Annotated in this window: 51 protein-coding genes and 1 tRNA gene (2 of these 52 cut by a window edge); 20 read left to right on the plus strand and 32 right to left on the minus strand. The window is 47.1% G+C overall.

Annotated features, from left to right (window positions below):
- The 3 genes from spoT to gmk all read right to left on the minus strand — a co-directional run.
- Positions 1-1,530, minus strand: the 5' portion of a protein-coding gene (gene spoT, locus GCHA_RS01510; protein ID WP_007984294.1) for a bifunctional GTP diphosphokinase/guanosine-3',5'-bis pyrophosphate 3'-pyrophosphohydrolase. The gene continues 600 nt to the left of window position 1, outside the view; the window shows 1,530 of its 2,130 coding nt (coding positions 1-1,530); its start codon is at positions 1,528-1,530; its stop codon lies off the left edge, out of view.
- A 147-nt stretch (positions 1,531-1,677) separates the two neighbouring features.
- On the minus strand, positions 1,678-1,950 hold the full coding sequence (rpoZ, locus tag GCHA_RS01515; protein WP_007984296.1) for a DNA-directed RNA polymerase subunit omega: 273 nt from the start codon (positions 1,948-1,950) through the stop codon (positions 1,678-1,680).
- Positions 1,951-2,055: 105 nt separating this feature from the next.
- Positions 2,056-2,703, minus strand: coding sequence for a guanylate kinase (gene gmk / locus GCHA_RS01520; RefSeq protein ID WP_007984297.1), 648 nt, complete (start codon positions 2,701-2,703; stop codon positions 2,056-2,058).
- A 119-nt stretch (positions 2,704-2,822) separates the two neighbouring features.
- Here gmk and cyaY point away from each other — a divergent pair, with 119 nt between their 5' ends.
- From cyaY to GCHA_RS01565, 9 genes are all read left to right on the plus strand, one after another.
- Positions 2,823-3,149: an iron donor protein CyaY gene (cyaY, locus tag GCHA_RS01525; protein ID WP_007984300.1), complete on the plus strand. Its 327-nt coding sequence runs from the start codon at positions 2,823-2,825 to the stop codon at positions 3,147-3,149.
- 60 nt (positions 3,150-3,209) lie between these two features.
- The gene (locus tag GCHA_RS01530) at positions 3,210-3,881 is read left to right on the plus strand and encodes an alpha/beta hydrolase (RefSeq protein ID WP_007984303.1); all 672 of its coding nucleotides are present in this window, start codon (positions 3,210-3,212) and stop codon (positions 3,879-3,881) included.
- A 131-nt stretch (positions 3,882-4,012) separates the two neighbouring features.
- On the plus strand, positions 4,013-4,486 hold the full coding sequence (locus GCHA_RS01535; protein ID WP_007984305.1) for a YHS domain-containing (seleno)protein: 474 nt from the start codon (positions 4,013-4,015) through the stop codon (positions 4,484-4,486).
- 14 nt (positions 4,487-4,500) lie between these two features.
- Positions 4,501-4,989 (plus strand): GNAT family N-acetyltransferase, encoded by a 489-nt coding sequence (locus GCHA_RS01540; RefSeq protein ID WP_007984307.1) that lies wholly within the window; start codon positions 4,501-4,503, stop codon positions 4,987-4,989.
- Positions 4,990-5,193: 204 nt separating this feature from the next.
- Complete coding sequence (gene hemC, locus GCHA_RS01545; protein WP_007984309.1) at positions 5,194-6,123, plus strand: hydroxymethylbilane synthase; 930 nt, start codon at positions 5,194-5,196, stop codon at positions 6,121-6,123.
- A gap of 3 nt (positions 6,124-6,126) precedes the next feature.
- On the plus strand, positions 6,127-6,849 hold the full coding sequence (locus GCHA_RS01550) for a uroporphyrinogen-III synthase (RefSeq protein ID WP_007984311.1): 723 nt from the start codon (positions 6,127-6,129) through the stop codon (positions 6,847-6,849).
- On the plus strand, positions 6,850-8,244 hold the full coding sequence (locus tag GCHA_RS01555) for a uroporphyrinogen-III C-methyltransferase (protein WP_007984313.1): 1,395 nt from the start codon (positions 6,850-6,852) through the stop codon (positions 8,242-8,244).
- The gene (locus GCHA_RS01560) at positions 8,241-9,422 is read left to right on the plus strand and encodes a heme biosynthesis HemY N-terminal domain-containing protein (protein ID WP_007984315.1); all 1,182 of its coding nucleotides are present in this window, start codon (positions 8,241-8,243) and stop codon (positions 9,420-9,422) included. Before GCHA_RS01555 ends, GCHA_RS01560 begins: the two co-directional genes overlap by 4 nt.
- A gap of 1 nt (position 9,423) precedes the next feature.
- On the plus strand, positions 9,424-10,443 hold the full coding sequence (locus GCHA_RS01565; protein ID WP_007984317.1) for an MBL fold metallo-hydrolase: 1,020 nt from the start codon (positions 9,424-9,426) through the stop codon (positions 10,441-10,443).
- 135 nt (positions 10,444-10,578) lie between these two features.
- On the opposite strand, the gene GCHA_RS01570 is transcribed toward GCHA_RS01565, so the two are convergent.
- The 4 genes from GCHA_RS01570 to GCHA_RS01585 form a co-directional block, all read right to left on the minus strand.
- Positions 10,579-11,736 carry an ROK family transcriptional regulator gene (locus tag GCHA_RS01570; protein WP_007984319.1) on the minus strand — a complete coding sequence of 386 codons (1,158 nt, stop codon included), beginning with the start codon at positions 11,734-11,736 and terminating at the stop codon, positions 10,579-10,581.
- A 172-nt stretch (positions 11,737-11,908) separates the two neighbouring features.
- On the minus strand, positions 11,909-13,147 hold the full coding sequence (locus GCHA_RS01575) for a glycerate kinase type-2 family protein (RefSeq protein ID WP_007984320.1): 1,239 nt from the start codon (positions 13,145-13,147) through the stop codon (positions 11,909-11,911).
- A 9-nt stretch (positions 13,148-13,156) separates the two neighbouring features.
- Entirely contained in the window at positions 13,157-14,737 is a 1,581-nt protein-coding gene (locus GCHA_RS01580) for a sodium:solute symporter family protein (RefSeq protein ID WP_007984322.1), read from the minus strand.
- Positions 14,738-14,889: 152 nt separating this feature from the next.
- Complete coding sequence (locus tag GCHA_RS01585) at positions 14,890-17,337, minus strand: TonB-dependent receptor (protein ID WP_007984324.1); 2,448 nt, start codon at positions 17,335-17,337, stop codon at positions 14,890-14,892.
- Positions 17,338-17,527: 190 nt separating this feature from the next.
- On the opposite strand from GCHA_RS01585, the gene GCHA_RS01590 reads away from it, so the two are divergent.
- Entirely contained in the window at positions 17,528-18,823 is a 1,296-nt protein-coding gene (locus GCHA_RS01590) for an MGH1-like glycoside hydrolase domain-containing protein (RefSeq protein ID WP_007984327.1), read from the plus strand.
- 19 nt (positions 18,824-18,842) lie between these two features.
- The gene (locus tag GCHA_RS01595) at positions 18,843-20,057 is read left to right on the plus strand and encodes an AGE family epimerase/isomerase (RefSeq protein WP_007984330.1); all 1,215 of its coding nucleotides are present in this window, start codon (positions 18,843-18,845) and stop codon (positions 20,055-20,057) included.
- 176 nt (positions 20,058-20,233) lie between these two features.
- Here GCHA_RS01595 and GCHA_RS01600 read toward each other — a convergent pair whose 3' ends face one another.
- Positions 20,234-21,610 carry an alkaline phosphatase PhoX gene (locus tag GCHA_RS01600; RefSeq protein ID WP_007984331.1) on the minus strand — a complete coding sequence of 459 codons (1,377 nt, stop codon included), beginning with the start codon at positions 21,608-21,610 and terminating at the stop codon, positions 20,234-20,236.
- A 253-nt stretch (positions 21,611-21,863) separates the two neighbouring features.
- On the opposite strand from GCHA_RS01600, the gene GCHA_RS01605 reads away from it, so the two are divergent.
- Positions 21,864-21,940: transfer RNA gene (locus GCHA_RS01605), tRNA-Arg, on the plus strand.
- A gap of 655 nt (positions 21,941-22,595) precedes the next feature.
- Here GCHA_RS01605 and GCHA_RS22280 read toward each other — a convergent pair.
- The gene (locus GCHA_RS22280; protein ID WP_052017970.1) at positions 22,596-22,976 is read right to left on the minus strand and encodes a hypothetical protein; all 381 of its coding nucleotides are present in this window, start codon (positions 22,974-22,976) and stop codon (positions 22,596-22,598) included.
- Positions 22,977-23,369: 393 nt separating this feature from the next.
- Here GCHA_RS22280 and GCHA_RS01615 point away from each other — a divergent pair, with 393 nt between their 5' ends.
- The 3 genes from GCHA_RS01615 (at position 23,370) to GCHA_RS01625 (ending at position 27,061) form a co-directional block, all read left to right on the plus strand.
- Complete coding sequence (locus tag GCHA_RS01615) at positions 23,370-25,508, plus strand: TonB-dependent siderophore receptor (RefSeq protein ID WP_007984333.1); 2,139 nt, start codon at positions 23,370-23,372, stop codon at positions 25,506-25,508.
- A gap of 120 nt (positions 25,509-25,628) precedes the next feature.
- A complete protein-coding gene (locus GCHA_RS01620; RefSeq protein ID WP_039991931.1) occupies positions 25,629-26,126 on the plus strand; it encodes an Lrp/AsnC family transcriptional regulator in 498 nt (165 codons plus the stop codon).
- A 2-nt stretch (positions 26,127-26,128) separates the two neighbouring features.
- Positions 26,129-27,061, plus strand: a complete 933-nt coding sequence (locus tag GCHA_RS01625; protein WP_007984336.1) for a 2-hydroxyacid dehydrogenase — start codon at positions 26,129-26,131, stop codon at positions 27,059-27,061.
- Positions 27,062-27,125: 64 nt separating this feature from the next.
- Here GCHA_RS01625 and GCHA_RS01630 read toward each other — a convergent pair whose 3' ends face one another.
- The 7 genes from GCHA_RS01630 to GCHA_RS01655 form a co-directional block, all read right to left on the minus strand.
- Complete coding sequence (locus GCHA_RS01630) at positions 27,126-27,533, minus strand: cupin domain-containing protein (RefSeq protein ID WP_007984338.1); 408 nt, start codon at positions 27,531-27,533, stop codon at positions 27,126-27,128.
- A gap of 102 nt (positions 27,534-27,635) precedes the next feature.
- The gene (locus tag GCHA_RS01635) at positions 27,636-30,764 is read right to left on the minus strand and encodes an efflux RND transporter permease subunit (RefSeq protein WP_007984341.1); all 3,129 of its coding nucleotides are present in this window, start codon (positions 30,762-30,764) and stop codon (positions 27,636-27,638) included.
- A 12-nt stretch (positions 30,765-30,776) separates the two neighbouring features.
- The gene (locus tag GCHA_RS01640) at positions 30,777-32,048 is read right to left on the minus strand and encodes an efflux RND transporter periplasmic adaptor subunit (RefSeq protein WP_007984342.1); all 1,272 of its coding nucleotides are present in this window, start codon (positions 32,046-32,048) and stop codon (positions 30,777-30,779) included.
- Between the two features lies 1 nt (position 32,049).
- The gene (locus tag GCHA_RS01645; protein ID WP_039991932.1) at positions 32,050-33,273 is read right to left on the minus strand and encodes a TolC family protein; all 1,224 of its coding nucleotides are present in this window, start codon (positions 33,271-33,273) and stop codon (positions 32,050-32,052) included.
- 64 nt (positions 33,274-33,337) lie between these two features.
- Positions 33,338-33,628 (minus strand): hypothetical protein, encoded by a 291-nt coding sequence (locus GCHA_RS22835; protein ID WP_153810694.1) that lies wholly within the window; start codon positions 33,626-33,628, stop codon positions 33,338-33,340.
- A 79-nt stretch (positions 33,629-33,707) separates the two neighbouring features.
- A complete protein-coding gene (locus GCHA_RS01650; protein ID WP_039991934.1) occupies positions 33,708-34,559 on the minus strand; it encodes a GNAT family N-acetyltransferase in 852 nt (283 codons plus the stop codon).
- Positions 34,560-34,604: 45 nt separating this feature from the next.
- Entirely contained in the window at positions 34,605-35,834 is a 1,230-nt protein-coding gene (locus tag GCHA_RS01655) for a M20 aminoacylase family protein (protein ID WP_007984348.1), read from the minus strand.
- Between the two features lie 276 nt (positions 35,835-36,110).
- On the opposite strand from GCHA_RS01655, the gene GCHA_RS01660 reads away from it, so the two are divergent.
- Positions 36,111-37,577, plus strand: coding sequence for an aldehyde dehydrogenase family protein (locus GCHA_RS01660; RefSeq protein ID WP_007984350.1), 1,467 nt, complete (start codon positions 36,111-36,113; stop codon positions 37,575-37,577).
- 27 nt (positions 37,578-37,604) lie between these two features.
- Positions 37,605-38,927 carry an NAD(P)/FAD-dependent oxidoreductase gene (locus tag GCHA_RS01665; protein ID WP_007984351.1) on the plus strand — a complete coding sequence of 441 codons (1,323 nt, stop codon included), beginning with the start codon at positions 37,605-37,607 and terminating at the stop codon, positions 38,925-38,927.
- 119 nt (positions 38,928-39,046) lie between these two features.
- On the opposite strand, the gene GCHA_RS01670 is transcribed toward GCHA_RS01665, so the two are convergent.
- The 6 genes from GCHA_RS01670 to GCHA_RS01695 are packed head-to-tail and all read right to left on the minus strand — an operon-like array spanning position 39,047 to position 46,246.
- Positions 39,047-40,834 (minus strand): ABC transporter ATP-binding protein, encoded by a 1,788-nt coding sequence (locus tag GCHA_RS01670; protein ID WP_007984352.1) that lies wholly within the window; start codon positions 40,832-40,834, stop codon positions 39,047-39,049.
- A 1-nt stretch (position 40,835) separates the two neighbouring features.
- Complete coding sequence (locus tag GCHA_RS01675) at positions 40,836-41,663, minus strand: ABC transporter permease (RefSeq protein WP_007984354.1); 828 nt, start codon at positions 41,661-41,663, stop codon at positions 40,836-40,838.
- Between the two features lie 2 nt (positions 41,664-41,665).
- A complete protein-coding gene (locus GCHA_RS01680) occupies positions 41,666-42,661 on the minus strand; it encodes an ABC transporter permease (RefSeq protein ID WP_318248905.1) in 996 nt (331 codons plus the stop codon).
- Positions 42,642-44,249: an ABC transporter substrate-binding protein gene (locus GCHA_RS01685; RefSeq protein WP_083881811.1), complete on the minus strand. Its 1,608-nt coding sequence runs from the start codon at positions 44,247-44,249 to the stop codon at positions 42,642-42,644. The genes GCHA_RS01680 and GCHA_RS01685 overlap by 20 nt, the downstream gene beginning before the upstream one ends.
- Before the next feature lie 40 nt (positions 44,250-44,289).
- On the minus strand, positions 44,290-45,567 hold the full coding sequence (locus GCHA_RS01690; RefSeq protein ID WP_007984358.1) for an NAD(P)/FAD-dependent oxidoreductase: 1,278 nt from the start codon (positions 45,565-45,567) through the stop codon (positions 44,290-44,292).
- 7 nt (positions 45,568-45,574) lie between these two features.
- Complete coding sequence (locus tag GCHA_RS01695) at positions 45,575-46,246, minus strand: haloacid dehalogenase type II (RefSeq protein ID WP_007984361.1); 672 nt, start codon at positions 46,244-46,246, stop codon at positions 45,575-45,577.
- 528 nt (positions 46,247-46,774) lie between these two features.
- On the opposite strand from GCHA_RS01695, the gene GCHA_RS01700 reads away from it, so the two are divergent.
- Genes GCHA_RS01700 through GCHA_RS01710 form a run of 3 tightly spaced genes read left to right on the plus strand, consistent with a single transcriptional unit; the run spans position 46,775 to position 50,717 of the window.
- Entirely contained in the window at positions 46,775-48,154 is a 1,380-nt protein-coding gene (locus tag GCHA_RS01700) for an aminotransferase class III-fold pyridoxal phosphate-dependent enzyme (protein ID WP_007984362.1), read from the plus strand.
- A complete protein-coding gene (locus tag GCHA_RS01705) occupies positions 48,151-49,230 on the plus strand; it encodes a tartrate dehydrogenase (protein WP_007984364.1) in 1,080 nt (359 codons plus the stop codon). The genes GCHA_RS01700 and GCHA_RS01705 overlap by 4 nt, the downstream gene beginning before the upstream one ends.
- Positions 49,227-50,717: an NAD-dependent succinate-semialdehyde dehydrogenase gene (locus GCHA_RS01710; protein WP_007984366.1), complete on the plus strand. Its 1,491-nt coding sequence runs from the start codon at positions 49,227-49,229 to the stop codon at positions 50,715-50,717. Before GCHA_RS01705 ends, GCHA_RS01710 begins: the two co-directional genes overlap by 4 nt.
- Positions 50,718-50,773: 56 nt before the next feature.
- Here GCHA_RS01710 and GCHA_RS01715 read toward each other — a convergent pair whose 3' ends face one another.
- From GCHA_RS01715 to GCHA_RS01760, 10 genes are all read right to left on the minus strand, one after another.
- Entirely contained in the window at positions 50,774-51,667 is an 894-nt protein-coding gene (locus tag GCHA_RS01715) for a CopD family protein (protein WP_007984368.1), read from the minus strand.
- 22 nt (positions 51,668-51,689) lie between these two features.
- On the minus strand, positions 51,690-52,073 hold the full coding sequence (locus GCHA_RS01720) for a copper resistance CopC family protein (protein ID WP_039991937.1): 384 nt from the start codon (positions 52,071-52,073) through the stop codon (positions 51,690-51,692).
- A 12-nt stretch (positions 52,074-52,085) separates the two neighbouring features.
- Entirely contained in the window at positions 52,086-53,249 is a 1,164-nt protein-coding gene (locus GCHA_RS01725; RefSeq protein ID WP_007984374.1) for an acetyltransferase domain-containing protein, read from the minus strand.
- Between the two features lie 72 nt (positions 53,250-53,321).
- A complete protein-coding gene (locus GCHA_RS01730; RefSeq protein WP_007984376.1) occupies positions 53,322-54,047 on the minus strand; it encodes a DUF4198 domain-containing protein in 726 nt (241 codons plus the stop codon).
- A gap of 15 nt (positions 54,048-54,062) precedes the next feature.
- Complete coding sequence (locus GCHA_RS01735; protein WP_007984378.1) at positions 54,063-54,623, minus strand: hypothetical protein; 561 nt, start codon at positions 54,621-54,623, stop codon at positions 54,063-54,065.
- The gene (locus GCHA_RS01740; RefSeq protein ID WP_007984380.1) at positions 54,620-55,309 is read right to left on the minus strand and encodes a HupE/UreJ family protein; all 690 of its coding nucleotides are present in this window, start codon (positions 55,307-55,309) and stop codon (positions 54,620-54,622) included. The genes GCHA_RS01735 and GCHA_RS01740 overlap by 4 nt, the downstream gene beginning before the upstream one ends.
- 10 nt (positions 55,310-55,319) lie before the next feature.
- Complete coding sequence (locus GCHA_RS22285; RefSeq protein WP_007984381.1) at positions 55,320-55,697, minus strand: hypothetical protein; 378 nt, start codon at positions 55,695-55,697, stop codon at positions 55,320-55,322.
- A gap of 210 nt (positions 55,698-55,907) precedes the next feature.
- On the minus strand, positions 55,908-56,864 hold the full coding sequence (locus tag GCHA_RS01750; RefSeq protein ID WP_007984382.1) for a M56 family metallopeptidase: 957 nt from the start codon (positions 56,862-56,864) through the stop codon (positions 55,908-55,910).
- A 1-nt stretch (position 56,865) separates the two neighbouring features.
- Complete coding sequence (locus GCHA_RS01755) at positions 56,866-57,255, minus strand: BlaI/MecI/CopY family transcriptional regulator (RefSeq protein WP_007984383.1); 390 nt, start codon at positions 57,253-57,255, stop codon at positions 56,866-56,868.
- Positions 57,256-57,407: 152 nt separating this feature from the next.
- Positions 57,408-57,671, minus strand: partial view of an efflux RND transporter permease subunit gene (locus GCHA_RS01760; protein ID WP_007984384.1) — the end only. 2,859 nt of this gene lie beyond the right edge of the window; 264 of the gene's 3,123 nt are visible here — the last part of the coding sequence; the start codon falls outside the window, past its right edge; its stop codon occupies positions 57,408-57,410.

Below are 57,671 nucleotides of genomic sequence, written 5' to 3' on the forward strand. Positions count from 1 at the left end.
CCGTTCGATGTCCTTTTGAGGAATTTCATCAAGCTTGGTTTTGCCCAGCGCATGGCGCAACAATCGATTACCCATGATAAAGGCTTCTTCTGAACGCTGATGCTTCAGATAATGACGAATGTGCGAGCGCGCACGCGCACTGACTACAAAGTTTAGCCAACTAGCGTTAGGCTTTGCTCTAGGTGAGGTAATAATTTCAACGGTTTGGCCGTTTTCCAGCGGTTTACTCAATGAATAGGTGCGTCTTTCAACTTTCACCCCAACACAAGTGTTACCCACGCCTGTGTGTACCGCGTACGCAAAATCAACGGCGGTAGCCCCAAGGGGTAATTCAATAATGCGCCCGTCGGGTGTAAACACATAGATTTCATCTGGGAACAGATCGGTTTTTACGTTTTCAATAAATTCAAACGACGAGCTGGCGCTTTGCTGCAACTCAATTAATGATTGCATCCATTTACGGGCGCGTACTTGCGCTGTGGTATCACTCGATTCAGAGTCATCTTTGTACATCCAATGGGCAGCTACGCCTATGTCAGCCATCTTGTCCATTTCGGCAGTACGTATTTGAATTTCAACTGGAATACCATGAGGGCCAATTAAAGAGGTATGCAATGACTGGTAGCCATTAGTACGCGGAATCGCCACGTAGTCTTTAAAACGGCCTTCAATCGGTTTGTACAAACCATGCATCGCACCAAGCGCTCGGTAGCAATTATCAGCACTGTCTACCACCACGCGAAATGCGTAGATATCCATGACTTCATTGAACATCAACTCTTTGTTTTTCATCTTGCGATAAATAGAGTAAAGATGCTTTTCGCGGCCAATGGTTTGGGCGTTGATCCCAAACGCAGCTAAGCGGGTTTCCACTTCTTTGCGGGTATTTTCAATGACTTCTTTACGATTGCCGCGCGCCTGTTTAACCGCGGCTTTTAATGCCCTGTGACGCATAGGATACATGGCCTGAAAACCTAAATCTTCTAGCTCATTTTTAATATCATGTATGCCTAAGCGATGGGCAATAGGTGAATAAATCTCTAGCGTTTCTCGGGCTATACGGCGGCGTTTATCCGGTCGTAATGAGCCAAGGGTGCGCATGTTGTGGGTGCGGTCAGCCAGTTTGATCAAGATAACGCGAATATCTTGCACCATGGCCATCAACATTTTACGAAAGTTTTCGACCTGCGCTTCTTGCTTGCTGCTGAAATGAATTTTGTCGAGCTTACTGACCCCTTCCACCAGCTCGCCAACCGTTTCGCCGAATTCAACGCTAAGGGTCTCTTTGCTGTGGTGGGTATCTTCAATCACGTCATGCAGTAAGGCTGCCATCAGTGTTTCATGATCGAGTCGCATGTCCGCTAAAATACCGGCTACGGCTACGGGGTGAGTAATGTATGGGTCGCCACTTGAACGCATCTGCCCATCATGGGCATCTCGGGCTACCACAAACGCACGCTGAGTCTCTGCTACCTTGTCCGCTGGCAGGTAGGCCTCAAGCTTTTGTTTTAAACCCTCAAAAAGATACAAGTGTTGTTAGTCTCAAACAGTGGAAAGTTTAAGGATACGGTGAATTGAGCACTAAGCCAACGGCTAAAACATCAGTTTGATGCTATGCCGCTGGGTTCAGGCTTTTTTTCGCGAACTCAAATTCTCGAGCGAACGTTTGTTCTAGAACTACTGGTCTTGCAGGATATTTGCTACAGACTCAAACTGAGCTTGGTCTTGAGCATGTTGGTCACGCAAGTTTTCAGCGTCAAGAGTAGACGCTGTTACGTGTCCTTCCTCGATTTCACGTAGCGCTACAACTGTAGGCTTATCAGTACCTACCGATACATGAGCAACTTTGCCTTCTATCGCAAGTTGTCTTGCGCGGCGTGCTGCGACTAAAACCAAATCAAACCGATTGCCAATTTTATCTACGGCATCTTCAACTGTTACGCGAGCCATTTTGATCTCCGTCGGGTAGCTATGTTTTAAAAAAAGGTCGCATAGTGTACTTGCAAACCTGAAATTAGAAAAGATCTTTCACGATCTTAGTGACTAATAATTACGCTAATCATTGGCCAATAAGTTTTCAAACAGGCTTTGATGACGCATTACCTGCTTTTCTTTGCGCAAACGACGGCTTGATACAATCGCATCTAGCTCTGCTAGCGCCGCGTCAAAATCATCATTCACCACGATATAATCGAATTCATGATAGTGCGATATTTCAGATACCGCTTTGTTCATTCGCTCTTGGATCACCTCAGGGGTGTCTTGTCCGCGCTCGGTTAAACGACGCAAAAGCTCGTCACGTGAGGGCGGCGCAACAAAAATCGTTGCAGTATCTGGGATTTGCGCTTTTACCTGACGAGCCCCCTGCCAGTCGATATCTAAAAATACGTCAATCCCTTTGCGCAATGTTTGTTCAATCACTACTTTAGAAGTGCCGTAATAATTACCGAAGACTTCAGCCCATTCAAAAAATTCATCTTGGGAAATGAGCTCTTGAAATACCTCTCGACTAACAAAATGATAATGTACACCGTCTATTTCACCTGGGCGCGGTGCTCTAGTGGTATGAGAAACCGAGACCTGCATTTCATTGTTGTGTATTTCTGTTGCGTCATGGTTTTGCAGTAACGCTTTGATTAAGCTAGATTTACCTGCTCCAGAAGGCGCGGCAAGTATAAATAAATTTCCGAGTGATTGTGGCATAGAAGATTTTCAGTCAAGTAAGTAGATAAAGTGAGTGTTGAGATTTCTATGCAATGTTAGCATATTCCCTTTACAAAGGTGCGAATGCATCAAAACAGTTCACAAAAGGTGACGAAACCATGAACGACAGCCAATATCATCAACTCGTCGACGACCTACTAATTTCCTTAGAGGAAATGCTCGACGATGTAGAAGCCGATATCGATTATGAATCAGCCAGCAGTATACTTACGCTAATTTTTGTCAACGGCACTAAAATCATCATTAACAAGCAACCACCTTTGCATCAACTTTGGGTGGCAACTAAGTTTAACGGTCATCATTTCAATTACCAAGAAGGCTTATGGATTGACGAGCGCACTGGCGCTGAGTTTTGGCAATTTATGAATGAAGCGGCGACTAAGCAAGCAGAAGTTCCTGTTTCGTTCCCCCGCCCGACTGAATAGGTAACAGTAAAAGCTGTATTAAAAATTTAACGGAAAATTAGTAATCAAAGAGTGGTACCGATGAGTAATAGCAATTTAGAATGCGTAGAAGTAAACCCTAGTCAGCCCCATACCGCCGTGGTTATTTGGCTTCACGGGCTAGGAGATTCAGGTAACGGGTTTGCACCTATCGTTCCTGAGCTAAAAATTCCTGACGCGTTACCTATTCGTTTCGTTTTCCCCCATGCACCAGTGCGCCCCATTACAGTCAATAACAACATGGAAATGCGTGCTTGGTACGATATTGCTAGCCTTGACTTTAACCACAGAGCTGACCGCACTGGTGTTGAAACCTCTGCCAAGCAAGTCGAAGCGCTAATTGATGCTGAAATTGCTAATGGCACTCCCGCTGAACGTATTGTACTAGCAGGCTTTTCACAAGGTGGCGTAATAGCGTTGCATTTGGGTACTCGCATCAATAAGAAGCTCGCGGGTATCATGGCATTATCAACTTATATGTGTGAACCAGACACACTTGCCAACGAAGCAAGCGATGCCAATAAAAGCACGCCCATATTGATGGCTCACGGTCAGCAAGATAACGTGGTACCTGTATTTATGGGTAACGCAGCGTTTAAAGTATTGCAAGAAAATGGCTACCCCGTGACGTGGCAAGACTATCCAATGCAACACAGCGTATGCTTAGAAGAAATTAATCATATCTCACAGTGGTTGCAAGCGCGCTTAGGTTAAGCCATGAGGTTTTTATCCCAAGGCGCGAGCGCTTTGGGATAAAAATGTGATGAAATTTATTCTCTGCCATAGCGGTTTTATTAAATAACCCTCTTATTTAATGACTAACATAGGCCAACACGGGAATAATTATGAGCATCAATCCATTTGTATTTATGCGCGGCACGGCAAAAGCGGCAGCGTTATTTATCCTACTCAGTTTCAGTCACTTCGCGTTTGCGCAAGATCCCATCGAAACCGGTTTTTTCAACAATAAAGCGATATACGGCTACGACACCGTTGCATACTTCACCCAAAGCAAAGCATTAAAGGGTTCAGATAACTACACTATGTCTTGGCGCGGTGCCGATTGGTTTTTTAGCTCTCAAGCACATTTAGATTTATTCAAAAATGATCCAAAAAAATACGCCCCACAATACGGCGGGTATTGTGCTTACGCTATGGCAACAGGTGATTTTGTGGGAATAGACGAAGATGCGTTTGTTATCGATAAAGGTAAGCTTTACCTAAACTACAGTACCAGCGTGCAAGAAAAATGGCTCGCCAACAAAGCGCAATATATTGAGCAAGCTGACGCACAGTACAACCTGCAATTCAACGAATAGAGAGCGCCTTGTCTGTGTTAACCCTACGCCCCTTAAGCACAAAGTACAGTGCGGATATTTCTGCACTGGCGATGCGGTCAAAAGCTCACTGGGGATACTCGCCAGCATTTATGCAGCAATGCGCGCACGAACTCACTTATTCGAAAACACAAATCTCCCATAAGGATTTTCATTTTATTGGGGCGTTTTCCCCTTCAGACAGTCAAGCCTTAACGCCGTTAGGCTTCTATGCAATTCAGCGCATATCCTCAGAAAAAGCAGAACTATTAGCGCTGTTTGTTTGCCCGTCTGTTATAGGGTGTGGTGTTGGTAAAAGCTTACTGCAACACGCAATAAGTGCAGCAAAATCACACCATTTCAAAACTATGCTTATATACAGCGACCCAAATGCGGCGTCGTTTTACGCTAAACATGGCGCGCAACGAATAGGCACGCATCCCTCTGGCAGTATTGTTGGTCGTGAACTCCCTGTTTACCAAATACCATTAATGCCCAGCACCTAACCCGCTAATGCCTTAAAAGAATGATTCATAACCTCTATTATTCTTCACATACCTCGTTCTTCATGAGCGCTATTTATCTTTATAACTAATATTCACGCCTAAACATGACGCTTTTTCGTTAAAACTAAGCCTTTGTCTACTCAAAGTGGACGTAAACTCTGATAATATCGCGGTATAAACTCGTCAGTTAATAGTGAATATTTCATGTCAGATCGCGTTATTCGAATTGCTACGCGCAAAAGTGCTTTAGCCATGTGGCAAGCAGAATATGTTCAAGCAAAATTGCTTGAAGCTCACCCTCAACTTAAGGTTGAATTGGTACCAATGTCCACACAGGGTGACCGTATTTTAGATACGCCATTGGCCAAAATCGGCGGCAAGGGGCTGTTTATCAAGGAGCTTGAAATCGCCATGAGCGAAGGCCGCGCAGACATAGCCGTACACTCAATGAAAGATGTACCGGTGGATTTTCCAGATGGCTTTGGCCTGCATTGCATATGTGAACGTGAAAACCCATATGACGCCTTCGTTTCTAATACGTATTCAGCGATTGAAGAATTACCCCAAGGCGCAGTGGTAGGTACTTCGAGCTTACGCCGTCAGTGCCAAATTCGTAGCGCTCGCCCCGACCTAACCATTCGCGATTTGCGTGGCAACGTAAATACCCGTTTAGCCAAGTTAGATGAAGGCCAATACGATGCCATTATTTTGGCTGCCGCTGGCCTCATTCGTTTGAATATGCAAGAGCGGATCAAAGCATACATAGAGCCTACCGTGTCTTTACCCGCTGTAGGCCAAGGTGCGGTTGGCATTGAATGTCGCAATGACGACGCCGAGCTAATTGAACTGCTTAAGCCATTGAATCACGCAGATACAGAATCAAGAGTTAAGGCCGAACGCGCCATGAATGCCAAGTTAAATGGTGGTTGCCAAGTACCTATTGGTAGCTACGCGGTATTAAACGGTGACGAATTGTATTTACGCGGATTAGTGGGCTCACCTGATGGCAGTTTGCTTCTGCAAGCCGAAAAACGTGGCAGTATCAACGATGCGCAAAGTATTGGTATTGATGTCGCTGAGCAACTGCTTGAAAAAGGTGCGGGTGACATTCTTCAAGCGTTATACAAAGACTAACATATGACAGTGCTGATATTTCGCCCCGAGCAAAAATGCGCAACCAGCGTCGCTCGTTTTTCACAAGCGGACATATCAGCCGTAGGCGTTGGGCTTATTAGCACACAGCCTAGTGGACCAGCGCTTGCCAATTTAGCAGGCAGCTTAGCTGCACTCGCGCCGGGTGATAGCATAATAGTGACCAGTACGGTGGCCAGCCAGCTTTTGGCCCAGCGCGATATAAGCCTTCCCAGTGATGTGCATGTTTTTGCTGTGGGCAGTAGCACAGCCAAGGGTTTACGTGACATGGGCTATCAAGTAATAGTACCGCCCGTTCCTACCACTGAAGGCTTGTTAAGCTTAACGCCACTTAGTAAGGTTGATGGGCATAAGGTGGTTATTATAAAAGGTGAAGGGGGGCGTCAAGATTTGGCCCGCCATCTTAACCAGCGGGGCGCATCCGTTTACTTAGCAGATATTTACCATCGGATAAAAATTGCTCCCCCAAAAGCCACACAAGAGTGGCAAGCAAAGCAGATTCGTTGCATCATTGCTACCAGTGGTGAATTGATAGATACGGCCTTTGAGCAGTTCGATCCTAAGTGGCTTCAGTCTTTACCTTGGATTGTAGTGAGCCCACGAACTGAACAAATTGCCGCTAAACACGGTATAAACACTATATTTGTCAGCGATGACGCTAGCGATCAGGCACTTATTCGCCGTGCCAAGGAATATTTGGAGCATTAAATGGCAGACCAATCAGATACAAACAAGGCTTCAGACAACAAGCCAAAAGAGCAGGCTCAAGAGAAAGCAAAGAGCGTTGAGCCGCAAAAAGCGAGCGCCCAAGAAAAGCCTCAAGCGACCGATAAAGCGGTTGAAAGCAAATCTAGCACCGTTATTACGCCTGCTCCGCCAAAGGCCGAAACGAACACAGCAAATCCTAAAAAGAGTTCTACAGCTCCCTTAAAAAGCGACAACAAAGTGAAAAAGACCACCAGCACAAGCGATAACTCTGACAATCATGCAACGTCAAAAGCAAACAATGGCGCAAACCAAAAACCCGCAAAAACAGGTTTTCTATGGTTTGTAACTATCATCAACTTACTGATTTTATTGTTGATAATAGCGGCAGCTTATTGGGGCTGGACACAATGGGAAGGGCAAAAACAAAGCCAGCAAGCTCGTCAAAGTGAGCAGCAAGATATTCTCAATCGTCAGGCACAGCAGAATTTGTCTATTACTGATGAAGTAAAAGAGCAAAATAGCCGCCTAGAATCTCAGTTGCGCAGCGTCAGTGAAGAATTACAAAGTGTCAATCAAGCCTTGCAAGGCGCACGAGATGATGCTCAAGCAGCGAACGAACAATCTTTAGCGAACAAGCAAACGCTGGGCAGTATCGCCGGGCGTCGCCCAGCAGACTGGCTATTGGCCGAAGCCGACTTTTTAGTACGCATGGCTGGGCGTAAATTATGGCTAGAGCACGACCTAAAAACCGCAGTAGCTATGTTGCAGTCAGCTGATAGCCGCTTACAAGATTTAGATGACCCAAGTTTGTTGCCAGTACGCGAGCGCTTGGCCAACGATATTCAAACACTCGCTCAAGTGAATCCTGTGTCTGTATCATCGATTGCCTTGCAAATAAGCGCGCTGGTTTCAAAGGTAGATCAACTACCACTGAATACCTTTGAGCGCCCAGACATAGCTACCGAAGGCGGCGAAAACGTTTCCGAGTCAGTAGATGATTGGCAAGCAAACTTATCGCGCGCGTGGGCCGCTTTCACCAAAGACTTTTTCAGTTACAAAAAGAAAGAGACCGACGTGCAGCCTTATATGTCAGCTCAGCAACAATGGCTGGCCACTGAGCAGCTTAAGTTGTCTTTGCTACAAGCCCAAAGTGCAGTACTTAAAGAAAACGCAGCGCTTTATCAGCAGTCGCTACAGAACGCCTTGAGTGCGTTGTCAGAAAACTTTGCCACTGATGATGGCTCAGTACAGCAATTTGAGCAGCGTATAAATGAGCTGAACGAAACCGATATCGAGCGTGTTTACCCAAGTCAGTTCTCATCCGCGCCAGCCCTGCAAGACATTATTCAACAACGTATGGATAATGCCTTCGTCAATGGAGCTAGCCAACCATGATAAGAATTTTAATGGTGTTTGTGGCCTTACTGATTGCCGTATTGATCGGGTCATTAATATTCGACGACAAAGGCTATGTGTTCATTGATTTTGCTGGCTACGTAGTGGAGATGAACGTCTTTTCCATGGCGATCATGACCATCTTAGTCATTGTGGGCTTGCTGCTATTCTCATGGTTAGTCAAGAAGCTCATAATGATTATTTCAGGTTCAAAAAACTGGTTAGGCAACTGGGGAACTCGCAAGAAAAAACGTGCCTTTACCAATGGCTTAATTGCGCTTGCTGAACAAGATTATTTAGAAGCACGCAAGCAACTGGCCAGCATTGAACAAGAAGATTTCGATGGATTGAATTTACTTGCCGCCGCCGAAGCAGAGCTACAATTGCAAAACCCTGAAGGGGCGCAAGAATACTGGCGCTTAGCTACGTCTTACCCTAAATCTGCCTTCGCCGCTAAATTGTGTTTAGTGCGCGATCATTTGCAGAATCAACAGCCCATGAAAGCGCTGGAAATACTCGACGATGTAAACGACAAACAAAAGCGTCAAAAGTCAGTGTTGACCTTACGCGCTCAAGCCTTAGTGCAGGCGGGCAAATGGCAAGAATTAAAAGACCGCTTACCTTCATGGAAGAAAGCCCTTGGCGAGCACTATGAACACTATATGCAGTTAGCGTCATCGGGTAACTTTGCTGAAATTGCGAGTAAAGAAGGGGCTAATCAGCTTAAAGAAAACTGGCATGCATTGCCTAAATCAACCCGCCGCGATCCAGCCTTACAAGCCGCATACGTGAAGCAGTTGATTGACCAAGGCATGCATATCGATGCAGAAGCCGCACTCGGTGAGTACCACAAGAACAAACCTCATCCTATGCTATTGCCGCTTTATAAAGAGTTACGTTTATCACACCCAACCACAGCATTAAAACAGCTAGAGCAGTGGTTAAAAGTAGACGACATGAATGTAGAGTTGTTGTCTACTTTAGGCACGCTGGCCTATCACGCCAATGATTTAAGTTTGGCGGAAAAAGCGCTAAGCAAAGCCATTAAATTAGGCAATCGTCAGCAAGACATATTGCTACTGGCGAAGATAAAAGAGTCACAACAAGACGACCAACAAGCGTTGGCACTTTATAAACAAAGCTTGGCTCAACCTAACGCATTATCTAAAGCGGAGTAACATGAAACACATAATATCAAAGGCGAAATGGCTACTAACCATTTCGCTTTTTTTTGCCAGCAGCACACACGTACAAGCACAAACACTCAGTACCGCCCCTGCTTTTGAAGTGGTGGTATTAGGTGACAGCGGCGGCATTGAAGATGGCAACCTAAGTGCGTTCTTATTACGCTCGCTCACTGAACCTAACTATGTCGCACTAGATGCCGGCACCTTAGTCAACGGAATAAATCAGAGCATTAAACAAGGTGCTTTTGACGATTTAGCTATAAAAGAAGGTGATAAATGGGGCAAAGCCGGCACGATATTGCGCCAGCACGTTAAAGGCTATTTATTAAGTCATGCCCACCTTGATCACATTAACGGCATGCTCGTGGCTTCACCTGAGGACAGCAAAAAAAGTATTTATGCCCTAGCATCCGTTAACACCATGATTGGCGAAACCTATTTTAACGGTAAAGCTTGGGCCAATTTTAGTGATCGCGGTATTCCCCCCTTACTGAATAAATACCACGTGGTTGACTTACTACCTGGCAAAGCCACCCCCATTGCCGATACACATCTAAGCGTGACCGCATTTAGCCTAAGCCACCCTGTGGAATCAAGTGCATTTATAATTGAACACGGCGATGATATGTTCGTGTATTTTGGTGATACTGGGCCAGATATAGTGGAAAAACAGGGTAAGTTAGACGCCATATGGACATACTTAGCCAAACAGGTAAAACACAAAAACCTTCGAGGCATGATTATCGAAACGTCCTTTGAAAACGAGCGCCCCCACAACCTTTTGTTTGGTCACCTAACGCCAGCACTTCTAATGGGTGAGCTAAGTAACTTTGCAGATAAAATAGGCGGTGAGCAGCCACTTAAAGGCCTTAATGTGGTAATAAGCCACATCAAATACTCCCTAGCAAAGAACGTTGACCCAAGAGCTAAAATTACTCAGCAGTTGAACGAGGGCAATGATTTGGGCTTAAATATTATTATTCCCCAGCAAGGGCAAAAGCTTCAGTTTTAACGGGCTATTTCGTGCTAAACACCTGATATTCATGACGCATAAAAAAGCGTATCGATTAAAATCAATACGCTTTTTTTGTGCTTGTTATTTATGTTGGCGAGTTACGTTTCGTGCTTATTTGTATAAAGGCACTAATTACAAACATAGCTCTCTAAGGGGAATGGTCGCAGCGCCGATTGAAACCGGGTGTTTCTGCACACCAGACACAACAATTTTCGGCATAGGGCGTTTAGCCCCGCGTCTGAACTGCGCATACACATCGATACGTGGAATAACCATTTCTGCCAGTTCTTTCGGAATATGCCCACCTAGAATAATCGCTTCGGCATCCAGCAATGCAGAGCAACAGGTGGCGACTAAATCAAAAGAGTCTTGAACTTTAAATATCCACTCTTCAACACCCGGCCAATCTGGGTCAAACTCTTCATGCAGGTTGTAAATCGAGCTAAATTTGACGCCGTTTTTCTTCAATATGCGCTTTAATAACTCCAGATTCGGGTGGGCGTAAATTTTCGAGGGCAGCATGTCACCTAGCTCGCCCGCGTTTCCATAGGTTCCACGCAGCACTTCTGTATTCGTTACCACGCCGCCGCCAAACGCTGATGACACAAATAAGTAAACAAAGTTTTTATACTGACGGCCTACCCCTGCCACACCTTCACCAGCAGCCGCGCCTGTGCCGTCGTTCACAACCCAAGTGGGTAACTTAAAGTGATTAGAAATAATGTCGACGATATCCACTTGCGACCACTCTTCTAACATGTGGTGGGTGTTCATCTTGCCGTCCATTGAGCTGAAGAAGCCTGAAATGCCTACCCCCATTCCGAGCACGCGGGTATCGTCCAATTTACACTCTTCGCTTAACGCCTTGACTAAGGCTTCGGCCGCCTCGAGCGCATGAGCAATACTCATGTCGTCCATTTCACTAAACTTAGTCGCGATAACGTTTCCGGCGAAGTCCATCACCGCCACGCCAATCGCATCAAGTAAAATAGAAACCCCAAAGGTGTAGGCATAATCTGGGTTTAGCTCGATGCCAAAACCAGGCTTACCTTTGGGATTAGGGATCATTTCCTCGGTTTGGCGTAACACATGAGACTGGGTTAGCCCTTTTAATAACCGAGATACCGTTTGTTGAGGAATTTTAGTCGCAGCGACTAACTGACTCTGAGTGACGCGCTTATCCCAAAAGACAATCTTAATAATATCACGCTCAATATCTTGAAATAGCTTACTGCCCTTACCTAGGGTAAAGCCTGAGCGTAAATACTGACTGTTATCGATTGAAAACATCTGAAACACATCTACCTTAAATCGCTATAGCCTATTTCAAAGCCTTGAAAAGAACAAGAGTCTATCCAGTAAACACCTTTTAATTCACATACATAAACAGAAATAAGCGCATATACCACAGCCTTACTTCCCTTGCTGCCACTCAGTGACTTAACAGCCTATATTTATTCGGCTATTCGATGATTATCGCCCTAAAGTCATTCACGTTGGTGTTTGTTGGGCCGGTTATCACTAAATCATTAATAGCACCGAAAAACCGATGACTGTTGTGCGAGGCCAAAAGCTCAGTTGCACTGACACCCGCAGTAGCTGCTCGGTCTAAGGTAGTGCTATCGATATAGGCGCCTGCAACATCTTTACTGCCATCCACACCATCTGTATCACACGCCATAGCAGAAATACCTTCAACGCCATTAAGCTCTAGTGCTAAGGCCATCAAATACTCTTGATTTGGGCCACCATCACCGTACTCTTTGCCAACAGTAACAGTCAGTTCGCCACCAGAGAACAGCATCACTCGCTCGCCATTGGCTCTGCATTGTAATGCGTGTTGTGCATGAGCTTTGGCTACGTCTCGTGCTTCGCCTTGAATATCATAACCAAGCACTTTCGTGCTCCAGCCTTGTTTCTCAGCCACCTTAATAGCAGCATCAATGGCGTGTTGTGCATTGGCAACAATGTGATACTCACTCGGCGCAGAATCCGATGGTGTGACCTCTGGCTTAGCTAAATATTTAGCGATACTGCCAACGGGTGTCCAATTGTATTTTTGTAAAATGGCCGCCGCTTGCGCCTTGGTCGAGGGGTCAGCGATCGTTGGGCCCGATGCGATATCAGCGGCGTTATCGCCCACCACATCTGAAATTATCAAGGTCACATGCTTCGATTTTGCCGCAGCAGCAAGTCTGCCGCCTTTCACCAAAGACAGTTGCTTACGCACTGTGTTTATCTCATCAATGCTGGCGCCACTTCGCAGCAAAAACTGATTCAACTCCTGCTTATCGCTAAATGGAACATCGTCTACGGGTAGGCACATCAAAGACGAACCACCACCAGAAATTAAAAACAAGATTGGCGTAGTAGCAGGCGTGTCGAGTACTAAATCGAGCAAGGTTTTACCCGCCACCAAACTGTTGTTGTCTGGGGTGGGGTGATTTGCCGTTAACACTTCAATTTTGCCCGTATCCCCGGCACTTTCGTAACCATAACGGGTAACAACAGCGCCGTAGCATTTGTCCCCTAGCACTCGATAAGTTTCTGCGGCCATTTCGGCGGCGGCTTTACCCGCCCCCACCACACAAATGCCATTACTGGTATCAAGTTTACTTAGCTGCTCAGCCATGCAAGCACTGGGCTTACAGGCGGCAACAGCTGTGTTAAATAAATCGAGAAGAAAAGCGTGATATTTCATTATTTAACCTTAAACAAACGCGGTTGGAATATATAAACAAAAAGCAATCATGGCAGCGAACATACCAAGTAAAAGCACTATGTCTTTGGTGGTTAAAATAGACATAGCCTCCTGCCCTGAGGCACTGTGTTCTTCGCTTGGCTGATAGGTGAAAGGTTTAACTTTACTCATTACTACCGCCATCACAATGGTCACTACAAAGCCGATGAAGTTCCACCAGAACCAGAATATTTCAGGAGCAATGAGCGAAATCAGTAGATTGAAAAGCACACCACTAATAAGACCAATATTCACATGTAATCCTGACGTGCTCTTCGTCAGTACTGCCAATAAGAACACCGCTAGAATTGGGCCATAGAACAAAGAACCCACTTTGTTAATCGCTTCGATAATCGTAGGTGCAATGTTGCCCGCATACAGTGATAACACCAAGGTGATAGCACCCCACACTAAGCCCATATATTTGGCGAGTTTTAAATAACCGCCCTGACTTAGCTCTTTATTGGTAATACGGCAGTAATCTTCAATAGTAACCGCTGACAAAGAGTTAATTGCCGAGCTAAGAGATGACATAGCAGCGGCCAAAATAGCCACAACCAATAAACCGATTAAGCCATGGGGTAAGTAGTTCAGAATGAACATCGGCATCATCCAATCCGGATTATCCGTTGGAATTTTTGCCATAAAGCTTGGTTCAGTCATAGCCAGGGTGCCGACAATCAAACCTGAGAAGCAGTACAAAATAGTAATAGGGAAGCGAATAACGCCGTTGGCTAAAATCATATAACGCAGGTTATCTGGATCTTTAGCCGACAATGCCCGTTGTGCTTGAGTTTGGTCACAACCATAATACGACGCGTAAAGCACCACACCACCGAAAATCATTGGCCAGAAGCCAAAACCGTCACCACTGAAACCAAACGAATCGAATTTAACCGCTTGTAGGCGGTCGGTGTCTACGTTGGCAACAAATGCATCAACCCCACCTAGGTAGTATAAGCCGTAGCCGATACACGCTACCGTGCCTAAAATAATGATCACCATTTGAATGGCATCACCGTAAACTACTGCTTTCATACCACCTTGCAGCGAATATAAAACGGTGATCACACCGGTTAATAAAATGGCTTGCCATGCTTCGATACCCATGGTGCCTTGCAGAATAAGAGACACTGCATAAATCATAATGCCGGTAGCGAACGCCCGGCTAAATTGAAACACGATACTGATCAACACGCGGGTTGAGCGGCCAAAACGCACTTCTAAATAATCGTAAATACTGACAATCCCAGCGCGATAAAGCTTGGGTAAAATAGTCGCAAGAAGCAGGATCATTGCTAAAGGCACGCCTAATTCATAAGACAGCCATTGCATTCCCCCACCTTCACGCAACCCCACAAATGCGGGGGCAGAAATAAAACTAATAGCAGAAAGCTGAGTGGCCATGACCGACAACGCCAAGGGTTTCCAACCTAGACTTTTTCCACCCAGAAAGTAGTCACTTTTATTTGTCTGTTCTCGCAGCATAAATCCCATGACTAATAAAGCCACCAAATACAATGCAACAACCAAAAAATCTAGAGTATTCATAATTTTATTCACATGTCTGCACGAACGTAAACCATACCGCTGGTGCTACTAAATTAAAAGAACGGTGAATAGTTGCCCACTGAGATATTTTCCAGTGGGCAAGCTATTCAACCTAAATGGTGCAAGCAGGCACCCATACACACAAACTCATGTTAGAAATCATATCTTGCCGTTAAGCTCACGCGGCGCGGTAACACTGGGCGACCAATGAAGAAGTCTCCGCCTGATACCTGACTGTTGCCTTGGCGCGGCGAACCTTCAGTAATACCGTCAGTGTCGAACAAGTTCCACACGCTAACGCCCACTCGTATTTGCTGGTCGTTATCTAGCTCGAAGGAGTAACCGGCGCTTAAGGTAGCAATAGTATGGCCGTCAAGCTCAACAGAGTTATCGTCGTTGGCATAAGCATCACCGAAGTAGCTCAAGCCTAAACGCGCATCAACAAACCCGTTGTTGTAAGACACTGCAAGGTTACCCGAGAACTCAGGCTGTCTTCTTGGCTGCTTACCCACGTTCGCACCTTCACTAAACTCAGCATGTTGATAAGTGATGTTACCTTCAAGGATCACTTCATCTGTCATATTCCAGCGAGTAATAATTTCAGCACCTGTGGTTTCAGTAGATTGCTGTTTAACCACTTCAAGCAAACCGCCAGAGCCGTCATTTTCAAAATCCACCGAGCGACGATTATCCAAGTTTGCCAAGAACAGAGACGCATCTATGTACAAATCTTTAGGGAAGTATTTGAAACCAATCGCGCCTAGGGTGATATCTTCGCCCTCATAGCTTTGTGGCTCGCCATTATCGTTAAAAGTGATACTTCTGATTTGTGGGAAGAAATACCCTCTTGAAGCATTGGCATAAAGGTTAATGTCTTGGTCGTCCAACTTGTACAACAATGCTGCTGAGAACGCCGCTTCTGTGGTTCCCACTTCACCGTAGGTGAAACGCCCATTACCTGTGGTATTAACCTGTAAGTTTGGCGCTAAAGAGGGGTCATCATTGACCACAACCACTTCACTGCCTTCTGACTTCGTTGTACCTTCTGCACGCTCAATACGCGCACCCACATCAATTGCCCATTGGTCATTTTCCATTTGGTCAGTGACGTAAAATGCCATGCGCTTGCTGGTCAAATCTTTGTTGGTATAACTAGTGCCTGGCCCTACAACGCCGTTTTTAGAATATTGAACGGTTTCGCCCGCATCATTGGTGAATGATAAATCAACCAAGCGTGCATTTTCGCCATTGCTGAAATCAGCTAAATAGCTAGAAATAATGTTGTAATCCATTTGCGATGAATTAATGAAGAAGGTACCAATGTTCACCGTGTGGTCGAAACCACCAGCTTCTAACTCGCCAGTTAGGTTGAACTCAGTACTGAAGAAATCTCCGTCGCGCTGACGATCCAATAAACGGTTACCAAACAAGACGTAATCATCTGGTAAAGCATTGCCTGTTTCAGACCAAGTGTAGTTCGCTGTACCTAGGGCACTTAGTACGTCGCCGTTCGCCGTACGGCCTAGGTTATTCACATACCCTTCTTGGGTTTCAGGTGTGTTGGCAATACCGTCACCATCCAAGAACAAGTTGAACTGGTGATCATAACTGCCGACTTTGGCTTTACCTGCTAAACGCCAGTTATCCGTTAAGTCTTTTTCAAAATCAACGCCGAATGAGCCACCTTCGGTTTTCACCCCATCGCGGATCGGTGATTCATAAACGCCGTCAGCGGTTTGATAGCTCAAGTCTGCTGCTGCAACAGTTTGTGCAACGTAAACGGTCTCGCCGTCATTACCGGTCAAGCGCTCGCGGCTATCGCCTTCAAGTGGTAAAGGCAGGAAGAACTGAACTTGGTCATCGATCATTTGACCGTGAAATGTAATATGGCCATCGTCGAATTCTTTACGAATGTTACCTCTAAGTTGGTAACCCTTGGTTTCTAAACCTGTTTCTAAAGGGCCTTCATCATAACGATAGAAACCAGAAATCGCGTAATAGAGGTTTTCATCGCTAGAAAGCGCACCACTGTTAAAGAAGTCTGTTCTAACACGACCTTCTTCGGCCACTTCTACTTGCACTGTGGTTTCTGGATCATCACTGCCCTTACGAGAAATATAGTTAATGATGCCAGCCACTGAACCTGGTCCAAACAAGTTAGATACACCACCACCGACATACTCAACTCTTTCGATGCCAATGTCAGGACGGTAGTAAACATCTTGTGCCGATGATGTCATGCCAGATTGAAAGGCAGGCATGCCGTCATAGTTAAGTGGGGTGAATTGAAATTGCCCGCCAGAAGGTAAGCCGCGAACGAATGCGTTAGTCGCTACTTCACCACCGCCACCTTCTACTTTAATACCGGGAACACTCATGAGTATGTCAGCTTGACTTGAGAAGCCAGTATTCGCTATTTGCTCCTTGCCAATCAGCGTGGTCTTCGCTGGGGTGTCGGCTTCCGTACGTGCAACGCTAGAACCGGTAACAATAATGTTTTCATATTCGTCATTATCAGGGGTTTCTGTGTTTGCTTCTTGAGCCATTAAGGGCGTAGCAAATAATATCGAAACTGCGCAGGCAATAGGTGTCATTTTCATGGTGTTCTCCAACTCTTTTTAAGATGGTCAATGTCAATGGTGTGTTCGTCTTAGATGAAGCGAACGTTTAACTAATGTTATTAATTTGTTACTTCGAGATTGATTTAAACACACAAAAAAAACATTTACAACCCATAATGGGTGCTTTAAGATTCAATTATCGTCGATTAACCCAAAAAGAGCACCCGTTATGACTACCAATGTAAATCAAGTACATGCTTTAGAGACTGCTGCATTAATCAAAAAAGCCCAAGAGACACTCGTCGCCAATGATTTAGGCGGTTACACAGTACCGACTCATGGCTTGTACCCTTTTCAATGGAACTGGGACTCTGCTATTACAGCGTTAGGCTGGAAGCATTTCGACGAACCACGCGCTTGGCAGGAAATAGAAGTGTTATTCGATGGTCAGTGGGATAACGGCATGGTGCCACATATACTCTTCCATCAAGATTCAACCACTTACTTTCCTGGGCCAGACATTTGGGGCTCAGATAAGCGTGTTAAAAGCACCTCTATTTCACAGCCGCCTGTGGTAGCCACTGTGATGAAAGACATGCTAGATTCCGCCGACGACAAAGCCTTTGCGACTGAAAAGGTTAAATCGCTGTTCTCAAGCTTAGTTGACTATCACCTGTGGTGGTATAAAGAGCGCGATCCCCTGAATACCGGTTTAGTTGTGAGCTATCACCCGTGGGAATCAGGCATGGACAACAGCCCAGCCTGGGATGAAGCCCTTAATGATGTACCTTGCGTGGATTGGGAATATGAGCGTCGTGATTTAGGCCATGTAAATTCGGCTCAGCGCCCACATAAAAGTGAGTACGATCGTTTCCTTTTCTTGGTCGACTTCTTCAAAAAGCATAAATTCGACAGCGAAATTATCTTCAACGAGTGCCCTTATAAGATAAACGACGTGGGTATCATCTCGATATTGCACCGAGGCAGTAAAGATATACTCGCTTTGGGTGAAACTTTAGGTATTGAAGATGCGCGCTTAGATGTTATCGCTCAGCGTATTGCGCTTACCGAAAGTGCGATTAACACCTTATGGTGCCCTGACGCCGAATATTTTTATTGCCGCAACGTATTAACCGACACGTTATGTAAAGTACGTACCTCGGCCGGTATGTTAACGGTGTTTGCTGGCTTGGCTGATGAAAAACAAAAAGACATTTTGAACAGCAAAGCTAAGCAGTGGAACGAAGCAAGTCAGTTTTGTATGGCCTCAACACACCCAGAAGAAAGCCGCTACGAGCCACAGCGCTATTGGCGCGGGCCTATCTGGTTGCATATCAACTGGATGATCGCCCTAGGCTTTGAAGCAGAAGGCTTCCAAGAAACGGCTGATAAACTTCGAAACGATTGCCGCGCATTAGTCGATTTGTCAGGCTATTACGAATACTTCAACCCTGAAACGGGCGAAGGCTGTGGTGGTAAAGACTTCTCTTGGACTGCCGCTATCGCGTTGCACTGGTTGCTGTAAAAGTACCGAGGAGATATCAATGATGAATGATAACCCAGCCTTTCATGATCCGGAGTTTTTAACCGGTCATATTAGCGACACGCTTAAATTTTATGAAAGCAACGTAGACGACCCCAACGGTGGCTTCTACCAAAACTTTTTAGACAATGGCGAGGTGTACGACAAAGGCACGCGCCATTTGGTTAGCTCTACACGTTTTGTGTTTAATTACGCCCGCGCCTATCAAGAATACCGCACGCCTAAGTACCTAGAGCGGGTTAAATCTGGTATTGAATTTATTCGCCGCGCTCACTTTCGCCCTGAAACAGGTGGCTATAACTGGTTGCTTGATGTGCAAAACGGTGACATCACAGTAAAAGACCAAACCAATCATTGCTATGGCTTTGCCTTCGTCATTTTAGCTTACAGCTGGGCCTTACGCGCCGGAATTGAAGAAGCTCGCGAATTCCTAAATGAAACATGGAATACCATGGAGCAACACTTCTGGGACCCACAAGCCGGTTTATATAAAGACCAATGCAATAGCGATTTCAGCGTGTGCGATAACTACCGTGGGCAAAATGCCAACATGCACACCTGCGAAGCGTTAATTGCCGCCTATGAAGCCAGTGGCGAGCACCGTTTTCTTGAGCGCGCTACTGCCTTGGCTGACAAGATGACTAACCAACAGGCGGCCCTAATGGGTGGTTTGATTTGGGAGCATTACGACCTTAACTGGCAAGTTGATCTTGAATACAACAAAGACGACCCGAAGAACCTGTTTCGTCCTTGGGGTTTTCAACCTGGCCACCAAACAGAATGGGCTAAGCTGTTGTTATTTATTGCCAAGCACGATGCCCAGCCTTGGCTTATCGAACGGGCCAAAGCCTTATTCGATGAATCACTTGCGGTCGCATGGGATAAAGAACATGGCGGTATTTTTTATGGCTTTGCACCAGATATGAGCATTTGCGACAACGAAAAATACTTTTGGGTACAGGCAGAAACAATGTGCTGTGCAGCCTATTTACACCATCATACTGGCGATGCTGCGTATCTAGACTGGTACAACAAAATTTGGCAATACTCGTGGCAGCACATGGTTGATCATCAATACGGTGCTTGGTTCAGAATACTGACCCACGACAATCAGAAAATAGATGAGCTAAAAAGCCCCATCGGTAAAACGGATTACCACACTATGGGCGCTTGTTACGATGTACTGGAGCTAATACGTCTTCACCCGATGGCGTAACAGCTTTATAAAAAATCACGCAAGCGTAAAAGAGCAGTACTAGCCTGCATGAAACACTCCCTCCCCTGGGGCTTCATGCGGGCTTTTTATTGTATGCGACTCACACCTTGCAGCAAAAGATGTTGCTGTGCATTGCTAGCACTGCAAGGCACAGTGTGCACCTCACTCACTAAATTCTACACGCTAAACTTATCCCACGGCCCGCGAATGGCCAAGGTTTTAGTAGGTGAATAAAGATTAACAAATAACACTGAACCATCTGGTGAAAAACACGCCCCAGCCAATTCAGTTTGCATGTGTAAACGGGCAAAATCGTACACTTCGCCTTGGGGAGTAACGCCGCGCAGGTGATTATCTACCACGTCTGTGTACTGATCTTCGCACACCAAAAGATGACCGAACGGCGTAACGGTTAGGTTGTCACCGAAGTTATACAATGAAGCGTCTTCGCTTTGTAAGAACAACTGCAATCTGCCTGGTGCATCTTTCTCTTGCGCTTGGCCCTCAAAACTCGAAGGTTGATAACGCATAATCTGCCCTAACAGTTTGCCACCACCATTAGTGCAGCAAAAATACAATTCGTTGTCTCCCCAATGGATCCCTTCGCCACGGGCAAATACTGCAGCCCCGTCTTTGTAGCCTCTTGCGCGTAAGTCATCTTCTGGGCTTTCTGGGTTATCTAGGTTTATCCACTGGGCTTGCATCCATTGTTGCAAGGGCATTTTGTCTGTTTCCCAGTTACGGGTATCGAAACCTTCGCTGCCGTCAACGTCTTTAAGCACCAGGGCTTGAAGCTGCCCACCTTGGGCTAGTTGGCCGCGCTGATTAGGAATAAAGCGATAAAACAAGCTGTCGCCGCGATCTTCCGTTAAGTACACAATACCCGTTCGTGGGTCGACCGCCGCCGCTTCATGATTAAAGCGCCCCATAGCGGTTAACGGTTCAGGTTTAATTAGCCCCTGTGCTGAGGCTGGTACTTCAAAAATATAACCATGGGCTTTAGTCACCCCCGAATCCGCTTTCATCACAGACTCTTCACAGGTTAACCATGTATTCCAAGGCGTTACACCACCCGCACAATTTCGCACTGTGCCCACCAAGGTCAAGAATTGCTCTTCAAGGGTTTGCGTTTTCAGGTTATACACCAGCTTACTGGTGCCCCCAGGCAGGGCTACACCATCACTATTGTGATCATACGCCAAGCTGCTTTTGTGCTGCTGCAAGCTCTGCTCTGCGTTGGCTAAGTGCCGTGGATGCAGCTCATGATTACGAATAAGTGCAACGCGCTCATCGTCTAAGGCGAAACAACCCATGCCATCGGCTCTATCTGGTACCGTGAAGCCATCAGCCATTTCATCACCCAATTTAGAAATAACCTGATAAGTAAAGCCTGCGGGTAAATCCAGCATCTTGTTAGGGTCTGGTAGTAAAGGCCCAAAACCAGATGCACTGGCCAGCAAAGAAGCTGCGTTTACTTTTCCAAAATAACTTGCCGTTAAACCACCAAACGCCAACGCACTTGCGCCCAAAGTAAACTGTCTTCTTGTCACCATAATCTTGCCTAAAACGTTGAAATGAACCTAAACATCAAATGTTATGTTATCACATAATAACATTTATATTGTTCGCTAATACTGTTAAAGCGTGATTATAAAAGGCGAATACCACAGCAATATGACAAATAGGGTTAAACCCCAAGCGCGATAAAACGAAAAAAACGCCCGCGGTAAAACAACTACAACAATAAAACCAAATAACAGTGGAAAATGCGCTGTATTTCATTAGAATCAGCGCTCACAAAATGAAGCACCCGTAGCTCAGCTGGATAGAGCGCTGCCCTCCGGAGGCAGAGGTCGCGCGTTCGAATCGCGCCGGGTGTACCATCTCTATATTCTAAGATATCTATTACCTTACAAACTTATTACGCCTGTAAATTTATCACCATTGTGCACCCTGCCGAGGCGAACGCGTCCGTTCGACAAAATTGTCTGGAACAATTTTGGACATGCGCAGCATGGTCGCGAAGCGACGAAGCACATGGATGTGCTGAGCAATCCTCTCGGGTGCGCCATTATTCCTTCGATGATATAAAACCGCTCAAACCTGCATTCTCATTTAAATATATCCACCGAACGGACCCAAAAGGTGAGAGCCTCTGTGGTTCGACTAAAACGTCGGGAACGTTTTAGGACAGCTTTAGCTGGTCGCGAAGCGACGACCGCCAAGGATGGTGGGAGCAATCCTCTCGGGTGCGCCATTATTCCTTCGACGATATAAAACCGCTCAAACCTGCATTCTCATTTAAATATATCCACCGAACGCACTCGAAAGGTGAGAGCCTCTGTTAGGTTCGACTAAAACGTCAGGAACGTTTTAGGACATGCGCAGCATGGTCGCGAAGCGACGACCGCCAAGGATGGTGGGAGCAATCCTCTCGGGTGCGCCATTTTTAAAGACCTGCAAGCCACATCAAGAAAAGCATTTTATTAAAAACTAACTCTGTGTAGCAAATATGTAGCAGACTTTGAGAAGGTTGGTTTATATTTTGCCACCAGATTCAAGCCCATCTCTATTGGGATGTGGGCTTATTGGCTGCGTTAACAAATCGAAACATTCGCTTTCGCTAGTGCCTTTAATCGCATTAATAAATTTGGACCTAATCGGATTATGTCTTTTGAAGACTTCCATCCAAACGCTGAAATACCCGGTAGTAACCATTAATTTCACTATGCAGCCTTCGATTACCTGATTTAATGTATTTGCTTCAAAGTCTTTTAGGGAATCTAAAGCTAAGAGATAAGCGTTGATTCGCTGCTTTCTCCGGTCTTTTGATGCCTTCGACCCATCTGAGCCAATTCCAGCATTTAAACCTAATAAATTTATCGTTTGTAAAGCAATATTTTGTTGCTCATTACTCATTAATTTATTCGGAACTGCTCTTCCCCTACATATGTAGATACTTTTTATTCAATCCGACTATTAACTTACTCGATTTCTAACTATAAAGTTTTTACAAGGTCAGAGGAAAATCGGCTTATTGTTAAAAGAGCAATAGCTTATATATATCGACAGGATTTAGCTTTTTCATTCTAAAACTTTTCTCCTAAGCAGAATCTGCCGCAAGAGAGATACGCTCAAAACTTTTGACTGCTTGACGGCCCTTTTCAGCATACTTTCGTTACTAGAATCCCTTTATACTGATTGTGGAAAAATTAACCGCCGACAAAAAAAGTTGAAATTAAATCAAGTAAAACAAATGGATAGGATAATTTTTTTGCCGTTGACCAGAGACTACATTGGAGAAGAACACTCATGAATAAAAAACATACATTAACTATATCGGTGCTCGCTGGCGCCGTTTCAGCCGTATTGTCATCTACTGTCAACGCACAAACATCACAAGAGCAAGAAGATGTTGAAAAAATTGAAGTAGTACAGCAACGTCAGGCATACCGTGGTGATGTACCATTAAAATCAATACCACAAAATATTGATGTGGTCACCGCTGAACTACTTGATGACCTTGGCGTCAATGATTTACAAAACGCCCTTGATTTTACCAGTGGTATCGCCCGGCAAAATAGTTTTGGCGGCATGTGGGACAGCTTCGCCATTCGAGGATTCGCTGGCGATGAAAACCTGCCTGGTGGCTATCTTGTCAATGGCTTCAGTGCAGGCCGTGGCTACAGCGGTCGCCGTGAAACCTCAAACATTCAGTCGATTGAAGTGATCAAGGGGCCTGGCTCGGCGCTGTACGGTCGCAGTGAACCCGGTGGTACCATTAATATCATTACCAAGAAGCCGCAATTTTCCGAAGAAGGTTACATTCAGGCAACAATTGGCAGCTATGACCTGTACCGTTTAGAAGGCGACTATACTAACGAATTAACACCAGACTTAGCCTTTCGTGTAAACGGCGCTTATGAAGATGCAGGAAGCTTCCGTGATATTGTTGAGACCAAGAAAATATCAGTGAGCCCTTCGATTCTTTATAATATTTCTGACAAAACTAACATAGCTTATGAGTTGGAATATCTCGATCAGGAGCTGCCTTTCGACCGCGGAGTTATTGTTACTAACAATGAGTTCGGTGACGTGCCTATCGACACCTTCTATGGTGAGCCAGCAGATGGCCCTATTGAGATTGACGCTACTGGCCACCAAATAACCCTCCAACACGAGCTTGCCGGCGGGTGGAACTTACTTGCAGGCTTGAGTTACCGCGAATCCAGTTTTGAAGGTTTCTCTTCTGAGGTTGAAGTGGGCGGCCGTCAGCTAGTGGGTACGGAAGGTTTCGAAGAAACGGTTAACCGTCGACGTCTCTATCGAAACTATGAAAGCGAAGACTTAGCAGGTCGAATAGAATTTAGCGGTACCTTTGACTTGGCTGGTATGGCTCATCACATTCTTATTGGTGCTGACGCCTACAAATACACGTTAGATATTACTCAGGATCGCTGGCGTGTTGCCTGGGGAGTGAACGACACTACTTATTCGGTCAATAAATACAACCCTGTTTACGGGCAGGACTTACCAAGCCTATCTCCAACGCGCTTCGACACCGAAGACCAAGATTCTGTAGGCGTTTATATTCAGGACCAAATTGACATTACAGATAAGTTCAAGATTCAGGGCGGTATTCGTTTCGACGACTTCGAGCAGGATTTCGAGTCCTATTTATCAGGTCAGGTGACCAGTCAGTCACAGACAGCCACCAGCCCACGGGTTGGTCTGGTATATGAGGCATCCGAGCGATACACTCTTTACGCAAGCTATTCTGAGGGTTTCCGTCCTAACTCAGGTTCTAACTTTGATGGCGAAACATTCGAGCCGGAAGAAAGTAAATCCTATGAAGCAGGTGTAAAATTCGCCACAAGCGACGAGAGTATCACCGGTACCGTTTCATTTTTCCGCGCCGAAAAATCTAACGTTTTAGCTGCAGACCCAAACCCCGAGCATTCCGGCTTTTCCGATACCGTCGGCGAGGCTGAAAGTCAGGGCGTAGAAGTTGATTTAACGACTATGCTCGGTGACGACACTATGCTAACCGTCGCCTACGCTTATGTAGATGCAACCACCTCAAACTCTATCGTTAATGCTGACTGGGGGGTGGAAATTCCAGCTGGCACCCAGTTGCTAAATATTCCCAAGAACAAACTTAACCTGACTGCGATCCACTATTTAAATGTCGCTGGAAAGGATTCCAAGCTTGGCGCAAGCTTAACCTATGTGGATGACCGCCCAGGGGAGTTAATTGATCCCGATTACGTGCTGCCGTCTTATACGACTGTGCGTCTTTTCGGTTCTGTGAATATTACCGAAGCCTTCAGTATCAATGCTGACATTGAGAACCTGTTTGATAAGGAATATTACGCCAGCTCTTACTCGGCGCTATGGACTATGCCGGGCAATCCCCGTCAGGCAAAACTGAGTGTGAAGTACGCATTCTGATATAACGCAGCCGGACAGTACAATGTCCGGCTTCTTGGAAAATGTTCACCCCAACTGGTAAATCTGATGACTGTTTACCATGATACGGGTAATGTGGAGAAGAACGTTGTATAAGAGGAAATGACCGTGCCCGAAATGAAACTAGATCGTATCGACATCAATATCTTGGCAGAACTTCAGAAAAACGGGCGGATCACTAACACTGATCTCGCTGACGCTGTTGCTCTGTCTCCCAGCCCTTGCCTTGCCAGAGTCAAACGATTAGAAAAAGCGGGCTACATTACAAGTTACAATGCGAAAATTGCATTGAATAAACTCGGTGAAACCGCCACTGTTTTCACTGAAGTTACTCTGACAGACCATCATATGGAAGATTTTGTCAAATTCGAGCGTAAAATCCGCACCATTGACGAAGTGATTGAATGTCACCTTATCAGTGGAGGTTACGATTATCTGCTTAAATTCGTCACCCGAGGTGTAACTCATTATCAAACCCTGATGGAAGAGATTCTCGAACAAGACTTTGGTATCGCTAAATATTTCAGCTATATCGTGTTGAAATCACCTATCGAGAAACTTCACTACCCTCTAACAACCTTGTTTAAACCGGAAAAATAACTTTGTCACTAACACTTGTTTATAAAGGCCCCGCTGAAAGGGGCAAGTGCTGGCAACAAGCCGTAGCTGATACGTTACCCGAAATACGCTGGTTTACCTGGCCGGACGTACCCGACCCCCAAGCTGTAGATGCGTTCATTACTTGGACCTTGCCAAAAGACTATCAAACACAATTTCCTAATCTCAAAGCAATTTTCTGTGTAGGTGCCGGTGTCGATCAGCTCGCGCCAGCATCCCTTTCTCCTGGGATCAGGTTAGTTCGTATGCTAGACCCTTCGATCGCCACACAAATGCAGAGCTATGTACTTAGCGCAGTGATGATGATTCACCGGGAGCAGTTTCGCTATCTGCGTCAGGCAGCACAATCCCTATGGCAGCCTCACCCGGTGAAACTTCCCCACGAGTGTACTGTTACTATTCTGGGTTTAGGGACGCTGGGAAGTAGTGTAGCCCTAATGCTCCAGCAACTTGGCTTTTCGGTACAAGGTTGGAGTCGAAGTCCGAAAACCATTGACGGAGTATCCACGACACACGGACGCGAGGGCTTGAACACCCTGCTACCCAATACGGATATATTGATCTCTCTTCTGCCCCTTACCGACGACACAAAGGGGATCCTTGATTACGATTTGATGAGCCGGCTTCCCAAAGATGCGGCGTTAGTAAATGTCGGCCGAGGCGAGCAACTGGTTAACAATGATTTACTACAACTACTCGACAGCGGACATCTAAGTCAGGCAGTGCTGGATGTGTTTGATCAAGAGCCGTTACCGACCGATCACCCGTTTTGGGCTCATCCCAACGTTCATGTGACGCCTCACATAGCATCAGTAACTCGCAATGACACAGCGGCGCTTCGTCTGGTCGAGAATCTGAAATTATGGATACAGGATGAACCTATGGTAGGTGAAGTCAACAAGGGCCGAGGCTACTAACCCGCTAATTCAATATAAGCGCTAGTGAACAGGCAATGGTCACCGGCGCTTTTTATTACAGCGTTTAGCTATAAACACACACATAGACTTTTTTGTATTTTTCTATTGTGCGCCAAATCCCTTGGAAACCATCCTGCATCAAGAAGGTATCACCGGCCTTATAGGTAACCGGCTCCCCACCCTCCTCAGTAAGTTCTATTAAGCCTTCAATCAGATAGCAAAATTCAAAAAAACCGTTTTTCACCGAACGATTCACGCTCGGTTCGCAGGTCATAACACCCACTTTGATGTTGTCGTTGCCCGCTGCAACGTGTGCCCATTTTTCCAGCAGTGGATTGCCTTCCAATAGGATTGTAGGATCCGCATAGCTTTCGCTGGGTGCTTCAGAAGGATGCTGAACAACAGTTTGTAAACGACGCATAAAAACTCCGAATAAATAAAAGGTTTGCTTTTTGAGTTCACCAAAAAGCATGTTTGTATCACCCAGTATAAATATGCAGCCCCGGCAGCTTACTTCGAATAAGCCTCGCTGCGGGGCATAATTGTGCGCTTGTGGTAGAAATTCAGAAAATTATTACGTCTGGAGTCTCACTTTCGCAAACCAAGGATAGAGCGTAGGTAAAACCACCAATGTCAATAAGGTAGAGCTGATGAGCCCTCCCACAATCACCGCGGCCAGAGGCTTCTGAATTTCAGCCCCAAGGCCATTGGAAAGCAGCATTGGTATCAAACCTAAGGCAGAGGTCAATGCGGTCATGAGCACGGGTCGAAGCCTTGAACTCGCACCGTGTAGAATAGCGTCTGTCGGTCTATTGCTGCCTTTTACTCGCTGATTCAGACTCTCTACCATCACCACGCCGTTGAGCACCGCGACGCCAAACAGCGTAATAAAACCCACCGAGCTTGGAACTGAAAGGTAGTGACCACTGACATACAGCGAGAAAACACCGCCAACAGCTGCCAGAGGAATGTTAATCATAATTAGCGCCACTAACCTGATATTACTAAATGCAAAGTACAATAGTAATGCAATTAGTAACAACGACGCTGGCACCACCAACATCAGGCGCTGCATGGCCCGCTGCTGATTCTCAAACTGCCCACCAATTTGCACCGCATATCCGCCCGGCAACTCAACCTTCGAAGTAATGGCTTCGCGGATGTCACTCACCACGCTGCCCATATCACGACCTTCAACGTTTGCCTGAATCACTACCCGCCGTTGAACATCATCTCTTCTTATTTGCGGAGGGCCTGACTCAATAGCCACGGATGCCACATCTTTCAGTCGGATCCAAGCTCCCTGTGCGCTCAACAGACGCAATTCATTTATAGCATCGATATCGTCACGAAAGGCTTCGTCAAAGCGAACCACAATATCGTATCGTTCATTGCCACTAATAATTTGCCCAGCAGAAACACCTCCAATGCCCTGTTGAACAAGATTCATCACATCTGCTACATCCAGCCCGTAGCGGCTCAGTTGTTTGCGAATTGGACGTATCACCAATTGCGCCTCACCGCTAATTTGCTCTAAGGCTACATCCTGAGTACTGGGAACCGCGGCAACCACGTCGGTAATTTGCTGCCCAAAGTCTGCAAGCACCTCCAGCTCGGGTCCAAACAGTTTTATGGCAAGCTCTGCTTTTACACCGGACAGGAGCTCATCCACACGTGTGGAAATAGGCTGAGAGAAATTAAAAAGCAATCCAGGATGCTGTTCCAGTTTGTGGCTCATCGCCTCCTGCAATGCTTCTCTGTTTGACGCCGTTTGCCATTCATCAACGGGTTTCAACCCGATGTAAATCTCAATGTTATTTACTGGCTCTGGATCGCCGCCAATTTCTGCCCGCCCGATTTTACTAACCGCATAGGTTACCTCTGGAAACGACAGCAGGATCTTCTCCAGCTTTGGAGCAACACCCAGGGCCGTATTGAGACTGGCAGACGGCGCGAGAGTAACCCGCAAATTAATTGTGCCTTCTTCAAGCTCAGGGGCGAATTCGGTACCCAGTTGAGGAATAAGAAGTCCCGTTATTCCCACCAATAAAAGCGCGACACCAATAACGTGGCGACGCCGCTGCATACAAGCTTTAAGCAAACTCGTATAAACCAATTCAAGGCGCTGTAGTACCGGGTTTTTCCGATGTTTTATCGGTCGGGCTTTGAGCAGATATACTGACAATACGGGAACAAAAATTAACGCAACAATAACCGCACAGACCAACGCCAACATGATAGCTATCGCCATGGGCTGAAACAGTTTTGCCTCAACACCTTCAAAACTAAACAATGGCGTAAAGACGACTAGAATAATCAAGCTTGCGAAGAATACCGGCCGTGCAACTTCCTGCGCCGCACTGACAACCAGACCAGAAAGAGCCCCCCCATCCACTTTTTCACCTGACAGTTTCTGGTAGATGTTTTCAACGACCACCACCGAACCATCAACCAACATACCAATAGCAACAGCCATACCTCCCAGCGACATGAGGTTTGCAGAAATCCCTAGGATACTTAGCATAGCCAGCGCCAGCCCGATAGAAACTGGAATAGAAATTAATACCAACAAGGTAGCCCTAACACTCAACAAAAACAGGGCAAGCACGATCACGATAAACAAAAAAGCCATCAACAGCGCATTTACCACGGTGTCCACGGCCTTCCCAATGAGGTCGGCCTGGTCGTAATATGGCTCGAAATGCACTCCTTCTGGAAGTGCATCATTGATCAGCGAAATGCGCTCATTAATCCCCTCGATGGTTGAGTTGGTGTTAGCGCCCATGCGTTTAAGTACCACGCCAGACACAACCTCACCACGGCTGTAGACTTCCCCTTGTGCATTTTTCACCGACATGGTGACCGCGCCCTGTCGGATCTCACTACCAATTTCCACTATTGCGACATCACCTACTGTGACAATTGACGCTCCTTGGGTTTGTAGTGGAATTTGATTCAATTCGCTAAGCGCTGCTTCACCAGATGACAACCAACCGGTTCCGCGGATGACCAGTTGTTCCGGCCCTCGCTCCATGTACCAGCCGCCGGCGTTGTTATTATTCCTCGACAGCGCTTCAACTACGTCCTGTTGTGTGAGGTTATAAGACAACAATCGGTTGGGTAGAAGATTAATCTGATACTGGCGAACGTAACCACCAAATGACAACACTTCGGTAATGCCATCTACCGGCATTAACAGTAGTTTGATAAGGTAATCATTCAAACTTCTCAGTGCCATGCTGTTATAGCCAGAGTCCGCATCGGCGATAAGCAAATATTGATAAACCTGACCAAGTCCAGAGGTATTCGGGCCTATAGTTGGCATTCCGACCCCCTTAGGGATCATTTCGGCGGCCACCTGCAAACGTTCAAACACCAACTGCCGGGCGAAGTAAATGTCAGTACCCTCGCGAAACACAACGGTAATACCTGACAAACCAGTTTTAGAGATAGAACGCACCTCCTCTACATCAGGCAGTGCATACATCACAGCTTCAATCGGATAGGTTATAAGCTGTTCCACCTCTTCTGCAGCCAATCCTGGTGCTTCAGTATTGATGGCCACTTGAATATTAGTTACATCTGGAAATGCATCTAAATTCAAACGTGGGATCATGACCGCAGCAAACCCACAGAGCCCCATTAATATGAGAATCAATACAAATCGCAAGCGGACTGCGTAGTCAATCAAACTAGCAAACATACTGCACTCCTATTAATGATTGTGTGGATCAAAACCGCCTTTGGCGATTTCTGAAGCCACAAAAAAAGCGCCTCGGCTGACATAGCTGATCCCTTCTTGAACGCCATTAATGGCTTGCCATTCACTGAATTTCGGCCCTAGTGTCACTTCTTTGGGTATCAGACCGCCATCGTCGTCCAGCACAAAAATTTGCCAGTCGCCATCGGCGCCTCGCATCAATGCCGATTGGGGAACAGCCAGCACGCCCCCCGTTATAGGCCCTTTAAAATAAATGTCTGCAAACATCCCGGAATGGAACCGATGGCGGCTATTGTCCAAATCTAATCGTACAATGCGGGTCCGGCTTACCGGATCGATAGTATGAGATTCCTGAGTGACGATGGCCGTGGCTGACATGTTGCCTACCATCACACTGGCAGCATCGCCAGGCTGAAGATGTAGATCATTTTGAGCCGACAAGCGGGCTTCAACCCAAAGGTGCGCCTCATCAGACAACAACATCAGTGGCTGGCCAGGCTCAATACGCTGGCCCTGATTGAAGTCATCGGTCATGATGAGTCCATCTGTCTGTGCCGTCAGGGTATATTCGCCCAGTGGATAGTCGTCATTTTTTTCAATTCGGGCAATGGTAGTAGCTGACAACCCTAACGCCTGCAGCCGTCGGTTGGTGGCATTGTAAACCGTTCGAGCTTCAATAAAGCGTTTTTCGCCCACCGCCCGCTGTCCTAGCTTGCTCACTCTTTGCCATTCAGCGACAGCCCGTTGGAGCTCACTTTGTGCGCCGACCATTTCTTCACTAAACAGTGTTACCAAAGGCTGTCCTTGGCGGACTTTTTCACCCAATCCTGCGTGACGAGCCGTCACCACAGAACTCACTCTAGGAGAAATTATATAGCTGCGGTAGCCATTCACTTTTATCTCTCCAGGCGCATAAACCTCTTCGGACAGGTTCATTGGCACTAAGGTTTCTAGGTGAATATCTGCCAACGCCAGCTGCGCTTTGGTCAGTATAACTTCCGCGCTTTCGTTGTGTTCGTCGTGTTCGTCGTGTTCGTCGTGTTCGTCGTGTTCGTCGTGTTCGTCACGATTATGCGCATCTTCATGGCGATAGGCATGTTTATCGTCGTGCTGCTCCGCACTGGGCCCTGCGTCGATAGCGTGACTGTGATTGTCTGCTTCTTCGTGGTGATCATGGGTTTGAGACGCGTATGCCGAGGTACCAGCACACGTTGTCAGCAGCGCGAACATACTGACCGCGGTTAGTATTTTGGTTGATGGTGACATGTTACTGCTCCTGCAAATTCAGTGATAACACATATGCGGCGAGACGACCGGTAGCGTGAAGATAAGCGATGAAGGTAATTTGATAGTTCTGTTTCAGCGTCAGCCCTGCCTGCATTCCTGCACGCAACTGTTGGACCTGCCATTGGTAGTCAGCCATGCTCAAATCACCTTGGGCATAACGATTTTGCAGCACAGTAATTTCTTCGCTGAGATAGTTTTCGTGCAAATCACGCCACTGTTCGTAACGTTGCTGGGTCTGGCGAAGCTGAAGTCTCAAGCTTCTCAACTTTTCTTGGGCACTGAGCATTTTTGCATGCAGTTGCTGCTCGCTAGCAAGGGCTGCTTCGCGAGCCGCTTCATTGACCTCTCGGTAGTCGTTACGCCACTGTATTGGCACTGATACATTCAACGAGATAATAGATTCACCGGCTTGTTTTCCTACGCCAACGCCCAAATTTGGGACCGGTTTATTCGCCTGCACCTGCCTATCGGCTTCTTGTTTTGCCTCTAACCAATTAAGCCGAGACCGCTGAACTTCAGGCAGTTTTATAACGTCAACACCAGCAGTCGACGCAATTGAACTCCCCCAAAAGGCGTGATCAATAGTGTATGACTGTGCGCGCTCACCAGCGAGCTCTCGGAGTGACTGCTGTGCGCCGAGCCATTCTGACAATCGCTCGTTCTCCAATACCATACCCTGTCCCACGACCGCTTTCGCCATGGCCACTTCTGTGCGGTTTACCTCACCAGCACTGAGCTGATCACGAGTAAGTTGCAGTACTTTTAGGTCCTGTTCGACTTGCAACTTTGCAAGTTCATACGCTTCTTCTCCGAGAGCTGTTTGCACCTGTGCAGTCATAATGTCGGCAAGCAAATCGTTGGTGATAATCGTTTTATCAACACGCGCCTGTTGGGCGCTCAGGTTCCCGAGTTCAGTTCTGGTGGCCTTCATATCCCACCAGTCAATGTCAGAAGACAAACCTATCTGGAAATTTGTGTCACTGCCTTCCTGCTCGATACTGGTATTCAGCGACGGATTATACAGGGGTTTAGCCATGCCCAAGGCAGACAGTTCCGACGAGGTCTGCAGATGATTATATGCCTGCATGGTAGGATGCTGTTCCACAGATTGCATCAGCCATCCTGCCCAAGATAGTTGCTGTGAAGCATGTACCGGCAAGCCCAGCGTGAGCAGCATGCCCGCAGTTAACATGTGTATTTTCATTGTCTATTCTCTTAGCGATATAAATTTCTTCAGCCTAAGCCGAAGGGTGGCGCATGTTACATCGCTAAACGATAGGCGGCCTTAGCAGGTTACGTCTGTGGCCGCCGCTCACTGAAAGAGATAGCGTTTGGCAACGTTGGGAATGAAGATGAGTGTGTAGCGTAGTGATGATCACAGGTAAGTAAATATGCTGAGCCCCATGACAGTGACAGCAGTGCTCACAATCCAGTCCGTAATTATCCGTAACTGGGTTTTCAATGATCTTTGTAAGTACCCCGCTTACGGAGGCATTGTTAGTTAACTGGTGGTCGTCGCTGCCCTGATGAGAGACATGAGAATCGAAAAACACACTCATAGCCTGCGAACTCACTGAGAGTAGCAGTAATAATACGAGGGCTTTGACTGAGCGACTTAACATAATCTCGGTTGACCTGTTATCCGAATGCCTGAGATACGAGACTGTAAATCCTAACACCGGAAGCGTTCGACGGCAAAAACGCACCTTTTACCATCAGGCTGACTTTATCGACTTCCGTCAGACCAAAAGATTCAAGCCAAGGCTTTATGTTTAGCGCGTTTTCAGACAGATCGAAGCGAATAAACCCAGTTTCATTACACAGCAATCGACTTATTAGCGCTTTAGCGATGTTATCAGATTCTGCCAGTACAGGACCAAGGGTTTGCCCGTGTCCGCTGGTACGCAACATGGCGAAACCAACGGCTTTGTCGTCGCGATACGCAATCAGACCTTTCCCAGACTGGGCAACGGCGGTTAAAAGTTTCTGCCGGGAGCAACCATATGTACAGGCGTCAAGAGCCTGCATATCATTGAGGCTTGTATCATCGATTGCTTCGATATCAAGATTACTTTCAGTGGGCACAGGCTGGGTTGTTAACTGCCCCTGAACCTGATAAATAGCCCCGCGCTCTACAAATCCACACTGCTGATAAAGACGTTTTCCGGCAACCGTGGCAACCAGTTGCAAGCTCCGCGCTCCTGTTTGACTCATAACCGTGTCCATCAGGGTTCTGCCAAGTCCGTTGCCCTGCATGTGACTAGGTACAACCACTAAACCAACGGTGGCATAGTTGCTGCCGTAGTCCCACCACAGAATACACCCGGCAATATCGCCCTTGCTGTCTTCGATAATGCTGCCATTGCCCATAGAAAAGTGCAGTTGCCAGTCAATCATCCGGTGCGGCCAGTTGACCTGTTGTGTGAATGTCAGACAAGTGGGTAAGTCAGATTCTCGCATCTCGCGAACAGTAAAGTCTGTTTTATCCATCAGCTCTCAGATACCTGCTTTATGATTGTTGCTCTGCCAACCAGTTTACCGCTGGCAACATGATACATTTTGCTGTTTAGCATGATCAATTAGGTCATTTTCTTGCGTTGAGCCTGAGTTTGACGGCAGAAAATCCTCCACTAACGCTACGTGTAGTTTCACTCCAGTGGCAATAATCCCATCATTAAAATCGTAGCCAGGGTGATGAAGCGGAATGTGTTCGCCGCTGGTGCCTTGCCCTACCCAGACATATGCACCTTCGCAAGCCTGCAGCATGAAGGCAAAATCCTCTGACGTAAACGCCGGCTCAGGCGCTTCCACAGCATTGCCTACGCGCTTCGCCACCATCAAAGCATGCTCAGCGGCAACAGAAGCATTGATGGTAGCCGGATAATAGCGCTGATAATCGATACTAATTTGCGTACCTGTTGCCACACTGACCCCAGTAATTACCTGTCGAACTGCTGCTTCAATTAGATCCTGCACATGAGGGTCAAAGGTACGAACGGTTCCAGTCAGAGACACACTACTGGGTAGAACATTGTGAGAATTCCCACCGCTAATTTGTGTTACTGACAACACCGCCGTGGATGTTGGCGAAATACGTCGAGACACAATAGTATTTAGCTGGCTTACCAATTCACTGGCTGCCAAAATAGCATCCGGTGTTTGATGGGGGACGGCCGCGTGTCCCCCCTTTCCTTTTACCTGAATGGAAAACTTGTCTGCCGCTGCCATAATAGGGCCGCAACGGGTTGAAATAGTACCGGCAGGTAAGTCAGGCCAATTGTGAAACGCATATACCCGGTCACAGGGAAAGCGCTCGAACAGGCCATCGTCAATCATTGCCTTCGCCCCAGCTTCCCCCTCTTCGGCGGGCTGAAAAATAAAATGAACCGTACCGTCGAAATTTCGTGTTCTTGCCAGATGCCTTGCTGCGCCAAGAAGCATGGTAGTATGACCATCGTGACCACAGCCGTGAAATACGCCATGATGACAACTTGCATACGGCAACCCAGTTTCCTCAACAATCGGAAGCGCATCCATGTCTGCACGCAAACCAATAGAACGGGAGGAATTCCCTACCTTCAATGAACCAACTACACCGGTTTTGCCAACTCCGGTAGTGACATCCAATCCAATTTCCCGCAGACTATCAGCCACTTTCTCAGCAGTTTTTACTTCTTTGTAAGCGAGCTCAGGGTTAGCGTGAATATCGCGCCGAAAGGTGACGAGATCTTCTAGGAGGTCTTCAATTTCGATGTCTTGGTTCATGATTTGTCTCCTGACTTTTCATAAAGAGGTAAAGCCTGACATTCTTCGTCATAGGCAGAACAGCAGGATCTCAGTGTAACGCGCACAGCGCAACGAAATTGGCCTGTTTCCTTCTCGTTATTTAAAATAATTTGCTGTTGATGCATATAAAGCGGCACCCAATGCTGTCACATCAACTCTATACTGGATTTCATTAACTTGCAGTAGGATCTGCCGGACATAGAACACTGTCTGATTTTGTTGTAATTCATTTTAGTCTTAAACAGGAACCCCATCATGAGTACACAACCCGTCGAGCGCTTTGTCGATAGCAGCCGCCTGAAGCAAGCTTACATCAATGGTAAATGGGTTGCCTTAGCTGGAGAGCGCTCTTTCGACGTGATCAATCCAGCTACGGAAGAACCGGCAGCGACCATTCAAATGGGTAACATTGACGATCTTAACAAGGCCGTTGCCGCTGCGAAAACAGCGTTTCCATCGTGGGCTGACACCGCCGTAGAAACCCGGCTGTCAATATTAGATCGAATTATCGAACTTATTGACGAGCGCACTGAATTGCTAGCGAATCTTATGTCACTTGAGATGGGTGCTACGCTAACTTACGCCCGCTCTACCCAGGTACCACTGGCAGCAGCGCATATTCGGGTGGCCCGTGAAAATTTGGAAAAGTACAACTTTACCGAAATGCGCGGAACAACGGCGGTAACCCGTGAACCCATTGGGGTTGCGGGGCTAATTACGCCGTGGAACTGGCCGTTGTACCAGATGACCGCCAAAGTCGGCCCCGCCCTCGCGGTGGGCTGCACTATTGTACTGAAACCCAGTGAACTGTCGCCACTAAGCGCATTGGCTTTTGCCCAGATTATACATGATGCGGGCGTACCAGCCGGCGTGTTTAATTTGGTTAACGGCAATGGTAAGGATGTAGGTGAGCCATTGGCCCATCACCCTGACGTTGATATGATTTCATTTACCGGATCAACCCGTGCGGGTGTATTGGTTGCACAAGCTGCAGCTACCACTGTTAAACGAGTAGGCCAGGAACTTGGCGGCAAATCGCCGAACATTTTACTTCCCGATACCGATTTCCCCAGTGCGGTTGGCGCTGGTGTGCAAGCCGGTATGCGCAATAATGGTCAGTCGTGCAGCGCGCCAACCCGCATGTTGGTTCCCAAAGCGCGCTTGGCTGAAGTAGAAAAGCTGGCGGCAGAAGCGGCAGAGTCTATTGTAATCGGATTGGCTGATAACGATTTGGCAACCCATGGACCGTTATCTAATCGTCCTCAGTTCGAACGGGTTCAGACTATGATTCAGCGCGGTCTAGACGAGGGCGCGCGCTGTGTTACCGGTGGGCTTGGAAGACCTAAAGGGTTTACCCGAGGCTTTTACGCACGCCCAACCATATTTAGCGATGTAACACCGGATATGGATATTGCTCAACAAGAAATTTTTGGGCCTGTACTGTGCCTCATTCCCTATGACAGCGTTGAACACGCCATTGAAATAGCCAACAGCACAGTGTTTGGTCTTTCCGCTCATGTGCAGTCCAGCGATTTAAGTGCAGCAAGAAGAGTCGCTCGTCAAATTCGCAGTGGCCAAGTGTTAATTAATTATCCGACTTGGGATCCACAGGCCCCATTTGGGGGCTACAAACAATCCGGAAATGGTCGGGAATATGGCATTGAAGGGTTAGAAGAATATCTGGAAATAAAAGCCATTGTCGGCTTCGACGTTGAAGCATAACCATTTCCACATGAAGGTATCAAAAATATGTCACCGCAACTGAAAAGAATTGTAAGTAACGTAAAGCTCCCCGAAGAAGTGGACGTGGTCGTAATCGGCGGCGGCATTATTGGCGCAGCCGCCACCTATTTTATGGCGAAGCAGGGCTACAAGGTCGCACTTATTGAAAAAGGTCTGGTGGGTTGTGAACAATCCAGTCGCAACTGGGGCTGGTGTCGCCAGCAAAACCGCGATGAACGGGAACTACCCACATCAGGCCTGTCGATGCGTTTATGGGATGAAATGTCCCGGGATATCGGTTTCGATCTTGGCTTTCGCCGCTGCGGGCTGCGTTACGCCACAGATGACCCAAAACAATTGGCCCAATGGGACGCCTGGAGAGATTTAGCAAAGCAGTATGGCGTATCCACCGTGATGCTCAATGCCAAACAAGCCAATGAAATGATTCCAGCAAAAGGCCGCACTTGGATTGGCGGTGTCCATTCCATTGATGACGGGAAGGGAGAGCCCTCCATAGCCGCTCCCATGATTGCAGAGGGTGCTCGCGCGTTAGGCGCTAGCATTCATCAGAATTGCGCGGCGCGGGGCCTTGATATCAAAAATGGGAAAGTGGAAGGTGTGGTAACAGAAAACGGAACCATTAAAACCAACCGAGTGCTTTGTGCGGCCGGTGCCTGGGCATCGGCATTTTGTCGTCACCATGGCATCAGTTTTCCTCAAGCCAGCGTTCGCCAAACCGCGTTGAGAACCAAACCCATCACCAATATTGGTGAAGCAATTTACACCAGTAACGTGGCGCTTACCCGAAGACTGGACGGCAGCTACACCGTGGCGATAAGCGGAACCGCACTACTGGAATTCACGCCTCAGGGAATTCGTTACGCCAAGCCGTTTATGCCCATGTTTATGCAACGCCTCAAAGCCGTGCAGGTAAATGTAGGCCGTTCTTTCTTCCAAGGCCCAGAAGCGTTTAATCGCTGGACCAATGATAGTGTTTCACCGTTTGAGAGAATTCGCATTCTGGATCCGGCTCCAGTTAAGAGCAATCTCATCAAAACAGTAGACACAGTAAAGTCACTTTTCCCTGCATTGGCAGATATGGAGATTGCTGAAAGTTGGGGTAGTTATGTTGACTCAACGCCCGATGCCATTCCGGTTATTTCGCCAATTGAACAGGTAGAGGGCTTCTTCCTCGCAGCGGGTACCTCGGCGCATGGTTTCGGACTTGGTCCTGGCCTGGCGAATGTGGCCGCTGATTTGGTGCTCGGTAAAAAACCAATTATCGACGCCAGCTCGTATCATTTATCTCGGTTGGTGAACGGATCAAAAATTCGGGTCGGCGCTATCTAACTCCTCTGCGCTGACACTTTTAACCGGGCATTGTGCCCGGTTTTTTTTCAGTGAGAAAAGACCTCATACCAATTTCATTAAATAATTGCTAAGTGCTTCATTATTTATTGGAATGGGTATTACTGAGCCACAAGCATGGCCTGGTCACGATGGCACAACACCGATTTTCCCGATGTTAACGTGCGAAGAGGTGGCGCCTCAGTATTGCACTGATCGCCGAGCTTCACAGGGCAACGGTCTCTAAAGCGACATAAATCATCTGTATTTTGCACAGAAATATCTAATGCGTCGAGATCCCGTTTGCGGCTGTCTAGCCATTCGGGGTCAAGCGTTGGCACACTACTAACCAATAAATCTGTGTAGGGGTGATAGGGTGCACAAGCAAAAGAGCTTCCGCTACCGTGCTCCACCTTTTTCCCCTTGTACAGCACCAGTACTTCGTCGCAAAGGCTCTTTACCGTAGAGATATCATGACTGATGAAGACAATGGCAATGTTTAGTCTTGCCTGCAACTCCTCTAATAAATCGAGAATAGCAGCAGCAACCACAGTATCCAGCGCCGAGGTAACTTCATCACACAGAATGACACTAGGCTCCGCAGCCAGCGCTCGGGCCAGATTAATCCGTTGCTTTTGACCGCCAGATAAAGCACCACATTTTCTATCAGCCAACGCTACTGGTAATTTCACCAATTCAAGCAATTCGGCGACGCGTTCTTTTTGAGCCTCGCCTTTCAGACCATGGAAAAACGTCAGTGGCCGGCCAAGAATATCAGCAACTTTATGAGACGGGTTAAGGGCTGTATCAGCATTTTGAAACACCATTTGAATGTGCTGGCATTCTCTTTTGCCTCTGTCTGCTATAGCTGAAGGCAATTCCTGATTATTCAGCACCATATAGCCCGCCGAGGCTGGCAGCAAACCTGCAATAACACGGGCAAATGTGGATTTCCCCGACCCTGATTCCCCAATGATGCCAACGGTTTGACCGCGCAGTACCTTAAGAGAAATACCGGATAAAATAGGAATTTCCGGTTTACCAGCTTTGGTTATTTTGCCGTATCCAGCTTCGATATCCCCAATATCAAGCACTACATCGCTGTGCTCTTTATTCTGCACAGTATCGTTATTCTGAACGGCGTTTAGTAGTTGCTGAGTATAGGGATGCTCCGCGTCATTCAATATTCTGTCAGTAGGGTTATTTTCCACCACCCTGCCCCTTTGCAACACTAAAATACGGTCGGCCATCTGTGCAACCACGGCTAAATCGTGTGACACGTAAACCGCTGTGGTATTCGTGGCTTTAACTGCCACTTTAAACGCTTTGAGCACGTCAACTTGTGTGGTTACATCAAGTGCAGTGGTAGGCTCATCAAAAATAACCAATTCAGGATCACAAATCAGAGCCATAGCCGCCATCAACCGCTGTAACTGACCACCAGATACCTCGTGTGGATAGCGTCTGCCGATGGTTTCTGGGGATGGCAAAGATAAATTCGCGAACAAGGTAACGGCTTTAGCTTCTGCCTCTTTGCGCGTCATCAAGCCATGCATGAGCGCGCTTTCGACAACCTGATCCATAATGCGCCGGGAGGGGTTAAAGGCGGCAGCGGCACTTTGCGCCACGTAAGCCACTTTGCGTCCCCGCAGGCCGGCGAGCTGCGACTCTGCTTTATCCGCCATGTTGTCTTTGCCTACCATCACCGACCCGCCTATTATCCGGCAACCGGGGCGTGCGTAGCCAAGTAATGTCAGTGCAATTGTGGTTTTTCCTGACCCAGATTCTCCAATAAGTGCCAGAACTTCTCCTCGCTGAAGAGAAAAACTGACGTCATCAACAATGGTGACTGGCTGCTCAGTGGGCCCCGCCTCTACGTATAAGTGCTCGACAATGATATGTGCTGTCATACTACCTCCCCCGAGCGGCATAAGTGGCTGCGCCCCGTAAACTGTCTATCACTAAATTCACCGCGATAGTGATGGTGGCAATGGCGATGGCGGGTACGATTACCGCTGGTGCGCCTTCCGCTAGGCCCGATAAGTTTTCACGAACTAGCGACCCTAGGTCGGCTTCTGGTGGCTGCACCCCCAAACCGAGGAAACTTAGACTGCTCAACAACAACACCACGAACACAAAACGCAGACCAAAATCAGCTAACATGGGATGCAGAATATTCGGCAGAATTTCTTTAACGGCCAAATAAAGGCGACTTTCTCCACGAGTACGGGCGACCGTTACAAAGTCCAGATTGGCGACATTCACAGCCAGCGACCGAGCAATTCTAAACGAGCCCGGCATGTAACTAATGGCTGTAATCGTAAGCAAAATTGGCACCGACGAGCCAAACGCAGCAATCATCACCAGTGAGAAAATTTTGCTGGGGATTGAGATTAAAGCATCCATAAACCGCGAAATAATTTCGTCGGTGCGGGGATGACTAACCGCAGAGTAAAGAGCGATTAGCGTGCCCACTGAACAAGCCAGTGCGGCGGCCAACAACGGAATAAAAATTGTGAAGCGTGTACCGTCAAGTATGCGACTGAAAACATCGCGGCCAATATAATCGGTCCCGAGTATGTAGTCGCCTCCGAGGGGCTCAAACACGTCATATGCAACGATTTCATTGGCCGAATGAGGCGCAAGCCAAGGACCAAATAAGGCCAAAAATAGCCAGCATGCAGCTAATACAGCGCCCACTTTACCGGACATTGGCATAGATTTAATTGCAGCCATCATAATTAGCCTCCAGTACGCAGTTTAGGATTTGCAAGAATAGCCGACAGATCTGCAATCAGCACTAGGATCAAATAGCCAGTACAGAACAACATGGCACACGCCTGCAGCAAAGGCATATCGCGATTGGTTACGGCGTCCACCATCAGGCTAGCTACACCGGGGTAATTGAAGATCACCTCCACAATGACTACCCCGCCAAGCAGGTAAGACAAACTTAGTGCGACCGCATTAACAATGGGGCCTACGGCATTGGGTAATGCATGTCTGAGCACGGCACGGGACAAAGGCGAGCCTTTTAATAATGCCATTTCCACATAAGGTTGCGACAGTTGTTCGAGCACGGCGGCGCGAGTCATTCTTGCCATCTGTGCACTAAGTACAATGCACAGGGTCGCTACCGGCAACGCAAACGCGCGAAAGTACTCATACACCCCGGCGTCGGCTGGTATGTACGACAGGGATGGCAACCAGTTGAGTTCCACAGCAAAAATCAGCACAAAAATAGTTGCGAGTAGGAATTCAGGCACCGCAACCATAGAAAGCGTAGCGATGTTCATTATCTTATCGACTCTGCGACCGCTGTACATTGCCGCCACGATGCCCAATAGCATGGCAAATGGAACTGCAATGACAGTGGTCAAGCCCGCCAGCAACAAAGATTTCGACAACCGTGAACTGATAAGCTCACTCACTGGCCGAGAATTGGCCAGCGACATGCCGGCATCACCGGTTACTAGACCGGTTAGCCATTTTGCATAGCGGGTCAGGGGCGGATCGTTAAGTCCGTATGCCTCACGCAACGCAGCTACAGCCTCTGGCGTAGCGCTCTGACCAAGCATTTCTTGCGCAGCGTCACCGGGTAACAAATTCGCAATGAAAAACACCACAGCAGAAACGATGAACAGTGTGATGATCGACAACCCGATACGTTTAATAATTAGCTGGAAAATTACCTTCATTTCAGACTCCTTAAGACCATCATGCATCCAACCACACATGTTCGGCAAAGGAGTACCCCATCAAGCCACCAGTCGGAATGGGGAAAATGCCTTTAACGCGTTTATCGTAGCCATCTATCAGATTCATGAACACTGGAATGCCGATGCCGCAGTGCTGGTGTATAAGTTCCTGCATGTCCCAGTACATCTGTTTGCGTTTTGCATCATCGCCTTCACCGCGAGCCGCGAGCAGCAGTTGATCAAACTGTTGATTTTGCCAGCCTGACTCATTCCACGGCGCATCGGATTTAAAGAACAGACTAAACAGTTCATCCAAGCTCACCCGCGGGTTGATGTTGCCAAATCCTAAAGGATGCTTCATCCAATGATTTGACCAGTAGCCGTCTGCTGGAACTCGGTTGATGCCAAGATGTACGCCCGCCTCAATACCGGATAGTTGCATTAAGGCTGCCATATCCACTGATCCAGTCGCTACGGGGGAGGCAAAAATAGGCACACGCAAACCATTCATACCTGCTTTTTTAAGGTGAAATTTTGCCCTGTCTATATCGTAAGGTCGCTGAGGTAGTTCATGGTGAAAATATTTATGACTGGGGGCCACCGGATGATCGTTGGCGATAGTCGCATAGCCACGGAATAACGCTCGTTTTATCAGTTCGCGATCGGTCATGTATTTAATCGCCATCACGAAATCGGGATTGTTAGTGGGATAAGCATCCTGACGCATAACAAGGTTGGTGTATAAACTGGATTCCGTCTGCATTACATCGCAGGTCCCAGAGCGTTTTACCCGCTTTGTTGAACGAGGGTCGACAGCGAGTACCATCTGAATATCGCCGGATAACAATGCATTTACTCGGGACGATTCATCAGCGATACCCACTAACTCTATTTCGTCCAAATACGGCTTGCCTGGTTTCCAGAAGTTCGGGTTTCTAACACCAATGGTGCGCACACCGGCAGAAAACTCTTTCAGCTGGTACGGACCAGTTCCATTGGCAGTGCGTGAAAAATCTGTCGTACCGTCGGCCACCACACAGAAATTAGAGGAAGCAAGCATGACGGGCAAATCAGCATTGGGGGCTTTGAGCATAATCCGTAAACTGCGTTCACCAGTGACAACCACCTCCTCGAACTGAGCCGCAATAGGCGCAACTCTGGATGTCACGTCAGGATCTTTATGTCGCATAAGAGAGTAAACAACATCTTGCGGTGTCAGGCTTTTTCCATCATGGAAAGTAACGCCGCTGCGCAGAGTAATATGCCAATCTTGTTGGTTGTCTGACTCAATCGTCTCTGCTAGGGCCAAGTCTGCCCCTAGTTCACGATTGAATTGCGTCAGACCACTGTAGACCATATACATGCGTACATAGTCAGTGCTCAGTGATGCTTTGGCCGGATCTAAGGTGTCGCGGGTAGAACTAGAGTTGGTGGCAACACGAATTCGCCCTCCCTGTCTCGGCTGAGCTTCAGGCTTATCATCAGTAAGCTGGGCAAGTACGTGAGCAGGAAGCACTAATCCACTGGCTGCCGTTACCAATCCGGCGGCGCCCAGTGACTTTAAAATCGCTCGCCGACTTCCGAGATGTCCCCCCCTCAGGGCGGCATCCTGTTTATTATTTTTCATGGTCGTCCCCTTTACACAGGTGCTCTAGCGTATTTTAATATTAATGCAACTTGTCCTGTACTTTGTAATACATGCCGACAAGAGGCAAAAACCAAGGTTTACCAAAATGAAATGGTACCGCAGGCCAGTTTGTTGTTTTCCAAGGGCAATGGGTGGGCTTGCCGTCGATCAGGTCAGCCATTACCTTACCCATATGCAGCGCCATTTGTACGCCATGCCCGCTGTAGCCCATCGCGTAAAACATGCCGTTATGCTCGCCAACTTTGGGCAATCTGTCTGCACTCATATCCACAGTTCCACCCCAGCAGTAGTCAATGCTTGTATTCGCTAATTGGGGGAACATGTCATACAGAGACTGACGCAGAATATCGCCACTTTTTAAATCAGAGCGCGAATTCGACACGGCAAAGCGTGCCCTGCCACCAAATAACAGCCTACGATCTGGCGTCAAACGGAAATAGTTACCAATATTTTTACTGGTGACATACGAGCGATTTCCGGGAAACAATGACTCACACATTTGTTTGTTCAAAGGCTCAGTGGTAATAGCAAAACTACCTACCGGTACAATCCGGCGGCGGAACCAGCTAAACGGGCCAGGGCCACTGCCGCCAGTAGCAACAAGCACTGATGTGGCTACAATGGTTTGCTCTGGCGTGTGCACCACCCATTGCTGCGGCCCTTTCTTATCAACGCGGATAACCGGTTGATGTTGGAAAATCGCCACGCCTTTTTCAATACAGCGTGTCGCCAAGCCATGGACCATTTTACCAACATGGAGCTGAGCTCCATTTGGGGTCAATAAGCCACCATAAAACTGGTCGGACACAATTTCGCGCTGAAGTTGTGCTGCATCCAGCAACTTGGCATCTGTATCGACTTCTTTAATCAGTGCCTCATGAGTTTTTACGAGCTTTTCGAAGTGTTCCGGCTTCGCTGCTAGCTTAATTTTACCCGCGCGACGAAAGTCACAATCGATTTGCTCATCGCGAACTAAGCTTTCGACGGAATCTACGGCCTGGTTATAGAACTGGTAAAACGCGCGGGCTTTATCCTCACCATAACTGGCGATCAGTCCTGCGTAATCCTGAGCAGTACCGTTATTGCACTGCCCACCGTTACGACCAGATGCTTCTCCACCGACGATACCCGCCTCGCACAATGCTACTGTTGCACCGCGTTGAGCTAACGCAAGGGCCGAAGACAAGCCGGTAAATCCGCCCCCAATGACTACCACATCTACGTTCGCAGACGATAATTTTGATTCGGCGGTGGCGATAACAGGTGCTGTATCCAGCCAGTAAGACGCGCTTTTCATGTAATCCCTACTCCAGACCAACTACGCCTGGAAGACCACGAATATCCTGAATTTCAGTATAACCGTAGAAGGGATTAGCTGGCTCATGTCCGCGATTTACCCACACTTTATTTTTAATGCCAATATCATGAGCCGACATTAAGTCATAGCGGAAACTTGAAGATACATGAAGGATATCTTCAGGGTTGCATCCTAGGTTATCGAGCATGTATTCGAATGCCTGTAAACGGGGCTTGTACGCCTGTGCTTGCTCAGCGGTATACACATGAGCAAAAGGCGCTTCCAAATTAGCCACGTTAGCGTGGATTTGTTCATTCATCGCATTAGATAAAATCACCAGCGGAATTTCAGCCGCAACTTTTTTCAGCGGCTCAACCACATCTGGGTGTGGGCCCCATGTTGGCACGGCATTGTAAATAGCAATGCTATCTGCGTCACGGTACTCAATATTCCAGTGCTTACATAGGCGCGTTACAGCGTTGCGTACTACTTCCTGATAAGGTTTCCACGCACCGAGAACTTCATCTAAACGATAGGCGGAAAAGTCTTTCACAAATTGTGGCATTTGCGTTTCAGTAATGCGATCGGCAAAGAGTTTTTGCGCCATCGGTGCCATTTCAAAATAGATAAGGGTGCCGTAACAATCGAAGCTAATATACTTGGGCTTAAATACACTCATTGTTTTTTCCAGATAGAATTATTGTTGCAAGTTAGTCTTGTTAGTTAGTTGGTGCATTCTTATTACACCATGCAGTGTCGCTTATTTAATGCCAAATTGAATCCACTGTTTGCGTAGTTAAGTCTGTTTTACTGATTCAATCAGCAGACTATGCTGCAATAAATTCATACATTATGTTGAGTACTCTCTTTATAGATAGAGCATATCGCCTCTACCAAAAGACACTGTACAGGCTTAAATTTTAGAATCATTCACTCAGCCTCATCGTGACGAGGCAAGAGTAAAACTGTACCCATCGATCATCGCTCAAAGTGAACAGCATATTTTGCTGAGAACTTATCAAAAACAACATTTACACGCTCTTCTTAGCGCAGCAACGACAAAATTTAAACATTTAGGGACGCTACTATATTGGCGAATAATCGTGCCCGCTTATTTGGGGTACAACTTCTCTGACTATGTATATGACGAGTGCGTTTTGTGCATCTTGCACCCTGCATCGCTATACAAACAACATGGAAAATACTCATGCAAACGCCTGCTTTGACAAAACTTGACAGTCGTTACCTTATTCATCCTGTGTCCAACTTCCGTGAACATCAGAAAAAAGGTGTCAAAATATTGCAATCTGGAAATGGTGTCTGGCTGACAACAGCAGACGGTGAAGCGTATCTGGACGCATTTGCCGGCCTATGGTGTGTTAACGTAGGTTATGGACAACAACGTGTTGTAGACGCCGCTATAAAACAGATGAATACGCTGCCTTACGCCACCGGCTATTTTGGATTTGGTAGCGAACCAGCCATAAAGTTAGCAGATAAACTCGTCTCGATTACCCCTGCTTCTCTCCAACACGTGTATTTTTCGTTGGGGGGCACAGACGCTATCGATGCAGCCATCCGCTACATCACCCACTATTATAATGCCATCGGCAAACCTACTAAAAAGCACATAATTGCACTCAAGCGCGGCTATCATGGTTCATCAGCTGTGGGCTCCGGCATCACCGGTTTACCCGCCTTTCATGCAAACTTTGATGTTCCCACGCCCAGTCAGCACCATATCAGCTGCCCGTATATGTATCGCAGTGAATATGAGACAGCAGATGCCCTTATTGCCGCATCAGTAAAAGAATTGGAAGACAAAGTAGCAGAGATCGGCGCCGAGAATGTTGCTGCCTTTTTCTGCGAACCGGTAGTTGGCAGCGGCGGCGTAATTGTCCCTCCAAAAGGATGGCTCAAAGCTATTGAACAAACCTGTAAACGTTTAGGCATTCTGCTGCTGATAGATGAAGTCATCACCGGCTTTGGCCGCACAGGAAAAATGTTTGCCTGTGAGCACGAAGATATTCAGCCAGATTTGATGACCGTCGCTAAAGGTCTGACATCGGGTTATGCCCCGATGGGGGCTGTGCTGATGTCGGATGAAATTTTTGACGGTATTGCTGATGGCCCAAATAAGGCCGCGGTGGTCGGACACGGACAAACTTACTCGGCTCATCCGGTGAGTGCCGCTGTCGCCCTGGAAGTGATCAGTATTTACGAAGAAGAAATGCTGCATCATGCACAACAGGTAGAACCGTATTTTCAGGCGAAATTACAGGCGTGTTTGGCACACCCATTGGTCGGTGATGTTCGTAATTTAGGGTTACTTGGCGCTATTGAATTGGTTGCAGATAAAAGCACTAAACGTCAGTTTTCCCCTGCTTTGAAGCTACATGAAACCATTGCCGACATTGCCTGGAAGCACAAGCTAATTTTCCGCGCTTTTGGCGACAACATTTTGGGTTTTGCACCAGCACTGTGTTTTACACAAACCGATTTTGACTTTCTGTTCGAGCGACTTCAGCAAACACTAAACGAAGTACTGGCTTTGGATGCGGTTAAACAGGAGATGACAGGCCAATGAAGACGTTTAACATAGCGATTATAGCGGGCGATGGCATCGGTAAGGAAGTCATGCCAGAAGGCCTAAAAGTAGTTAAAGCAGCGGCTGATAAATTTGGCCTGAGCCTTAACTTTCGTCACTTTGATTGGGGTGGTTGCGACTACTACCTGCAACACAATCGCATGATGCCTGACGACTGGAAAGAACAGGTTAGTGACATGGATGCGATATACTTTGGCGCGGTCGGCTGGCCTGATACGGTCCCGGATCATATTTCACTTTGGGGCTCTATTCTTACTTTTCGTCGCGAGTTCGACCAGTACATCAATATGCGGCCCGTGCGTACTTTTAGGGGAGTAAAGTGCGCACTTTCCACGCCTAAAGCCGATGAGATCGACTTCATAGTAGTGCGGGAAAACACAGAAGGTGAGTATTCCTCTATTGGCGGTATCATGTACGAAGGTACTGACCGAGAGGTGGTGTTGCAGCAATCTGTCTTCAGCCGCCACGGTACTGATCGGGTACTGAAATATGCCTTTGAAACCGCCATGACTCGCCAAGCCAAAAAAATCACCGTTGCTACAAAAAGCAATGGGATGGCCATCAGTATGCCCTGGTGGGATTCAAGGGCTGAAGCGGTATCAGCCGACTACCCTCAGATCAGCTGGGATAAGCAACACATCGACATCCTGTCTGCACGATTTGTAATGAATCCAGAGCGGTTTGATGTAGTTGTGGCGTCAAATCTGTTCGGTGACATTTTGTCTGATTTAGGTCCAGCGTGCACAGGTACTATTGGTCTTGCCCCTTCAGCCAATTTAAATCCTGAGCGTAAATTTCCATCTCTGTTTGAGCCTGTGCACGGGTCTGCGCCTGATATTTTCGGTAAAAACATTGCCAATCCGATTGGCATGATATGGTCAGGCGCACTCATGCTCAGCTTTCTCACAGAAGATAAGGGCGCTGGACTCGCGGCCCACGATGCTATCATCGCTGCTATAGAAAAAACCTTAGAAGGCTCAACGCTTACACAAGATCTGGGCGGCGATGCCACAACCCAGAAGATGGGCGATGCAATCCGGACGAATTTACTATGAGTGATACATTCGATATCGATCTGGCTTCATCGTTACGCGAGCCCACTTTGCTTAATCACCGCAACTATATTAATGGTCAATGGAAAAAAGCGGTGTCAACCGACACGTATGAGGTCATGAACCCTGCGACTGGCCAAAGCATTACCGGTGTCGCCAACAGCGATGCCATTGATGCAGTTCATGCAGCACGCTCAGCCCGCCAAGCATTTAACAGTTGGCAAAGGACCACCCATCGTGAGCGCGCTTCCCTGCTGGAAAAATGGCATGGGTTGATTGAGCAACACATGGACGACATCGCTTGCATTATGAGCTCAGAACAAGGAAAGCCGCTGGCAGAGTCCAAAGGCGAAATCGCTTATGGTGCTTCATACGTAAAATGGTTTGCTCAAATGGCTATGCAACTGCGCGGAGACATTCTACCTGACAGCGTTCCTGGCCGTCAGCAAACTGTCGAAAAACGCCCAGTTGGCGTTGTCGCGGTCATTACACCATGGAACTTTCCTTTAGCCATGTTGGCCAGGAAAATAGCGCCGGCACTGGCTGCAGGCTGCACAGTTGTTGTAAAGCCCGCTGAAGACACGCCATTAACAGCACTGGCAATGGCAAAATTGGCAGATATGGCGGGGTTTCCCCCAGGGGTCATCAATGTGATTACCGCTTCGCGTGAGCAAACGGCTATTGCCGTCGATGCTTGGCTAAAAGACGTGCACGTAAAGAAAATAAGCTTCACGGGTTCTACGCAGGTTGGCCGTTACCTGGCTGAACGGGCCGCCACTTCTCTGAAGAAACTGTCACTGGAACTAGGAGGTAATGCCCCCTTCATTGTGTTCGAGGATTGCGATATAGATGCAGCCATAAGTGGTCTTTTGGCTGCCAAGTTACGCAATGGTGGGCAAACTTGTGTCTGCCCCAATCGAATTTATGTAGCCAATGGTATTTATGACGAGTTTGCCAGCCGCCTGGTGGATAAAGTAGCTGCGATGAAAGTGGGAGATCCTTTCGATGAAGCTACGCAGATAGGCCCAATGATCAATCAAAAAGCCATCGATAAGATTACTCACCATGTGCAAGATGCCGAAGAAAACGGCGGGATTTTGTTGTGTGGTAGTACAAATGCGCGGGAAGGGTTCTTTTTTGAACCGGTAGTAATAGCAGATGCCAATAACAAGATGGCACTTTTCAGCGAAGAAACGTTTGGACCGGTACTGCCACTTTTTCGCTTCCACACAGAACACGAAGCCATCGAGGAAGCAAACAATACCGAGTATGGCCTTGCCTCCTACTTTTACACCCAAGATCATCAACGCATTCATCGAGTGAAACGAGCCCTTCAGGCCGGCGTTATTGGCGTTAATGAGGGTGCTGTTGCCAGTGAAGTTGCTCCTTTTGGAGGGGTGAAGGCGTCCGGTTATGGTCGCGAAGGTTCCCACTATGGATTGGATGATTTCTTGCAGCTTATTTATGTTTGCGAAGGCAACCTTGGCTGAAATAAAACTCAGTAAAAAAAGCGCCTATAGTAAGTATAGGCGCTTTTTTACTGATATTAGTCTGCAATACCGATGCTATTGCTAAGGGTTGCAGTAACCATGAGAACAAGTACGCCGATTAGCGCCTCAGCTGTGATGGATTTTCTCACTGCAATGCAATCCTGTCTTGTTTCAATGCGTCCAACTAATTTCCATTTATGATAAGCCGCAAAGCACAACATCCCGCACACCAAAGTTAACTTTGCCGCCATTACCCAAAGGTACACGTTGTTAACAGTGCTGCTAACGTTTAGCAGTAAAAGTGTTAACAAGATACCGCCCGACATCAGCAATATCCCAACCCAAACAGCAGCCTGTTTTCCGTAGGCCTGCAAGGCTAGTTGCAGTGCCTTGGCGTGCTCAGTACGACTCAAACGAATAAGCGGATAAAGGCTTCCAATCCACCAGCCAGCCATCATCACATGCAAGGCTATACAGAGTTGCGCAGCCAGTGATGTGGTTGCCGAGTGTCCACTGCGGGTAAAGGACCACCCAATAACGGCTGCAGTAAACAGCACAGAGAATACCAGCGCTGAGGATCCCCCCTGGCGCTTTCTTTGATTAATCCAAATAAGTATAACGAGTACCAAACTCAGAGCAATGCCTCTAGCCAGTGTTTGCTCGCCAATCGCTGAGTTCCACACCAGCTGCAACATAAGTGGGTCGATGACCCCTGACAGCCCCTCATCCAGTAGCATTCCAGCATTCAGTGGCACAACTGCGGTCATCCCAACTAAACTGAAGAAAAAACTGCACCATAGCCAACCCATTAAGCCATTTTCCGACGTAAACGGGTTTATCTGTGTTGCGTGTTTGTTGAACAGCCCAAGCATAGCGACATAGCCCATGAAGCTGAACACGCCAAAATAAAAGAAAAGTCTTACCAACGAAAGTAAAATGAGCCAATCCATCCGATTGACTCAACAGTACATATTAGTGAGAAGCATGATGCTCATGGCCGTGTTTGACTACGAACGCATAGTTACCACTCATTTTATGCCCGTCATTTCCCAGTACGGTCCAGTCTACCTGATAGTTTCCGGACGATAGCATGGGCAGTGACCATTCCACGGATTTAGCACTTTGCAACGCAGGCTTAAATCCAAAATCCACCGTATTTCCAGAACTTTCAGTCAGCTTCAGTTTAATGACCTTGACCTCAGCGCTGAAACCAAGTTTCAGCTTTTCAGGGGGCGTAACGCTCTCACTTTCTGCTACAGGAAAAGTTTTAGACAAATGGACGTGAGCACTAACCTGTGCGCTCAACAGTGCACAAGTGAGCGCCAAGATGTTTAGTAGTTTGGCTTTAAATGACATAGTCCTCTCCTGTCAAAGGTATTTAACAATGGGATTGCTGCTGTTGTGTTTAAACTTCGAAAATACCTTCGTAGGCCAGTAAAGTGCACCTGCCAGAAGCACAGAGATAAACCAGATTTGCCAGACATAGTCGAAGGCAAAATACTCACCGTGATTAGCACCAAACACGTTGAAAACAATCCGATAGCTGACCAACAGTACGAACAGGTGTACCACATAGTAGAACATCGGCGCAGATCCAAACGTCTCAATACTTTTCGTCAGACGATTGTTTACATTCTCAAGCGCCGCCAGCACAAGAAAAGCAGTTGCCAATGTAAACAGCACAAAATCGAGAGACGGTGGATACTTGGTAAATGCCAAGAACGACATCAGTGTATGTGTAAAGTCCTGTTGAGATTCCCATGGCAAGGTTTCACCGTAGATATTAAAGCCGCGCAAGATGAGTAATACCACCCACATAGCCACGCCAAGTTTCACCAAGGTTGACTGACGTTTACTACCTTCAACAGCCTGGGAATACAGTGGGCCCATGCTGTAACCCAACAGAATAACGCCAATCCACGGCAACACAGGATACGATGCCTTTATTTTGAATGACTCTGACTCAAAAATGAAACCGCGATCATGCAGTATTGCCCACAGGTTGTAGCCAAATTCGCCAGGCGCAAAAGTGATTGGACTAAGTAAATTGTGCCCACAAACAATAAGTAGGCCAAGCGCTAATATGAGTTTGTAAGGGAGTTTACAAAGTACGGATAGCGACACCATACTGACGCCAATCGCCCACATAACTTGCAGCCAAAGCGTGTCGTAGGTCCCCATCCACATCCAGTTGATGACGGCGATTTCAACAAAAATGATGAACATTCCTCGCTTGAATAAAAATGGCGTCGCTGAGCGGGGTGCTTTATTCGAAGGGTGGGAGTATAACCAGGCTGAGAGACCTGTTAAAAACACAAACACTGGTGCACAGAAATGCGCCATCGTTCGAGTAAAGAATAATTCAGGACTCGTGCTATCCACATCAACGGGATCTGAAACGTTCAGATGATAAAAATACCTTTCCCGCACGTGGTCAACCAGCATAAGCAGCATCACTAGGCCCCGCAGGATGTCTATAGACGCGACCCTCTTTTTTAACCCATCTGTGGGTGTCTGTGCTATTTCACTCATATTATTCACCTTACTTGAAGCGACTTGGGCTGAGCTTACCTCAGCCTGTTGTTATTATTTTTAGTAAAGGTCTCACTCAGGTGCGTGAGGTAAAACAAAGGATAATGTGGCCAGTAGTTCGTATTTATCAATGATTTTCGGACGATCTGTAGGCGCATCAAAAATCGCCATCACTACATTTAAGCCTTGATTGCGAATGGGCAATGTAACCTCACCGTTGTTATCCGTTTTAACTGGTTCTGCATCCGGATCATTTACAAAATCCGCTTTTACCAGTGCATCGGCGACCGGCTTACCTTTGTGAAGTACCTTGTAGGTTTGTTTTTCTCCCAACATTTGGGGGAATGAATCGCCTACCGGTACAATCTGCAGCACCTGGGTGTTGATGTAAGGCACGCTGCGCAGTGGACCACGCAAATGAACGGCATATTTGATGGTCTCTTCACTAAGAATTGCGTCTGGCAATTCATCACGACCTTTACCAATCCAGTGCCCTTCACCGGTATTTGACCAAATACCGTTATTCAGAACTGCTGAAACAGCTACCGGATAATCATCGCTGGTGACAAGCAACAACGGGCCCGTGGGCGTGAGCTCTACATCAACCTCATCCCAATCTTCGTCAAAGCCTTTGATAGATCCGACTTTTGGCAGACGTAACACAGCATCAAGATCGTCTGCGCCGACACCGTAAATCATCGCCAGTTGTTTAGAACGTTCTGCGAACCAGATCCCATGAGCACTGGCCTGTGCGCTGATTATTACTGTCAGTGCGATTATGCAAATTTTCTTCAACATTGCTGTTTCCTTCGATTAGTTTTTTGTTTTAATTGATTGGTAAAAACCCGCTACTGTAACTGTCACCGTTATCGGATCATCTGACATGTTCTGCCAATACCAACCATGCGTGCCTTCGAATGGTGCTTTGAAAATACCATTGTCGGCGGCAATCGATTTTGCTTTTTTGTAACTCTCGAATTCGTTCGGATTCTCCAGTTTTTCGCCATGCATATCCATATAAAGAGGCGTTCCGTCGGTATGCCAGCTGAAGCTCATACCGTTGTTCGCCTGCATTAGCGCCTTTACCTCTATTCCTTCGTATTCAGGAATCTCTACAACGAGGGTTTTGGTGGCAAATTCTCCCTGGCTCCCAGCTAGAATAAAATCTGCATCGGAGGTAATTTCCATATCCTCACCGACTGCTGCATTATTGATGCTCGTTAAACCGAGTATCTTGCCAATTCCCGTGATGTCTTTGTTGTATTCTGCCGGCAGCACTACCGTTACCGACAGTACAACGGCCACTGCAACAGCAATACCTAAGCCTTTAATAATTTGTTGATTCGAAACCTCTACATGTTGCTGGGCTGTCATACTGTTCCCCACATATATCCTGATAGTTGAAAGATGGTTAACGTTACGCCTGCGGTCACCAAAGCCATATTGGCGGTGAATGCATAACGCATAAAATCCTGGCTCTTACGAAGTAAAATAATGAGCAAAAGCATGCCGAACAACGCAATCATTTGACCCATCTCAACACCAATATTGAATGAGAGAATATTGCCAACCAGCCCATCTTCAGACAAAGTGAAATCTTGTAATTTCGTTGCCAGACCGAAGCCGTGGAACAGACCAAATACAAGTACGGCGACTTTATTATTAATGCTAAACCCACAAAATCGGGGGAAAAAGCCAATGTTGTCCAAAGCCTTGTAAGCGACGGATAATCCTATAATTGCATCAATCAGGTAGGCATTAATGTGAATTCCAGACAGCACCCCAAACAGCAAGGTGACACTGTGACCAACCGCGAACAGCGTGACGTACACGCCCACATCCTTTAGCCGGTAGAGGAAAAAGATAACCCCAAACAGGAACAGTAAATGATCGTAACCTGTCACCATATGCTTCGCACCTAGGTAAATATACGGAATTACCTGCAACCCGGTGCTGGATTCAAGAAACGCTTTATCACCTTCGGCTACACCGTGGGCACACGCAAATGGGACCGCGAGTAACAAGGTAACCGATAGCAAAATTTTAGAAATAAATTGCATCGTGTTCAGCCTATAGTTTGTATTTTCCGACAATCTTAGAAACACCATCTTCCAGCGTGAGCATTGCCAATACTTGTTCAATACCGGCGAGATCCAAAGGGCCAGTAAACTCATTTGCTTCCCTTGCAGGAATTGTCACCACTTCTTTGCGACCTTTGCCCTTTACCTTCAGCCGAAGTTGCAGGTCGGAGGCATTTAGTGGCTCGCCATCATAAAACACCCAGACACTGACCTCTTTGCCTTGGGCTTTCATCTCAAAAGAATATTCCCCGACGATTTTTACTACCCCGCCGTGCACCGGCTCGGTGTTGCCATGTGCCATTGCCTGATTAATTACCAGTGGTGTAGTTAGTAAAGCGGACAGCAATAACAGATAATGTTTACGCATAACGGTTCTCCTTCAATAGAAAAATAATACTTAATAGTTGTGAGCAGAAACGACGCTTTGAACGGTGTTATCCGACACAAATTACCGAATTGTCACTTTTTAAAACAATGAAACACTGTTGTTCATTTCTGCCGGTTTGATATCACCTTATAAAAACCTACCAGCAGTCGGTTTTTATATTACTAGAACTAACCGGAAATGCCGTTTCCGTCAGAACTGAATAATGAGCTCTATATAGTGGTGTAAACTATCCATAGACAGCAAGTTTGCTGCTAGAACTGCGAGAGCCGTCCCACTTACGACCAGTGGCACATGAGCATTGAGCTTCGCAGGTTGAATTAGGTTTTTAACCCGAAGTGAGACACCATGTTGGCCAAAGCCCATCACCATAGGAAGTTGCCATCGCGTGTCACTCTTACCATAGGCAACCAGCGCCGAGGCTACATTAAGGGCTCCGGTTTCCCTTCCTGCAACAGCATCGGCTTTCATTTCCGTCGCCAACTCAAAAGCTTGGCGCATTTCACGGCGCAAGGCGGAGGGATACCAGGCACTCATCAGGCTAAAGACCCAAGTCTGTAACGGATCCCGATGTGTTTTATGCGCCACTTCATGAGCTAGAATGCAATGCAACTGCTGTGGTGTAAAACGGGCAATCAGTCCGCTGGAAAGGTAGACACGCGGTCTGAACCCTCCTGCTGTAAAGGCCAGTGGAATATTCGTTTCCAACCTGGTGAAGGTGTGGCCTTGGAACGTACACTCGCGGCTTTCAGCAATTAGCACTGCGCTTCGCAGACTGTCACGGTGTTTTTTGAGCTCGTAGACGTGGCGTAACACAATCCAGACCGATACGGCGCACCAACTTATCAACAAACAGCCATGCCACGTAAACCATTCGAACGAAAACAGATGATGCCAGTGAATAAACAACGCCAATGACGTCCACATTAAGTCTGTAAACGCATGTAATATGAAGGCCACACTGCACAGCATTGCCACGCACACCGGCAATAACACCCAACCGATCAGCATTGATTTATGCCAGCTTGCTGGCATCTGTTTTAACTGGCGCAGTACCAGCTGACTAACAGGCCATTGTAAAAGCAGCGTAAACCAGGCGCTTATAATCGCCAGGCTGATAACGTTCAGAATGATTGCCGTATTCCACATTTCAGTTTTCCTTATCCTGACGCAGTTTTTCGCGCTGCGCCTGAATCATTGCATCAAGAGCATCCAGTTCCTGCTCTTCCAACTGTCCTGAGTACGATTGAAATGCATTCACAAATACATTTTCATTCGATGAGGTGAAGTCTCGGGTCGCGTTATCTATTAGTGTTACAATCAAGTTTTCTCGCTCCACACGAGGAGTATAAAAAAAAGCATGTCCCCGCTTATGTCTGTCTAGTAACTTCTTTTTAAATAACCGATCTAACGTAGTCTGTATAGTGTTTAAACTGCCCCCTTTTTCTCGGGTCAGCGCTTCATGAACGGTTTTGACATCGCTAGGCGAGCGTTGCCATAAATAGTTCAGAACCTGTTTTTCTAAATCACCTAGAACCATCAAATTTTCCTCTGTGATGTTTTTAGTGTTTCATACGCCGGCAAAAACGGATTTCTGTTTTTGCCGAATTTTTAGCATATTATGCTGTTTAACATTGTAAGTCAGTGAGCTACTTGTGCTCTAGTGGGAAAATATACTCCCGAATTAAGTATTTACGATACGCCTTCGGCTTCTGTGGTTTCTGACGTGTCACGGTGCAGTAATCGATATAGCCCGGGTATAACAAACAGTGTCAGAATTGTAGAAGATATAATGCCGCCTATCACCACAGTTGCCAGCGGCCGTTGCACTTCCGATCCAATCCCCGTGTTTAACGCCATAGGAATGAAACCTAATGATGCCACCAGCGCGGTAGTCAACACCGGACGCAGGCGTGTTAGGGCTCCATCAAAAATCGCCTGTTCCAGACTGTGTCC

Source organism: Paraglaciecola chathamensis S18K6 (assembly GCA_000314955.1).
Taxonomy (GTDB): domain Bacteria; phylum Pseudomonadota; class Gammaproteobacteria; order Enterobacterales; family Alteromonadaceae; genus Paraglaciecola; species Paraglaciecola chathamensis.

Coding starts and splice junctions, on each gene's coding strand:
- GCHA_RS01680 (WP_318248905.1), bottom strand. CDS start 42,661: ATGTGTGGTTGGATGCATGATGGTCTTAAGGAGTCTGAAATGAAGGTA.
- GCHA_RS01635 (WP_007984341.1), bottom strand. CDS start 30,764: ATGTTTGCTAGTTTGATTGACTACGCAGTCCGCTTGCGATTTGTATTG.
- GCHA_RS01590 (WP_007984327.1), top strand. CDS start 17,528: ATGACTACCAATGTAAATCAAGTACATGCTTTAGAGACTGCTGCATTA.
- GCHA_RS01575 (WP_007984320.1), bottom strand. CDS start 13,147: ATGAAATATCACGCTTTTCTTCTCGATTTATTTAACACAGCTGTTGCC.
- hemC (WP_007984309.1), top strand. CDS start 5,194: ATGTCAGATCGCGTTATTCGAATTGCTACGCGCAAAAGTGCTTTAGCC.
- GCHA_RS01585 (WP_007984324.1), bottom strand. CDS start 17,337: ATGAAAATGACACCTATTGCCTGCGCAGTTTCGATATTATTTGCTACG.
- GCHA_RS01690 (WP_007984358.1), bottom strand. CDS start 45,567: ATGAAAAGCGCGTCTTACTGGCTGGATACAGCACCTGTTATCGCCACC.
- GCHA_RS01620 (WP_039991931.1), top strand. CDS start 25,629: ATGACCGTGCCCGAAATGAAACTAGATCGTATCGACATCAATATCTTG.
- GCHA_RS01570 (WP_007984319.1), bottom strand. CDS start 11,736: ATGTTTTCAATCGATAACAGTCAGTATTTACGCTCAGGCTTTACCCTA.
- GCHA_RS01670 (WP_007984352.1), bottom strand. CDS start 40,834: ATGACAGCACATATCATTGTCGAGCACTTATACGTAGAGGCGGGGCCC.
- GCHA_RS01660 (WP_007984350.1), top strand. CDS start 36,111: ATGAGTACACAACCCGTCGAGCGCTTTGTCGATAGCAGCCGCCTGAAG.
- GCHA_RS01600 (WP_007984331.1), bottom strand. CDS start 21,610: ATGGTGACAAGAAGACAGTTTACTTTGGGCGCAAGTGCGTTGGCGTTT.
- rpoZ (WP_007984296.1), bottom strand. CDS start 1,950: ATGGCTCGCGTAACAGTTGAAGATGCCGTAGATAAAATTGGCAATCGG.
- GCHA_RS01750 (WP_007984382.1), bottom strand. CDS start 56,864: ATGTGGAATACGGCAATCATTCTGAACGTTATCAGCCTGGCGATTATA.
- GCHA_RS01550 (WP_007984311.1), top strand. CDS start 6,127: ATGACAGTGCTGATATTTCGCCCCGAGCAAAAATGCGCAACCAGCGTC.
- GCHA_RS01725 (WP_007984374.1), bottom strand. CDS start 53,249: ATGAGTGAAATAGCACAGACACCCACAGATGGGTTAAAAAAGAGGGTC.
- GCHA_RS01530 (WP_007984303.1), top strand. CDS start 3,210: ATGAGTAATAGCAATTTAGAATGCGTAGAAGTAAACCCTAGTCAGCCC.
- GCHA_RS01735 (WP_007984378.1), bottom strand. CDS start 54,623: ATGACAGCCCAGCAACATGTAGAGGTTTCGAATCAACAAATTATTAAA.
- GCHA_RS01560 (WP_007984315.1), top strand. CDS start 8,241: ATGATAAGAATTTTAATGGTGTTTGTGGCCTTACTGATTGCCGTATTG.
- GCHA_RS01645 (WP_039991932.1), bottom strand. CDS start 33,273: ATGAAAATACACATGTTAACTGCGGGCATGCTGCTCACGCTGGGCTTG.
- GCHA_RS01640 (WP_007984342.1), bottom strand. CDS start 32,048: ATGTCACCATCAACCAAAATACTAACCGCGGTCAGTATGTTCGCGCTG.
- GCHA_RS01685 (WP_083881811.1), bottom strand. CDS start 44,249: ATGAAAAATAATAAACAGGATGCCGCCCTGAGGGGGGGACATCTCGGA.
- GCHA_RS01555 (WP_007984313.1), top strand. CDS start 6,850: ATGGCAGACCAATCAGATACAAACAAGGCTTCAGACAACAAGCCAAAA.
- cyaY (WP_007984300.1), top strand. CDS start 2,823: ATGAACGACAGCCAATATCATCAACTCGTCGACGACCTACTAATTTCC.
- GCHA_RS01715 (WP_007984368.1), bottom strand. CDS start 51,667: ATGGATTGGCTCATTTTACTTTCGTTGGTAAGACTTTTCTTTTATTTT.
- GCHA_RS01655 (WP_007984348.1), bottom strand. CDS start 35,834: ATGAACCAAGACATCGAAATTGAAGACCTCCTAGAAGATCTCGTCACC.
- GCHA_RS22285 (WP_007984381.1), bottom strand. CDS start 55,697: ATGCGTAAACATTATCTGTTATTGCTGTCCGCTTTACTAACTACACCA.
- GCHA_RS01700 (WP_007984362.1), top strand. CDS start 46,775: ATGCAAACGCCTGCTTTGACAAAACTTGACAGTCGTTACCTTATTCAT.
- GCHA_RS01740 (WP_007984380.1), bottom strand. CDS start 55,309: ATGCAATTTATTTCTAAAATTTTGCTATCGGTTACCTTGTTACTCGCG.
- GCHA_RS01615 (WP_007984333.1), top strand. CDS start 23,370: ATGAATAAAAAACATACATTAACTATATCGGTGCTCGCTGGCGCCGTT.
- GCHA_RS01710 (WP_007984366.1), top strand. CDS start 49,227: ATGAGTGATACATTCGATATCGATCTGGCTTCATCGTTACGCGAGCCC.
- GCHA_RS01675 (WP_007984354.1), bottom strand. CDS start 41,663: ATGATGGCTGCAATTAAATCTATGCCAATGTCCGGTAAAGTGGGCGCT.
- GCHA_RS01755 (WP_007984383.1), bottom strand. CDS start 57,255: ATGGTTCTAGGTGATTTAGAAAAACAGGTTCTGAACTATTTATGGCAA.
- GCHA_RS22280 (WP_052017970.1), bottom strand. CDS start 22,976: ATGAGTAATGAGCAACAAAATATTGCTTTACAAACGATAAATTTATTA.
- GCHA_RS01535 (WP_007984305.1), top strand. CDS start 4,013: ATGAGCATCAATCCATTTGTATTTATGCGCGGCACGGCAAAAGCGGCA.
- GCHA_RS01565 (WP_007984317.1), top strand. CDS start 9,424: ATGAAACACATAATATCAAAGGCGAAATGGCTACTAACCATTTCGCTT.
- GCHA_RS01665 (WP_007984351.1), top strand. CDS start 37,605: ATGTCACCGCAACTGAAAAGAATTGTAAGTAACGTAAAGCTCCCCGAA.
- GCHA_RS01595 (WP_007984330.1), top strand. CDS start 18,843: ATGATGAATGATAACCCAGCCTTTCATGATCCGGAGTTTTTAACCGGT.
- GCHA_RS01695 (WP_007984361.1), bottom strand. CDS start 46,246: ATGAGTGTATTTAAGCCCAAGTATATTAGCTTCGATTGTTACGGCACC.
- GCHA_RS22835 (WP_153810694.1), bottom strand. CDS start 33,628: ATGAGTGTGTTTTTCGATTCTCATGTCTCTCATCAGGGCAGCGACGAC.
- GCHA_RS01720 (WP_039991937.1), bottom strand. CDS start 52,073: ATGTCATTTAAAGCCAAACTACTAAACATCTTGGCGCTCACTTGTGCA.
- GCHA_RS01730 (WP_007984376.1), bottom strand. CDS start 54,047: ATGTTGAAGAAAATTTGCATAATCGCACTGACAGTAATAATCAGCGCA.
- GCHA_RS01630 (WP_007984338.1), bottom strand. CDS start 27,533: ATGCTTTTTGGTGAACTCAAAAAGCAAACCTTTTATTTATTCGGAGTT.
- GCHA_RS01650 (WP_039991934.1), bottom strand. CDS start 34,559: ATGGATAAAACAGACTTTACTGTTCGCGAGATGCGAGAATCTGACTTA.
- GCHA_RS01580 (WP_007984322.1), bottom strand. CDS start 14,737: ATGAATACTCTAGATTTTTTGGTTGTTGCATTGTATTTGGTGGCTTTA.
- GCHA_RS01705 (WP_007984364.1), top strand. CDS start 48,151: ATGAAGACGTTTAACATAGCGATTATAGCGGGCGATGGCATCGGTAAG.
- gmk (WP_007984297.1), bottom strand. CDS start 2,703: ATGCCACAATCACTCGGAAATTTATTTATACTTGCCGCGCCTTCTGGA.